The following is a 57,671-nucleotide window of genomic DNA, read 5'->3' on the forward strand; positions in this document are numbered from 1 at the left end:
GCGGGACGCATGTCAATGGACTACGTTCAGGTGTTACTGATGCGGTGCGTGAGTTCTGCGAACTACGTAATTTATTACCGCGAAATTTAAAACTGTCGGCAGAAGATGTTTGGGATGGCGTAAATTATATTTTGTCCTTAAAGTTTCAAGAACCACAATTTTCTGGTCAAACCAAAGAGCGACTTTCCAGTCGTGAAGCTTCAGGTGTGGTATTAAATATCGCTAAAGATGCCTTTGCCCTGTGGTTAAACCAAAATTCTGATACCGCGATGCAACTTGCCGAAATGATGATTGCAAAAGCGGGTCGTCGTTTAAAAGCTGCAAAAAAAGTTGAGCGCAAAAAGATTGTAGCAGGGCCAACTTTGCCAGGGAAATTATCTGATTGTGTTGGGCATTCGTTGGAAGAATCGGAACTCTTTATTGTCGAAGGAGATTCTGCGGGTGGATCTGCAAAGCAAGCGCGTGATAAAAATTTCCAAGCCATCATGCCCATTCGGGGCAAAATTTTAAATACTTGGGAAGTGGCATCTGATGAAGTTTTGGCTTCGCAGGAAGTGCATAATATTGCGATAGCCATTGGAGTAGATCCTGGCAGCGATGATCTATCGGAACTGCGTTACGGAAAAGTATGTATTTTGGCTGATGCAGACTCAGATGGATTGCATATTGCAACCTTACTCTGTGCTTTGTTTGTGAAGCATTTTCCAACTTTGGTTGAGGAAGGTCATTTGTATGTGGCGATGCCGCCTTTATTCAGAATTGACGATGGAAAAGACGTTCATTATGCGTTAGATGAAGATGAATTAGAGTCGGTTTTGAAAAAAGCCAAAACTAAAAATCCACAAATCACCCGCTTTAAAGGCTTGGGTGAGATGAATGCGAGCCAACTTCGGGAAACGACCTTAGATCCCAATACACGTCGCTTGGTTCAACTTGATTTAGATGATGTCCATTTTACTTCGGGTTTGTTAGATAAATTACTGGCAAAAAAACGCGCAGGTGATCGTAAACACTGGTTAGAACAAAAAGGCAATTTGGCCGATTTGGTGGTTTAAATATCCAAATAAAAAAGCCCTAAATGGGCTTTTTTATTTGGACTAAAACTGTTTAGCTTTTAATTCAGTATCAATTGCATCAACACCAAATCTCGCCACTGTCCAAATTTTTGTCCTACTTGTGGCATATAACCTGTTTGCACAAAGCCCAGCTTTTCATGTAGCACAATAGAGGCTTGATTGGCATGATCAATAGCAGCGACCATGACATGGATTTTCTGCTGCTGAGCATGATGGATCAACTCAAGCATTAATGCTTGACCTAAGCCTTGTCTGCTAAAGTTTGGATCAATAAATACGGAATGTTCAACTGTGTGCTTAAATCCAGTAATTTGACGAAAACCAGAATAATCGGCATAACCTGCGATCTTTTTGGAAGGAATATGTTGTGCGACCAGCACAGGAAATTGTTGATTACTGAGAGTGTTAAACCAATGGTGCAAATCATTTAAGGTTTTTTCTTGATCATTCCAAGTCGCTGTTCCAGTTGAAATTTCAGCATTATAAATCTTGAGAATTTGATCTAAATCTTGAATTTGAGCAGGACGTATTTGGAAGTCCATTAAATAAGCCGAATCAATAAAGTAAAAAACTATTTTAGAAATAAATTGATTTTGACGCAATAAAAAAGCAAGACTTGCGTCTTGCTTAATCCGTTTTTTAGACGACTTAAAAGTGATATTTCACTAAAGCACTGACATTATTTTCATTGGCATCTGGAACACCAAATTTATTGTTCCAAACTGAATGTTCAATACCTAGATATAAACGTGTATCAGGAGAAATATGTTTTCCAGCATTCCATTTCCACTGCGTTGTCCAGTTCAATTCGCTGGCATGATCTTTTTCTGCAGTTGACCAATCAAGAAAACCATCGACCAAAAAGTCTTCAGCACCCAGTTTAAATGGCACACCATAAGTGAGTGTCATTTGATAATCGTCTTGGGTCATTTCATTGTTAGCACGATAAAGATTGATGCTGGCATATTGGAAATAAGGAATATCTAAATCGAAACCGAAACCATAAAGGAAGTTATCAAAGTTGTTGAAATCATCGCTATTGGCTTCCCACGTTGTCGAGATTAAGACATCTTTAATCGGCCCAAACGCAAGCTTTTTCTGAGTGATTTCACCTAAGCTTAAACGCGGTGATAATTCAAAATAAGTCGATTTATTGTCATCGCCACCGCGCATACGGTCAGCAAAGAAGAATACATCTGCATATTTTACTTTCGCTGCATATTCAACCGTTAAAGTACTTTGCTGCTCATCAACGACTTCATAGTTATCGCCATAAAGCCCAGTCAAACTAAAGTCTTGCCAAATTGGCGCAGCTTGAGTAAAGGTCGCAGTTGAAGCCAAGGTACAAGCCGCAAAAAAATGTGTAAATTTCATGAAAAAGTCTCCCCCCGAGAAGCCCACAAAGCATACAGATTCTTAAGCAAAAATAAAGTCAAAATTGACCAATAACTCAAAAATAACAAATTTAAGCTTGATCAGGGGATCAAAAAAACTGAATACAATCTCGATACTCAAAAAAATATAGATGAATAAAGAAGCCTAAGTAATTTATACAAAAAGCCTAAAAGATTTAAAAAATAATATGAGCATTATCATGTATTTTAAGTGAAATTTAGGTAATGCATAATTTTTATAAACAGTTCTAAAAAATATCAAAATACTACTTGCATATTTCTCGCTTAGCCCCGTATATTCGAATTAGAAGGACATGATTCTGCAGACTCAAAAGTGTCCATTGTGCAAAGTGAAGGAGTGTATTCCAAACTTATTTGAAAGTGGTAACTGCTGTTTTACGGCAACGTTAAATGTGGCAAGATAAAGAAGTTTTGCACAAAAGATTCGCATAAAAGAGGATGATATTATATGAACATTGAAATCCGTACAGATAAAAATATTCAAAATAGTGAACGTTTAATTACATATGTTCGTGCAGAACTGAATGCAGGATTCGAGCGTCATAATGATCGTATTACCCATTTTTCAGTTCATTTGAGTGATGAAAATGGGGCCAAAGGTGGAGCCGACGATATTCACTGTATGATTGAAGCACGTCCAGCAGGATTAAAACCTGTAGTGGTTAATCATCGTGGACATAATATCGATACCGCTATCCATGGCGCGATTGATCGTTTAAAACGAAGTCTCGAGCACATTATTGAAAAAACAGAAAATCCACGTGCTGCGGCTTTGGCTTTTGCTGAAGCAACTGATATAGATGACGCGGAAGATGTGAAGTATTAAATCAAACGGCTAAAATAGACAGAAAAAAGCTCTTCGGAGCTTTTTTTAGGTCTCATTCTTCTTCAATCTGATCCAATAAAAAATATATTTGTTATACATTTGCGTAAAACAAATGCCCGTTTATTCGGCATAATAGTTTTAAATAGATTGAAGAGAACTTTCTCGATGTTAACAGCGCAACAGCAAGTCTTGGTACAAGCCCTAGAACAGCAAGATTTGGCTCAAGTTCAACGCCTTTTGGCAGATGGACTCGATCCAAATTTCATTGATGGAGAAAAAGGCCCCGCCATTTCAATTTGGTCAGATGGTCTATTTCAATGGTGGGAACAAATTTGTGAAGCCTATGAAGCGGGTGCGCCTTTATCTGAAGCACAAAAACAACAAAATTTGACCGTGCATCTTGAAATTCTAGAAGCACTGATTCAGGCCAAAGCTAATTTGCATTTGTGGGATGCTGAAGAACTTTATGGTCCATTGTGGGATGCTGCCAGTTCAGCTTGTGTACCCGCAGTAAAGCGTTTACTTGAAGAGCAGGTCGATCCCAATCGTAAAGATGAAGAAGGCTTAACGATTCTATCTTCAATTAGTGATTTATTCTTTGATTGTGATTTTGATGAAATTAACTGGTCAGAAGCACTAGAAGAAGAAAAACAAACGCTAGAATTACTTCGTCGTCACGGAGCTAAAATGACAAAAGAATTAGCATAAATAGGACTTTAAAAATGAAAATATTCAATCTATTGAGTTGTGTGTGTTTAGCAGGTTTTAGTCTGAATACGATGGCGGCCGACTTTTCTTTTGATCGGCCAGGGGCTGGGATGGGGACGGGAATTACTCCGGTTGGACAATTAGCATGGGAACAGGGCTTACCCAGTACTAGTTATAATGAAAGTACAGTCGATGGTGAAAAACAAAAAACCGTGACTTTGAACGGGGATATGTTATTTCGTACCGGTTTAGCCAAAGATCTTGAATTGCAATTGGGGTGGCAAGGTCCTGCATGGACGCAAGTCAAACGTGCAGGTCAGACGGTAGAAGAAGATGGTTTAGGGGATGTCAGCATTGGTCTAAAAAAAGCCATTGATTTAGATGATGACAAGCTGACGATGGCAATTTTGGCAGAAGCGATTATTGCCACTGGAAATGATGGTTTTAGCAATCACGATGATATTTATAGTTTAAGTTCCGCAGTGGCATATGAACTCAGCGATCTCATTTCTACATCAATCACTATGCGATATGAAGCACAAAATAGTGACTGGGCGGTAAGTGCTGTGCCAACCATTGAATATAAAATTGCAGATAAATGGTCTGGTTTTTCAGAATTGGTTTATCGTAAAGCGGAAAGCCAAGACTATGAATACGCACTGGGTTCTGGTGTGATTTATGCACTTAACGATCGCGTACAGATGGATGCGAGTATTGGGGTCGATTTAAATGGACCTGATAAAAGTTATCAATCTGGTTTAGGTGTATCGTTTCTTTTCTAAGAGCATAGTATAAATTCTAAGAGCATAGTATAAATTTATGAAAAAGCATTTTCCAAAGCTTGAATTGTGGTTGTCTTGCGCTATACATGCATTGATTTGTAGTGTCATTTTATTGTTTTCAATTAATGCACAGGCACAAGATCGTTTACTTTCCGCAGAAGATGCTTTTTCTTTCTCAGTAGAGTCCAGTCGTGAACATCAGGCACAATTGAATTGGACGATGCCTGAACGTTATTATTTATATCAGCATAAATTTGAAGTACAGCAAAGTAATCAGAACCTGAGCTTAAAGTTACCCAAAGCCATCGATTTGTATGATGAGAACTATGGGCATACTCAGGTTTATTTTAAACAGGTCTCTTTTGATATTCCAACAGAAGCTGCAAAAACTTATCGGGTGACTTGGCAGGGTTGTGCTCAAGACCGTATTTGTTATCCACCTCAAACTATAGAATTTCAAACGGATGTTGATGGACTAGTACTTTTGCAGGATCAGGCTAAATCGAGTAAACGCTTACTGGATTTGTCACAAACCTCGAATAGCACTACAAAAAGTCAGCCAAATTTTGCCACTGAAAATAATTCTTCAACCTCAGCTGCTCAATCTAAAGAGATTGATACGGCTCAAGACCAGATGTGGTCGGAAAAATTAGCCCAAAGCTCTTTGATCTATGGTTTATTGTTATTTTTTGGCTTGGGTATTTTATTGGCATTTACCCCATGTTCATTGCCAATGTTGCCTATTTTGACCTCATTGATTGTGCGGGACAGCAAAGGCTTAAAAGCATGGATGATTGCTTTGGTCTTTGTCTCTAGCATGGCACTGGTATATGCCATTTTAGGTTTAATTGCCTCATCAGCTGGGCTGAACTTTCAACGTTGGTTACAGCAACCATCTACACTGATTGCTTTTAGCGTGTTGTTCGTCTTGTTTGCTTTAAACCTCTTTGGGCTCTTTGAAATTAAGTTGCCGCAAGCCTTGGTAAACCGTTTAGACCGCGCTCAATCCTTACAGAAAGGAGGCAGTTTAATGGGTGCAGGGATTATGGGCGTGATCTCGGCATTATTGGTGGGGCCTTGTATGACTGCACCTTTGGCAGGTGCGTTGTTGTTTATTTCTCAGACCCAAAATCAATGGCAGGGCGCATTACTGCTATTTATCCTAGGTTTTGGCATGGGGACACCTTTACTTTTGGCCAGTATTCTTGGTGCTAAAGCTTTACCGAAAGCAGGCTTATGGATGAATCAAATCAAAGTATTGTTTGGTTTTATCATGTTGGCACTGGCTTTATATTTTGTTCGACCTTTATTGTCAGAAGCGTGGATGCAAGGTTTGAGTCTTGTACTTGGTTTGGGTTTTATTGTCTATCTAATCGTGGGTTTAACGGCTAAAAACTCGAAGTTTAAATGGGTTTATATTTTAGCTTTGGTACTGATGATTCCTTATTTGGGCTATACACAATATCAGCAGAGTCAGCGATTTTTTGTTGAACAAAGTACGACTCAAGCCAGTTGGCATATTGCAAAAACAGCAGATGAATTTAAACAATTATTGAATCGAGTCCCAGCCAATCAAGCCATTGTGATTGATGTCTACGCCGATTGGTGTGTTGCTTGTCAACCCATCGAACATCGTATTTTAAAGTCAGTTGATGTTCAGCGTGCTTTAGCACCTTATTTTTTGATTAAACTTGATTTGAGTCACTATGATGCCACGCATCAAACTTTATTGAAGCAATGGGATATTTTAGGGCCACCTACTTATTTATTTTTAGACCAGCAACAGCAAGAAATACGTGGTCTACGTTTGACGGGCGCATTTACGGAGCCAGAACTACTTAAACAATTAAGTGAGTTTGCACAGCAGACAGGACAATAACGATATGGATCAACTGTATATTGCTAACAAAAATTACTCCAGTTGGTCTATGCGTCCATGGCTGTTTGAAAGCATTTAATTTGAATTTTGAGGAAATCAGGATGTTGTCATTTGGGATTCTTTGGCCATCTGTGAATATTTAGCTGAACAATATCCTGAGTAGCGTTATGGCCAAAAAATTCTAAACAACAACGTACACGTGCGCTGTATGACCGCAGAAATGTATAGTGGCTTTTTGACGCAAGGTATGGGGCAATTATTTAGAACCTGATCAATCCCATATACTTTAATAAAGCTGAGCTTCTCCCAAATTTTCCGGATAGCATTTTACTTGATTACGACCACAGGCTTTTGCTTCATACAGAGCTTTATCGGCTTGGCTGAGTAATTTTTGTGGGTCAATTTCGGTGCTGGAAAAGGCTACTCCAAAGCTTGCAGTCACTTGAATGCTGTCACCAACACTGCTAAGTAAATGCAATGCTTGAATGGCTTGGCGACAACGTTCAGCAATAATTTTTGCTTGTGCTAAAGACGATTGATGAAGAATCAAAATAAATTCCTCTCCACCAAAGCGACCGACGACATCTTGATCACGAATGATTTTTGAGAGCGCTTCACTGACTTGAATCAGAGTTTCATCACCTGTGTTGTGACCATATTGATCATTAATTTGTTTAAAATGATCTAAATCAATGAGAACCAGCGCATAAGACTTTATTGGCCTGTGCTCTAATTTTTCTAAACAGGCTTTAATGCTGCGTCGATTCAATATATTGGTGAGTGGATCAATTTGACTTAAATGCTGAATCAATTGTTCTCTATGCCGCCATTGGCTGAGTAAAATTTCAAATAAAATTAAACAAATCATCAGAATAGGTGCAATAAAATACAACATTGAACTGACCCAAAACTTGTTTTGATATGGACTTGTGTTGAGATGGAACAGCGGGGCGTAACTGATGTGGCCTTCTAAACTTAAATAATTGGATAGGATCAAAAACAGAGTGACGGGAATCAGGCTAAAGTAAACAATTTTGCGATTAAACAGCACCAAACCCACTGTAACTAAACTGACATAAGAAACCATTGTGGCGGGGCTGAGTACACCAATCATGGCACCATTGCGACATAAGGAAAGCACCAAAATTCCTATTGATAAATAAGGCAACCATTGTTGTGCCCACTTTTTTTTAGACCAAAAGACACAGGGCAAAATCATGAGAATTAAAAGACAGAAGAATAAAATGTCGAGTTTGAGTTGGAGTTGGAGCAAAGCTAAATCGACGAAATTCCATAAATTTGGAGAAAGAAGAACAAAACTTTTCCAAAAAATCCAGAAAATATGCACCAAGCTGCCTAGAATCAGGATGAGAATAGATTTATTGAGGACACTCCAATTCATGATCACTTCATCTTCGAGCAAATATTTCGCAATTTTTGCTTTGAATGAGCTTCGAGTATTGGAGGCCAAATTTTTCTTCATTTAATCACGCTGACCTCTACATCTTTAAATGATCACTTAATTGAATTTATTCTTATAAATCACAACATAGCACGTTTTTTTATGAAGTGTAATGGCTATGATTTATACCGATAAAATTTAAAAATAAAGTTCACTTCAAGGAAGTTTGTTCTAAAAATAAAACAGTGTGTTGTATATAAGTATATTATTCTATTTTTATAGATCACTTAAACTGCTGTCATTGAATAAATACAGATGAAAGGTTTTAAGCATGAAAATTTTACATATTGATTCGAGTATTTTAGGCGATGTCTCAGTTTCACGTCAGTTAAGCCAAGCAATTGTTGCGCGGTTAAAAGTGAAACATCATGATGCGGCTGTAGAATATTTAGATTTGGCCAAACAGCCTATTCCACATTTAACCGCAGAAATTTTAATGGGGCAAGATGCTGACCAAGCAGCCTTAGGAGAGCAAATCATCCAGCAATATCTGGATGCCGATATTGTGGTGATTGGTGCTGCGATGTATAACTTTGGCTTGACCTCGACCTTAAAGGCTTGGATTGATCGAATTAGTGTGGCGGGTAAAACCTTTAAATATACTGAAAATGGTCCAATAGGTTTAGCCGGCGATAAAAAGGCCTACATTGCTAGCAGTCGCGGTGGGATTTATGGGGAAAATAGCCCTGCTGATTTTCAAGAGGGGTTCTTAAAAACAGTGTTTAATTTCACTGGGGTGAATGATATTGAGGTTATTCGTGCCGAAGGGGTGAATATGGGACCAGAGTTAAAAGATCAAGCCATCGCTGCTGCTTTAACTCAAGTTCACAGCCTATAATTTACGGTATATATTATATTTCCATCATTGGGTCAGCTTCGGCTGACCTTTTTGATTAGAGCTATTGAATCAAACGCTGAATGACAAATTTGGTTTAATCCTGATCCAGTTGATGGGCAAATTCAGCCAAATCAGCAATCGCTTGTTGGGCTTCGTCAAACCATGCAGAAAACATCTGAAAGTTGTGCCACATACCTGTATAAATTTTAAAATGAACTTCTACATTCGCCTGTTCTGCGCGCTCTTTAAAACGTTGCGCATCATCTAGTAAAATTTCTTTAGAGCCAACTTGAACTAAAATAGGGGGTAAACCTGTCAAATCTGCAAATAGGGGCGAAATGGTCGGATCTGATTTATCCATATTTTTAGGAACATAATAATCAATTCCCGTTTCTAATGTTTCAATAGACAATAAAGCATCATGCTGCGCGTTATAACGCAAAGATTCACTGGTTAAGGTTAAATCTAAAAAAGGCGAGAGCAAAATTAAACCACTCACTTGCGGCAATTTTTCCTGTTGAATTCTTAAGGCCAAAGCCAAGGCCAAGTTCGCGCCACAGGAATCGCCAGATAAAATAATATCTTTGGATTGCACTCCCTGATCAAGCAATGTGGTATAGATATCAAACAGCGCATCAATGGCTTCAGGATGTTGATGTTCTGGTGATAAAGGATAATCAACGTGCAGAACCTGCATTTGAGTACGGGCAGCAATTTGCGTTAAAAATGCACGGTGAGTTTTTAGTGATCCTAAAAAGAAAGCACCGCCGTGAATATGAAAAATGAGTTGCGTGGATTCAGTTTGAGGCTTAATTTCTTCTGCTCTGAGACCTGCTAAACGTAATGTCCTGATTTCGACTTCTTTATTTTGAGGGAAAGCACGGCAGAGTTGTTCTAAGGCTAACCGTAATGAGTTCGGCGGCAAATTAAATTGGCTCGGTTTACGGATAACGGTCTTTAAAATACGCTCTGTAATTAATTGTTTCCACAACGGACTAATCTTCATGTTTTTTCCATCTTGTTATTGATATGCAGACGTGTTGCTTTATTTACCAACACAAGTTACAAGGTTACACTAAATGGTCACATTCAAAAATTGCAAAAATGTTGTGACTTTTTGATAATAAATAGGTCTATACCAGACTAGGGAATTGAACAAAAATGAAAAAAATTGTATTTGCATTAGGATTGCTTGGATTATCAGCACTAGCCAATGCGGCTGATCCATTAGACGGGACCGTTTGGAAAACGATTGATGACAAAACGAAACAACCTAAAGCGATGGTTAAGTTTACTGAGCAAAAAAATGGGACGTTATCGGCAAGTATTCAAGGCATTTTAACGCCAGGCGAAGAAAAAGCCTGTACCAAATGTGAAGGCCCATACCATAACAAATCTTTAAAAGGATTAAAAATCGTTCATGGTCTTAAAAATGTTGGTGGCACACGCTATGAAGAAGGTTCAATCTTGGACCCGCAAACAGGTAAAACTTACAAATTAAAAGGCCAAATGACCAACGGCGGTAAAAACTTAGAGTTGCGCGGCTTTATTGGTATCGCGGCTTTAGGTCGTAACCAAGTTTGGGTTCGTGCAAACTAATTTAAACTGAACAGATTAAGTCATAAAAAATCCCAACTGATCATCAGTTGGGATTTTTTTACTGTACTATCAATCACAATTTATTTTAAAGCACGATAAGCGGCTTCATCAAAGCCAATAATATAGCCTTGCGCTGTTTGAAGTACAGGACGTTTGATTAAACTGCTGTGTTGGCTTAAAGTCTCAATTAAATTCTCTTCATTCAAAAGCGCAGTTTGTTGCTCTTCCGCGCTCAATTTGCGCCATGTGGTGCCTTTTTTATTCAGTACAAGATCTGCGCCAATCTGATCTAGCCAGATTTTTAGGGTTTCGGTATCAATACCTTGTTTTTTATAATCATGAAATTCATAGACCAGACCTAATTCATTTAATAAGTCGAAAGCTTTTTTCATTGAATTACAGTTTTTGATCCCGTAAATTTTAAGCATAAGTCAATTCATTGATGTTCTAGAGACAAATAGACTAGCGAAAATTGAGCCAAAGCTCTAGCCTTAACAAAAAATAATTTATAGCTTAGAAAAATAAAAAAGTGTCATGAAATTGACATGATGATTTGCCAGAATACAGGCATAGAGAGAATGATAGAAAGACTTAAGAATAAAAAAATGACGATATAAAAAAGAGAAAACCCGCATTTAATCATCCTGATCATGCGGGTCTCAATACAACGTCCATTGTCACATCCTTGCAAAATAATTGACCAAAGTCGCTTATTTTGTTTTCATCCTACGGCGTCCAATCCTTTTGCTGTCATCCTGACATGTCCCTGTGCCGTGACGCCATAATGCACCTAAACTTGATGGATAAAAATACACAAACGCGTCAAGTGTTGTAGGATTTTTGACATGATTCAGTATACAGTTGTACACTTAAAATTATAATTTATATTGGAAATTGATAATCAATAATCACCGGTGCATGGTCACTAAACCAACTGTCTTTATAAACCCAAGCATTGACTGTACGGGCTTTCCAGTCTGGTGAACACGCTTGGTAATCAATCCGCCAACCGACATTTTTAGCTCTTGCTTGACCGCGATTTGACCACCATGAATAGACTTCGGCTTCTTTTCGTACTTCTCGGAAAGTGTCTACATAACCCAATTCATCATAAATATGATCGAGCCATGCACGTTCATGCGGTAAACAACCTGAAGACTTTTGGTTACCCGACCAGTTTTTAATATCAATCCGTTTGTGTACGATATTGTAGTCACCACAAACAATGATCGATTTATCTTCGTCACGCCATTGTTTTAAGATGGCTTGATATTGTTCTAAAAAGTGATCTTTACGTGCCTGTGCTTCATCACCAGAAGAACCTGAAGGTAAGTACAGTGAACAAATATGGACAGTTTTGTCTAAACCGAGATCGAATTCAGCACGTATAAAACGGCCTTGAGAATCCGCAAGTTCAAATCCTAAGCCGTCGGTGACTGACACAAAGGGTAAACGGCTATAAATGGCTGTGCCTGCATAACCTGCACGTTCAGCTGGAAATAAATGGGTATACCAGCCTTCAGGTTTAAATTTATCTGTCCACTGTGCATGGGTAATTCGACTTTCCTGTATGCAAACCACATCGGCTTCGGACTGTTCTATCCATTCTAGTAAGCCTTTCGTCACAGAAGAACGTAAGCCATTCACATTAATGGAAACAACTCTTAAAATTTTTTGATCACTTGGATAGCTACTCTTTGGTATCATGCGCAAGTTTTACCTCTATTTATAAATTTTGGAGCACCTCATGACCTCGCAAGCGACTTTTAACCCTCAAGCTTTCATCGAACTTGCATTATCACGTGGTGTGCTTAAATTTGGTGAGTTTACTTTAAAATCGGGTCGGGTGAGTCCTTATTTTTTCAATGCAGGTTTACTTAATGATGGTGAAGCTTTAACTTTATTGGCTTCAGGCTATGCAAATAAATTAACCACTTGCAATCATGTCGATGTAATTTTTGGTCCTGCCTACAAAGGTATTCCATTTGTTGCAGCGACGGCTGTGGCATTGTCACAAAATCATGGGCTTAGCATTCCATGGGGTTTTAACCGTAAAGAGGCCAAAGATCATGGGGAAGGTGGGGTTTTGGTCGGAGCATCGGTACATGGTAAAAAAGTCTGGATTATTGATGATGTGATTACCGCAGGTACAGCCATTCGAGAAGTGGTGACCATTCTTAAAAATGCAGGTGCACAAATCGCGGGTGTATTGGTGGCACTGGACCGTCAGGAAAAAGGTCAGGGTGATTTATCGGCCATTCAAGAAGTACAAAAAGAACTAGAAATTCCAGTTCATGCGCTCATTACGATGAAAGATTTAATGGATTATTTGGATGCGAAAGGCGAAAAAGAAGCTTTGGCAAAAATGGAAGATTACCGTTTGAACTATGGTATTTGATCACTGAATTTTTTAAGACAAATGCGAAATTTTTTTGAAAATTTCGAGCAGAATTTAAAAGCCCAATTTGAGACAAATTGGGCTTTTAAAATAGAAATGATTTAAGATAAAAATGTTCAATTAAAAGAAGTAATTTAGTCTAAATAGATAGTTTCGTGGTGTGCCAGGCATTGAACTTGAACGCCAATATTCCTTGTCAGTCAAATTATTCACTGCAAAAGTTGCTCCCCACTTCTCATCTTTAAAGCCAATGGCCGCATCTAAACGCGTGAAATCTGGCATTTTTACTATATTTTTATCTGAAGTGTAATAAGAGCCCACATAAGTTGCCCCTAACTCTGTATACCAGTTTTCATTCGGTAAATAACGGACAAACAGATTGCCTGTATTTTCAGATATTCCAGCTAGTTTTTTGCCTTTTAAACGATCTGCTTCTACTACATTGGTACGACTATCACTTTTCCATTCTGCATTTGTATAGCCATATCCACCACGTAGATATAAATGATCAAAGACTTGACCAATAAAACTGAACTCTGCACCTTGGGATTGCTGTTTTTGACCGACTTCCCATTCATTTGGTCGATTAACAGAATCTGGCTGATAGCGAATATTATTTTTCGTAATATCATAGAGAGAAAGCTGAGTATTTAAGCGACCATCTAACCAATCACTTTTTACCCCAATTTCATATTGTTCGTTAAATTGAGGCTCCGCATCATATAAACTTGGATTTATGGTTGTACTTACTCCTAGCAAACCTCGACCACCATAAGGGGAGAAGCTCTTGCTGTAAGAGGTGTAAAAACTTTGACTTTCCACAGGCTGCCAAACAAAACCAATATTTGGACTCACACTCTCATCACTGTATGAGCGCTTATTACTGTTACGAATATCATGAGTTTTAAAATCATAGCTGTCGTAGCGTAGACCCAACATCATTTTATATTTTTCATTCAATGAGATTAAGTCTTGAAGAAAGAAGCTTAAAGAGTTCGCATCGGTTTCACTATGTGATGTTTCTGCTGGACGTGTACCATTAAGCATTGACCAACGGCTAGGTAGGAAGCTTTCCGATGTATTAAATGGATTAACATCACGGTAATAAAGTCCAGCATTGCTACCACTTGAATAGTTACCCAGAATGGGTTCCCTTTTCTCGTTTGACCAATCACTACCGAACATAATGTGATGATCTAAAATACCTGTTTTAAATTGACCAGTAATATCAAAGGTATTCATTAAGGTTTTATTGGTGGTTTGTTGCCAAGCATAACTTTGACGTATTTTACCTTGCCAATCGCAGGTTTTACCATCAGACAGCAAGCCTGCCGCTGAACACCACGTTCCACCAAAAAAGTTATCAAAATCTTGAAAAGATTCACGATGGCTTAAAGCCCAGTGAAATTTCCAGTCGGGTGCGAATTCATATTTCACATCTGTTCTAAATGACTTCGTTTCATCGACAATAGTGTCATTCTGTCCAGCAAAACCAGATTTAATTGAAACACCTGTAGGTAAGTTTTCATAGTTTGGCCCGCGATCTGGTGTTCTGTTTAAACTATCGTAAGTAAATTCCGTCGTCCAAAGTAGTTTTTCATCGTCACTTCGATAAGTCACACTGGGTGACAACATTTCCTGATTAAATCCAATACCTGAACGAAAACTGTTGCTATCTGATTTTTCACCGACTAGACGTACAGCCCAATTATCATTGAGTGCTTTATTCAAATCGATGGTGCCACCCACATTATGATAAGAACCGACGTATGCACCCACTGAGCTTTTTGAGTCAAAATTAGCAACTTTAGTTACCATATTGATCACACCACCGCCTGCACTGCGTCCATAGAGTACCGAGGCAGGGCCTTTTAGGATTTCAATTCGTTCAACATTTGCAGTACTACGTCGATATTGTCCACTTTCACGAACACCATCACGATAAATATCATTGGTATCTGCGTTGAATCCACGAATAGAGATACCATCATTTCGCGTATCATAACTGGTTGAAATACCTGGTGTTCCTTGTAACATTACACTCAGGTCATTTGAACCATAAATTTTATATTTTTGAACATCAAGGGTATCAATCGTTTGGGGAATATCTTTTTTCTTTAAGCCATTTCGAGTGACATTGGCTTCATCATAATCAACATAGCTTTTAATTGGATCGAGCTCACTCATCGCTTCAATTTTGAGCGTAGGCAATACTGCTGTTGTTTTAATTTGTTTTTCGATGTCTTGTTGCATACTGGCTGTCGATGGAGCTGCGTCAGATTCTTCTGCATAAAGAGCATGCGAATGCAAAATCATCAGGCTGAGTAAACTGTATTGAAAAATTTTTTGGCCAGATAAACCATGGGGAGCAAGAGGATGCATAACAAGACCCTAAAATCACAATCAACAATAATGAAGTTGATAATTATAATCATTTACATAATCTTAACAAGATTTAATATAACTGCTACAAGAGCCTTATCGTTTATTTGTAATGTTTGTCATTAATTTTTTACATTATTATGATGCTATTTTTTTATTTTATTGAATATTAACAATTATTTATTTTTATAAGATAAAAATTTAAAATTACTTTTTCTCGATTTTTATAGTAGTCAAAAAGTCTAAATATTGAAGAAATAACAACGGAAGATGAAAGCGGATAAGAAATTTTAGTAAAAATGCAGAAGCCTGCTCTGAAATAATGGTATGTCAATTTTTGATCTAAGAGGCGAGGAATTGAATATTTTTGATTAATTTTTATTGCAGATGCATCATGATGAACTACATTTGAAAAATCCTAAAAATTATTTAAAAACCCATCCTATAAAGAACGGGTTTTTATCCAAAATAAATCTATTTGACTATGCCCAGTCGCTAAAATATTTCTACTGGCGAATCACAACATCATCCAGTAGGTTTGAGCCACTCTTTAGGCCTAATCTCGAGCAAATAAATTTGACCTCAGTATTCTTCAAAATACCTTCGATTATTTTAATAAAATTGCAAGATCGATCAGATCTGCATTTGTTCCAATCGTTGATGCAATCATGTTCGGTGTTCCATCTACATTGATGGCAGGTTTTGCACGACTGTCATTTGGTGTGCTATTTAAATCAACACGATATAAAATAGAGTTACCAGAAGCACTAGACACTGTTGCGAGCGCATAGCCATTATCTCCACCTGCGATGTCAAATCCATTATTTTGACCTAGAGTTATTGCTAATCCACCCAGTGAAGTGAGCGTACCGGCATTTGGCGGATTTTGTTTTGCAAGCAGTTGATTGCTTTGATCAAGATCAAATAATTCTGTGCCCAAGCCTTCGACACTTGTTTTAAAACTATTAATATAAGCAGCTGCAGTAACGACTGCACCCTCAATGCCGTTAATACTGCCATCTCGAATAGTATCGCCTGTATCTACATTAATTCTGAGACTTTGCCCAGTATTGCTAATAACACGTAATCGATCCGCTGTGGGATTGAAATCTACAGCAAATGCAGTTCCTTCTAAACCCGTATATGTACTGTCGGTGGCAGGTTTAAGTGTACTGACCAACATGGCTAAACCTGTTTCGGTGTTAATGGTATATACATTGGCTCGATCAGTTAAACCATAGAGTTGACCTGATTTATCGGTGCTATTTCTTAATCTATAATCAATACCAACAAATTTTTCATTCACTAAAATACCAGTAATATTTTTCTCTGTAACAAGATTGGGGTTATTAAGGGCAAACTGGATCAGTTTATTATTTTTATTAAGACCTATTCCTTGTGCTGTAGTATCTTTAGCACGTTTTAATGCGATACCTCGTATCCCCGCAGTGGTGTAATAATTGGCTAAATTTGTGCTATTAAAAACGGTATTATTTTCTGTACCTACATGAGCTAAATTGAGGTGGTAAAACTTGTAGCTGCCCGCAACTTTTAAGGCAGCATATCCAATATTATTGATTGGATCTATATCAAAACCGCCAGCGCCTTGAGCGCTAATACCTTCTCCTAATAGCGCAGATGTACCCAAAGTTCCTGCATTGGCATTTTGTAAATAAATTCGATTGGATGTTTGATCTATACTATACAGTCGTGTACTTGCTGTGCCCGAAAATGCATTGGTATAAGCTGCTGCCACAATCACAGGCTGATTTGTAGTGGGATTAATTGCACCATCGGTAATGGTTGCACCTGTATCCACATTGATTCTTAAATTTTGCCCTGTATTTGTGATGACGCGTAATCGGTCTGCGGCAGGATTAAAATTTACAGTGATTAAATTGGCATCACCTAAAATTTTACTAAAAGGTGCATTACCATCGCTAGTATCCGTTGCATCCGCTGTGAGCTTTCGAAGGAATGTAGCAACGCCTGTATTGGGGTCTAAAGTATATAAATTACCTAATAGTCCAACGGCATAAAGTTTGTCATCTTTAGGTCTGTAGTCAATGCCAACAAGCTGATCTTCTGATTGCAGCATAACCACTTTAGTGTTTGAAACCACAGTGTCGGGTTTGTCTCGGTTAATCGAGCTAATCATTCCTTCACTGGTTAAAATAATGGTATCACCAGAAGAGGATGGACTCATATTATTGGTTCGGTCTGAGCTGGTATTACAACCGATCAGAGAAAAACAGCCAATCGAGGCGAGTGTTAAACTCAGTATACTTTTTTTCATATTTCTAATCCTTTTGCAATATTATTAAAATTGAAGCGTATTTTTAAAATAATATTAATAAGTTGTATTTATAAATCTACTTATATAGATTATTTTAGTTTTCATTAAAGTAATGCGTTAGATTTTATTGCTTATATAAAAATATAGTGTGCCATTTGTTAAGTAAAGAAATGATTTATTAAGTTTTTTTGAGAAGATGTGTTTAATTGGTAATTGTTCACATTAAATTCACAAGACATACATTCCTAATATGATTAAATCTTTTTTATTTAAAAATATCGTTTCATAAATGAGTTCTGATTTTTTTAGTTATATATTCTTCTCAATATTTAAGAGTATTAAAAAAAAGAATAGTCTAAGTTATAGTTATTAATCACTGTGAATCTTTTACAAATTTTGCAGTCAATAAAAATGGATAAATATTCTTTTAAGTTTTTTAAAATACCATCATCTTCAGTTGAAAGACTTGCTTATTGTATTTAATTGCTTAAACATTCTGATTTAGCAGTTTCCAAACTTTTTAAAAAGCGATGAGATAAGTTGTGTATTGCCACCAAATCATTTGGATCCATTCCCAAAGAGCAGGCGAGTTTAAAGGGAATTGAGATAATTTCATCTTTTTTAGAAAGTGCTTTGTCCAGCAGCACAACTTTTTTCATGCGTTCATCTTCTTTAACCACAATCCGTTTTAAAAAAGCTTTTTCTTCTAATTTCTTAATAATTGGTGTGAGTGTTCCAGAGTCAAATAACGTTTTTTGACCAATTTCAGAAATGGACACATTGTCCTTTTCGTACAAGGCCAATAACACTATAAATTGCGGATAGGTCAGATCATACGCTTGTAATAATGGGCGATACTGACGAATCATGGCATTGGTGGCAGAGTACATGGCAAAGCAGACTTGATTTTCTAGAAATGAAATTTCAGCCATCATTTATTTCCTAAAATTCGCAATCTTTAATGTCCAGTATAAATTGAATCATGTTGGAAGTATATTGTGCATAATTAACTTGTGTACAAGTAAATTGTATGCAATATTGTTTTGAGTAAAGATTGATGTTTGGAAATTGCTCAATGAAGCAATCGAATACACTTATTAAAGCGAGATGAAGAATGACCACAATTTATGATTTTCAGGCTGAAATGTTAGAAGGCGAGCAGAAAAAATTTTCTGAATATCAAGGTAAGGTTTTACTGATTGTTAATACCGCAAGCCAATGTGGTTTGACCCCACAATTTGAAGGATTGGAGCAGCTTTATCAGGACTATCAATCAAAAGGCTTAATTATTTTAGGCTTTCCCTGTAACCAGTTTGCCCATCAAGATCCATTAACGAATGAAGAAATCGGTGGCTTTTGCCAACGTAACTATGGAGTATCATTTCCAATGTTTGCCAAAGTAGATGTCAATGGTTCGACGGCGCATCCGCTTTATCAGTATCTGACTGCGGAAGCGAAGGGCATATTGGGTAGTCAAAAGATTAAATGGAATTTTACAAAATTTTTGATTAATCAAGAAGGCAAGGTGATTAAACGTTATGCACCTTTGATTAAGCCAGAAAAAATTGCCAAAGATATTCAAAAACTTTTATCTTAAAATCTAGAAGAATATTTAAACCTTCATCTTGTTCAAGAACCTGATTAATTTGAATGAATTTTGGTTTGTGATCGTGATTTTTTAAATTCTGGGCTTATTTTTATCTGAGAATCAGACCAACATTATTTTTAAAGCAAAGAATAAAAAATTGAATAAACTCAATTTTTTATTCTTTAATTTTTACATAACCGCGTGTAACAAGCCAATTGAAATTCGCTATACTTTTCTCAATTTAAAATTTTATGAGCAGACCAATATGCGCGTACTTGTTGTGATGGATCCCATTGAACATGTCAACCTAAAAAAAGACTCAACGATGGCGATGTTGTGGGCTGCATCACGTCGTGGACATGAGTTAGGTTATGCGTTGCAACAAGACCTCTATATCGAGCAAGGGAAAGCTTTTGGCTTAATCGCACCGCTTACCGTATTTGAGGATTATGATCATTACTATGAACTAGGGGCTAAACAAAAAGAATCTATTGCGGATTATGACGTGGTGTTAATGCGTAAAGATCCACCCTTTGATATGAATTTTGTGTATACCACTTATATTTTAGAACAAGCAGAACGTGAAGGGGCGTGGATTATCAACAAGCCGCAGTCTTTACGTGACTGCAATGAAAAATTGTTTGCGACCCAATTTCCAGAACTGCAAGTGCCTACTTTGGTGACCTCGCAACAAAGCTTAATTCGCGAGTTTTTACAACAACACGGGGATGTGATTGTAAAACCGTTAGATGGCATGGGTGGAACTGGCATTTTCAGGCTTTATCAAGATGGCGTAAATATTGGCGCAACTTTGGAAATGCTCACTGAATTAGGCACGTGTCCGATCATGGCGCAGCGTTATATTCCTGAAATTGTTGAAGGCGATAAACGTATCTTGATGATTAATGGAGAACCCGTACCTTATTGTTTAGCACGTATTCCACAAAATGGTGAAGTCCGTGGTAATTTGGCGGCAGGCGGTTTGGGTGAGGCACGTCCGTTGACTGAAAATGACAAAGCGATTGCTGCGAAAGTAGGCCCTTTTCTAAAGCAAAAAGGACTGGTTTTTGTTGGATTAGATGTGATTGGTAACTATGTGACTGAAATTAATGTCACCAGCCCAACTTGTATTCGTGAAATCGATCAGCAGTTTGGTACGTCAATTGCTGATGATTTATTTGATGTATTGGAAGCAGGTTTAACCACCTAAGCATTCATCTAGATTTGAGGAGAGAGCTCTGTATGAGCTCTTTTTTATTTTAAAAATTATTTTAGATATTAAACTTGAGTAAATTTAATGTTCATCATTTTAGGCAAAACATTGAAAAAAGGCAGGAATTTTTATATTTTTGATAGATTAATAATAAAACTAGTTTAAACTTTTAAAATTGAAGAAAAAAACAATGACACGCATGTTGAAAAAAAGTAAATAACCTTTCACGGCTATGCGTTTGTGATTACAATTGATCGCTTAAAATCAAATTTCGTTATCCCTATTTTAAAATTGAAGAATTAGACTGTGACAGAAGCAACTCATACAAAGCCCAAACATGTCATGATGATGGCCGCAGGTACTGGTGGACATGTTTTTCCTGCACTCGCTGTTGCTAAAGCATTGCAGCAACAGGGGATACACGTATCTTGGCTTGCGACCCCCACAGGAATGGAAAACCGACTATTAAAAAATCAAAATATTCCTATTTATCAAATTGATATTCAAGGATTACGGGGTAATGGCGTAACGCGAAAATTATTGGCGCCATTTAAAATTTTAAAAGCGACGTTCAGTGCAATGCGCTATATGAAGCAGCTTAAGATAGATGCTGTGGTTGGTTTTGGTGGATATGTGGCAGGCCCAGGTGGTTTGGCTGCACGCGCTTTAGGCATTCCCGTGATCATTCATGAACAGAATGCAATAGCAGGTTTTACCAACACACAATTGTCACGCATTGCTAAAACAGTGTGTCAGGCTTTTCCGAATACTTTTCCTGCAACTGGTAAAGTTGTCACCACTGGCAATCCAGTACGTAAAGAAATTACTGAAATTTTAAATCCGTCTTGGCGTTATCAAGAACGGGAAAAAACAGCAACGCCTTTACAGATTTTAATTGTTGGTGGCTCTTTAGGTGCTCAAGCTTTAAATGAACGTATACCTGAAGCCTTAAAGCAATTTGATGTGCCGATGCAGGTGTTTCATCAATGTGGTCAAAACCATACCGAAGCGACGCAGTTGCGCTATGCAGATAAACCCGCTTCTTTACATGTCGAAGTACAACCCTTTATTGAAGATATGGCACAAGCCTACGCCAAAGCCGATTTAATTATTTGTCGAGCGGGTGCGTTAACCGTCACTGAAATTGCGACTGCAGGGGTGGCGGCTGTTTTCGTACCCTTGCCAAGCGCAGTCGATGATCATCAAACAAAAAACGCTCAATTTTTGGTTAATATGCATGCTGCAAAAATTTGTCCTCAGAACAGTATGACCACTGAAAGTTTAAAAGAACTATTAACCCCACTGATGAATCGTCAATTACTCAGTGAAATGGCAATCAAAGCACGTCAACACGCACAGCCCGATGCAACCCAGCATGTGGTTCATTTAATTCAAGCATTGTAAATTAGAGAAATATATGTCTCCATCAACTCCTGCTGATCAAGCAAAAAAGTTAATTAAAGTGCCTGAAATGCGCCGTATCAAACACATTCATTTTGTGGGAATTGGTGGTGCTGGGATGTGTGGTATTGCAGAAGTATTAAAGAATCAAGGCTATAAAGTTTCAGGCTCAGATATTAAAGCCTCGAAAACCACTGCGCAGCTTGAAGAAAATGGAATTAAGGTATATATCGGCCATAGTCCAGATAATATTAAAGATGCCAATGTGATTGTGGTTTCCACTGCAATTGATCCAGAGAACCCAGAAATAAAAACGGCAATTGAACAACGTACCCCGATTGTACGTCGCGCAGAAATGCTGGGTGAGTTGATGCGTTATCGTCATGGCATTGCAGTTGCGGGTACGCATGGCAAAACCACTACCACCAGTTTGATTACGTGTATGTTGGCCGAAGAAAATATGGATCCGACTTACGTGATTGGTGGTTTATTAAACCGCACAGGTGTCAATGCGGCTTTGGGTGCGAGTCGTTATATTGTGGCTGAAGCAGATGAATCAGATGCAACATTTTTACATTTACAGCCTATGGCGGCTATTGTGACCAATATTGATGCTGATCATATGGATACTTATGGTGGTAGCTTCGATGTTCTCAAAGACACTTTTGTTCAATTCTTACAAAAACTTCCCTTCTATGGTTTAGCTGTGGTTTGTGGAGATGATGCCAATGTTCGTGAAATTATGCCGAGGATTGGTCGTCCATTACTGACTTATGGTTTCAATGAAGATAACGATATTCGTGCAGTAGATGTTGATCAAGACGGTATGCGTACTCACTTTTCGGTGTTACGAAAAAATCGTGAACCATTACGGGTCACTGTGAATCAACCTGGTTTACATAATGTACTGAATGCCTTGGCTGCGATTGGCATTGCGACCGATGAAGGTGTTTCGGATGGCGCAATTTGCCGTGCTTTGGAAGGTTTTAGTGGTGTTGGTCGTCGTTTTCAAGTACAAGGCGAGTTTGAACATGAAAATGGCAGCATTACGCTTGTTGATGATTATGGTCACCATCCTAAAGAAGTTGAAGCGACCATTAAAGCTGCACGTCAGAGTCATCCTGACCGTCGTTTGGTCATGATGTTCCAACCACACCGCTTTAGTCGTACTCGCGATTGTTTTGATGATTTTGTCGATGTATTGTCACAAGTCGATCAATTAATATTGTTAGAGGTTTATCCTGCAGGTGAAAAACCAATTGTTGGTGCAGATAGTCGGGCTTTGGCGCGGAGTATTCGTCTGCGAGGCGAGGTTGAGCCTATTTTGATTGATCCTGTTGATGGTAATTTAGCCAATATCATGCAAAAAGTATTACAAGCGAATGACTTGTTATTAACACAGGGCGCGGGTAATGTGGGGGCTATTTCCCTAGAACTTACCCAAAATAAATTATATTTAAAGTAGTCGCTTCTGCGATTTTTGAATTTGATCATTCAATTATAAAGTTTAAGGATAGAAACGTGGCAAATGCTTCAAAATTCGGCAAAGTTGCCGTGTTGCTTGGTGGTAAATCGGCTGAGCGCGAGGTTTCTCTAGATAGTGGTACGGCTGTACTTGAAGCATTGGTCCGTTCAAGGGTGAATGCCGAAGCATTTGATCCCAAAGAACGCAGTGTGACTGAGTTAGTTCATTATGATCGTGCTTTTATTGTCTTGCATGGTCGTGGTGGTGAAGACGGTCAAATTCAGGGTGCTTTAGAGTGGTTGGACATTCCATATACTGGAACAGGTGTACAAGGTTCAGCCATTGGTATGGATAAGGTCAAAACCAAGCAAGTGTGGCAAGGCTCTGAACTGCCTACCGCACCCTATCGAATTGTAACCAAAGATTCTGATTTGAATGCAGTTATTGAGAGTATTGGTTTGCCTTTCATTATTAAACCTGTACATGAAGGTTCAAGTATTGGAATGAGCAAAGTCGAAAAAATGGAAGACTTTGCAGAAGCTATGTCGAAAGCCACTGTTCATGATGCTGTTGTCATGGCAGAGAAATGGGTCACTGGCCGTGAATTTACCATTGTGATTTTAAATGGTCAGGCACTGCCAGTTATTCGTCTTGAACCGCCAAAAGACGTGGCTTTTTATGACTATGAAGCTAAATATAACCGTAATGATGTGCAATATGGCATTCCATGCGGATTAACGGAAGCTGAAGAAAAGCAATTGCAAACCTTAAGTTTACGTGCATTCCAGGCCGTTGGCGCCAGTGGTTGGGGGCGTATTGACGCGATGCAAGATGAACAGGGTAATTTCTGGTTGCTAGAAGTCAATACAGTTCCGGGTATGACCAGCCATTCATTGGTGCCTAAAGCAGCCAAAGCGGTGGGTTATAGTTTTGATGAGCTGTGTGTGGCGATCTTAGAACAGACTTTAATCGCTGCGGCGCACTAACTATGGCTCAACTTCCTGCTTCAATGCGCCGTAAACGAGCAGCAATCACATCAATACATGATAAGCCACCTACGCGTAAAGAAAAGCTTGCGAACTTAGGTGGCTGGTTACTCATGCTGATTGCTGTCGCGGTGCTGGCTGTAGGAATTTATGGCTTATATACTGTCATGACAGATGCGCGTGTGGCAGAGCTTAAAGTGGTGGGGACACGCTCAGATGTTGAAAACCGTCAAGTGATGACCCATGTTGCACCGACATTAACAGCAAATTATTTTACTGCTGATCTGGAGCTGATTCGTGATCAGGCCTTGGAATTATCTTGGGTCGATCGTGTCGTGGTTTCTCGTGCATGGCCCAATTCAATTCGTGTGCGCGTCATGCCGCGTCATGCCATCGCCCGTTGGGGAACAGGTCGATTATTAAGTGACAGTGGTGATATTTTTACGGAAGTGGTTGCGCAGAATAATCAAAAACTGCCGTTACTTCACGGACCAGCCACGCAGTCCAAAATGATGATGCGTCGTTATAATGAAATTAACCAATTATTTTTGCCCGTCAATATACGTTTAAAAGAATTATATTTAACAGAGCGGATGACGTGGTTTATGCAATTTGATTCAGGTCTGCGTGTTATCGTGGATCAAGATCAAACTATGAGCAAACTTCAACGCTTCAGTCATCTGGCACAAAGCGATTTAAAGCCAGTATGGACTAAAATTTCATCGGTTGACTTACGTTATCGAAATGGACTGGCGATACAATGGAAGAATTCGGCTCCACCAAAAATTGTAAATAGTCATTTTCTTGTAACGATTGATGACACAAGCATTGCAGATGTAAGAAAGGTAAAGCCATAATTGAGCGGCTTTATATAAAATTAGAGGCTTAAGGCCATAAATTAACGAAACACGTCATGGTAGTAGTAGATAATGAATGAAGCTGTTCCCTCGGTTGTTGCGATTGACATTGGGACACACAAAGTTTCAGTTTTGATTGGTAAGGTACATGCGCCGGACAACATCCAAGTGATTGGTATGGCAACCGCTCGTAACCGAGGCATGAATAAAGGAAAAATTGTAAGTCTAGACAAAGTCATTACTGCAATTAAAAATGCCGTACAAGAAGCAGAAGATATGGCTGAATGCCGAGTGCATTCCGCTTGGATTTCTATTCCAAGTGCAGAATTAAAAAGTTTTTATGCTTCGGGTCGTACGCCCGTTGAAAATAATGAACATATCATTACCACCAGTGAAGTAGTGCGTGCCCTAGAGTTGGCCAAAGCCAGTCATTTAACTTCTGATTATTATTTGGTCAGCGCAGTCCCTCTGGGTTTTGAATTGGATGACTCGGCAGAATGGGTGCAAAACCCGATCCGAATGTCTGCGCATAGTATGATGGGGCACTATCAATTAATGATGCTGCCAATTAGTACGATGCAAAATCTGGATCGTGCGCTTAAAGGGGCCAATATTGGGGTTGAAAAAATGGTGGTGTCTTGCTTGGCGACTGCCGAAGCAAGTTTGCTCAAAGATGAAAAAGAGTATGGCGTGTGCTTGGTTGATATTGGCGCAGGAACGACCAATATTGCGGTCTATTTAGATGGCCGTTTGGCATTGACCCATACTTTACAACGCGGCGGCGAACATGTGACTCGCGATATTGCAGCTGTGCTACAAACGACTACAGAAGAAGCAGAGCGAATTAAGTTATTGTATGGCTGCGTAGACTTAAAAGTCGTCAAACCAGATCATATGATTCAGTTTCAAGGCATTGATGGTCCACAAACCATGAGCCGTATTGAGTTATCAGAGATTATTATTGCGCGTTACGAAGAAATATTGACTCAAGTTCATCATGAGTTACAACGTAATGGTGCTATTCATGGTTTATATCACGGTGTAGTGCTGACAGGTGATGCCACTCAAATTGAAGGAATGGTCAGTTTGGTTCGTCGTATGTTAGGCGTTTCAGCCCACTTAGGTAATCCGCCAGTACAGGTTTATGCTGAAGAACACAATCAAGCAGCTTTGCGACGTTCACAGTATGCAACAGCGTCAGGATTATTGATATTTAGCCAAAGTGAAACGCAAGAGAGTATTGTAGAAGTGAATGATACTGCAAAACTGTCTGTGGTTAAGCGGGTTGGACGTGCATGGTCAGCATTGAATAATCAGTTAAAATCGATATTTTAAGTTGAATTTTTTGGGAATATTGTGAGGAAGTTGTACGTCTAACCGCTTGGACTTGACAAGTGTGTGGTTGAACAGCATCCTAAAACATAATTTTTGTTTATTAAGATCAAGGCAGTATACGGGCTTAAGTGACTGCCGATTACGAATTAGGAAATCCAAAGGTCATGGCCTCATTTGAATTTTTAGAAGATGATCAAAACGATAGCAACGGTCAGGCCCGTTTCACTGTATTTGGTGTGGGCGGTGCTGGGGGTAATGCTGTACAGCATATGCTTGAGTCTGATATTCAGGGTGTAAAATTTGTTTGTGCGAATACCGACAAACAAGCGCTCGATCGTATGAATGCACAATTTAAAATTCAGTTGGGTGAGCAAAGTACCCGTGGTTTGGGTGCAGGCGCCAATCCTCAAGTGGGTCAAACCGCTGCTGAAGAAAGCCGTGAAATCATTCGTCAACATCTTGAAGGGACAGACATGGTGTTTGTCACGGCAGGAATGGGCGGTGGTACGGGTACAGGCGCTGCGCCTGTAGTGGCTGAAATTGCGAAAGAAATGGGAATTTTGACTGTGGGTGTGGTGACAACGCCTTTTAATTTTGAAGGGAAACGTCGCCAACAATCTGCCGAGAAAGGCATTGAAGCATTAGAAGCGCATGTAGATTCTTTAATTATCATTCCAAATCAGCGTTTACTTAAAGTATTCCGCGATATTTCAATGAAAGATGCCTATAAAAAAGCAGATGACGTATTGTTGAATGCAGTACGTAGTATTTTTGATTTGGTGGTTCGACCGGGTCATATCAACCTTGACTTTGCCGATTTAAAAACTGCAATGAGTACACGTGGTTATGCCATGATGGGTGTGGGTTCTGGACGCGGTGAAAACCGTGCGCGTCAAGCTGCTGAGCAAGCAATTCGTAGTCCACTGCTTGATAATGTGACTATTATGAATGCCAAAGGTATTCTGATTAACGTCACAGGTGGTGATGATGTCACGTTTGGTGAAATTGAAGAAATTACGGATGTCGTCAATCAAATTGTCGATTTAGATGAAGGCCAAGTATTCTACGGAACGGTATTTGATCCAGATGCGCGTGATGAGATTAGCGTTACAGTGATCGCGACAGGTTTAACCCGTAATTCGGCAGATGCTGTGAATACAGTTAAACGTCCAACGACTCAGTCTGCAACTCGTCCTGGGAATACTGTTCAAAATGCTGTAGTTGAAGATGATGATGTACCTGCGATTCAACGTCAGCAGAATGAAGCGAATACCACTTCTGCGCCTGTAGCGGGAACAGCGCGTCCAACGCCAATGAGTATTCAAGATTACTTGAAAAATCAGCAACGTAAATAATGAGAAATCAGTAAACTCTGCATAAAATCAACAGAAAAGGTGGCCATCGTGCTACCTTTTTGTTTTTGATCAATGGCTAAATATGCTAACGTATAGCGGTTTGATGAGCAGATGATAGAAAACATGTTGAAACAACGTACCCTGCAACGTATCGTGAAAGCGAGCGGTATTGGTCTTCATAGTGGGCAAAAAGTCTTAATTAACTTTGTGCCGCACCATGTGGATGGGGGAATTGTGTTTCGACGTATTGATTTACATCCAGCAATCGACATTCCTGCCGATGCGATGCTGATTCAAGAAGCTTTCATGTGTTCCAATCTGGTTCAAGAAAATGCCAAAGTCGGCACCATTGAGCATGTAATGAGTGCAATTGCTGGATTAGGGATTGATAATTTAATTATTGAAGTATCCGCCTCTGAAGTACCAATTATGGATGGCAGTGCAGGTCCTTTTATTTATTTATTAATGCAAGGCGGTTTGGCCGAGCAAAATGCACCGAAAAAATTTATAAAAATTTTAAAGTCTATCGAAGCGCTCATCGATGATAAGCGCGCTATATTTCATCCCCATGACGGTTTCCAATTAAACTTTACCATTGATTTCGATCACCCTGCATTCAAAAAAGAATATCAGTCCGCCACAATCGATTTTTCGACAGAAACCTTTGTTTATGAAGTGAGTGGAGCACGAACTTTTGGTTTTATGAAAGATTTAGATTATTTGAAAGCAAATAATTTGGCATTAGGTGCAAGCCTAGAAAATGCGATAGGTGTTGATGATACTGGCGTAGTTAATGAAGAGGGTTTGCGTTTTTCAGATGAATTTGTGCGGCATAAAATTTTAGATGCAGTGGGAGATTTATACTTACTCGGGCATCAGGTGATCGCAAAATTTGATGGATACAAATCAGGACATGCTTTAAATAATCAATTGTTACGCAATGTTAAAAGTGATCCGAGTAGTTATGAAATTGTAACATTTGATGACAAAAAACAATGTCCGATCTCTTATGTGAGTGTGACATAAGTCATTGTCTTTTAATGCGTGTGTTATATTATAACAATTAAAACTGTTAACTGATTCACATTTTTAATTGAAATTCTTTCTTCAGTATTAGGCCAGTTACTTTTTATTGCTTGCCAAACGCAGCATTGCTTGGCTAAGCTTAGGGTCGCTCACAAAGTCAGCAGCACCACGGATTAAATCTTGGGTATCTGGGCTAAGGGATCTGGACAGGGTTTCAGATTTTAACGTTGGCAGTGTTGTAATTTTTAAACGAACGTGAAGTTTTTGTAAGTTTTTAAATTCGGCAAACTGTGACAATTGAGCGATATATTGCTTTTGAAGATAACCGACTTGGCTAATCATGGCTTGATTTTCACCGGTAATCGTTAAAACACCATTTTCATAACATACAACTTGCCATTGCTCTGGTTGGGGCAATATCGGTTGAATAAGTTTTGTAAGTTTCTGCCAAGCAGCAACTTGTTGAGAGAGAAACGTAAAGTTTCCTGTTTTTAAGTGTTTTCTTGTTTGTTGAAAGAGCTTCACTGGTTCAGACATACATTGTTCCTACATATTTGTGTCTTAATCTTATGCGCTCCGTTCAGTAGATATCAAGGAAGAGATCACGCAAGGACATTAACTAAAAACAGTTAAAAGAGGTTTTTTATGCATACGCGACGTATTTTATTAGCGTTTTCATTGGCAGCGTCTGCTGCATCTGTAGCATTTGCTGATTTGGTCGATCTTAATTCTAGCAATGTATCAACGGATCGTCTTGAACAATTAACGCATACTTTGGCTCAAGGGTCTTATGTAGAATCAGACAATATTGATCTTCCTGCTGAAACTAAAATGAGTGTTCAGTTGCGTGAAAAAACGATTGAATTGAACAATGAATCGCTTGCAAAAAAATACGGCTCAAGCACCTCAAAAAGCTATTCTAACAATCCTTATTCTTGGTTGGTATCCCATCCGCTTCCAGATATGAAACGAGTAAGTTCAAATTATGGTGGTCGAACCATGAGTGGACGTGCAGAAAACCATTCTGGTCTAGATATGTCAGCGCCAAGTGGTACGGCTATTTATGCTACTGGCCCAGGTGTTGTCACTAAATCGGGTTGGGGTACAGGTTATGGTCAATATGTTGAAATTAACCATGGAAACGGTTATTTGACGCGTTATGCACATGCCTCTCGTCTGATTGCACGTGTCGGTGATCAAGTGAAAGCAGGTGAGCATATTGCCAATGTAGGGTGTACAGGACGTTGTACAGGTCCACATTTACATTATGAAGTGGTCAAAGATGGACAGCGCAAAAATCCATCGACTTATCTTGCTATGTTGCCATAAGCTTAACCCACTGCCTTTGATTGAAACAATTTAGCTGTATTAAAGAATATAAATCTAAACCGATTAGGCTTCGAGATTTAACTCTATCATTTACAGGTTAATAAATTGTATAAAAAACCGCCATGATTGGCGGTTTTTTGTTGTGTTGCGTAAAGAAGAGTCAATGGGTATTTATTTTCTAAATATTAGTGCTATTCCGTATTCAGCTGTGGCAATAACTGAAACCGACTAAAGTATGGTACATATAGAGAATATAATTAGGTTCAAGGAACAGGTGGAATATGGCGTATTATGGCGATACCGACGCGCAAGAAACCCAAGAATGGCAAGATGCTTTTGACTCGGTTCTACAGCACATGGGCACGGAACGAGCGGCATTTTTATTAGAAAAGCTTTATCAGCGCGCGATTGCCACGCATGTTCCCATTCAGCGTCTAAATACTCCTTACCGCAATACGATTTCAGTTGAAGAAACTCCGGCGATGCCAGGGGATCAAGATATGGAACGACGTATTCGTGCCTTGATTCGTTGGAATGCTTTGGCCATGGTATTACGTGCCAATAAAACAGGGGACGATTTAGGTGGTCATTTGGCCAGCTTCGCATCTTCTGCAACTTTATATGATGTCGGTTTTAATCATTTCTTCCGTGCCAATAGTGATAGCTTTGGCGGTGACATGATCTATTATCAAGGTCATTGTGCACCGGGTATTTATGCGCGTTCCTTCCTTGAAGGCCGTTTAACCGAAGAGCATTTAGATAATTTCCGTCGTGAAGTTGGCGGTATTGGTCTACCAAGTTACCCACATCCTTATTTAATGCCAGACTATTGGCAATTTCCGACTGTATCGATGGGCTTAGGTCCAATCATGTCAATTTATCAAGCACATATTCAAAAGTACTTGATGAACCGTGGCCTAATTAAAGAAGAAGACCGTAAAGTTTGGGCTTATTTAGGCGATGGTGAAATGGATGAGCCAGAAAGCTTAGGCGCAATTTCATTGGCAGGTCGTGAAAAGTTAGATAACCTCATTTGGGTGGTGAACTGTAACTTACAGCGTCTAGATGGCCCTGTACGTGGTAATGGTAAGATTATTCAAGAACTTGAGTCGTTGTTCCGTGGCGCAGGTTGGCGTGTCATTAAAGTGGTCTGGGGTCGTCATTGGGATCCATTGTTGGACAAAGATAATACGGGCGCACTTCAAGCGATAATGGAAGAAGCAGTCGATGGTGATTTCCAACGTTATCAAGTAAAAGGTGGCGCCTATACACGTGAAAAATTCTTTGGTAAGTATCCTGAAGCTGCGGAACTGGTAAAGGATTTAAGCGATGAAGATATTGATAATCTAAATCGTGGTGGCCATGATCCATACAAAGTATTTGCGGCTTATGCAGAAGCATGTACCGCTAAAGGTCAACCGACGGTTATTCTTGCGAAAACAGTGAAAGGTTACGGTTTATCTGAAGAAATTGAAGCGGTGAATAAAACGCATCAAATTAAAAAGATGCAAATTGAATCTTTAAAATATGTACGTGACCGTTTTAATTTACCCATTAACGATGATCAATTAGAAGAAGTGCCTTTCTATCGTCCAAGCGAAAATTCGCCTGAATTAAAATACATGAAAGCACGTCGTGAAGCATTGGGTGGTTATTTACCTGCGCGCCGTAAAGAAAGTGCGCAGCTTGCAATTCCTGAGTTGTCTGTATTTGATGCAGTGCTGAAGGGGAGTGGCGGTAAAGAACAATCTACAACCATGGTGATGGTACGTTTGATTTCAGCATTACTGAAAGAAAAAGCCATTAAAGATCGCGTTGTACCGATTGTGCCAGATGAAGCACGTACATTTGGTTTGGAAGGTATGTTCCGTCAGTTGGGTATTTATGCTGCTCACGGTCAAAAATATACGCCTGAAGACCAAGAACAGTTAATGCATTATCGTGAAGCCAAAGATGGTCACATGCTTCAGGAAGGGATTAACGAAGCCGGCGCGATGAGTGCATGGGCGGCGTTGGCAACCAGTTATTCAACCAATAATCTGCCGATGATTCCAATGTACATGTACTACTCAATGTTTGGTTTCCAACGTATTGGAGATATTGCATGGGCAGCAGGCGATGCACAGGCACAAGGTTTCTTGTTAGGTGCAACTGCTGGTCGTACAACATTAAACGGTGAAGGCTTACAACACCAAGATGGTCACTCGCACATTCTTGCGAATACCATTCCAAACTGTATTTCTTATGACCCATGTTTTGGTTATGAACTTGCTGTGATCGTGCATGACGGTTTACAACGTATGTATGTCAACCAAGAGCGTGTGTTCTATTACTTAACGGTAATGAACGAAAATTATGAGCATCCTGAAATGCCACAAGGTGCTGAGGAAGGCATCAAACGTGGTATGTACTTACTGCAAGAAGATGAGAAAGCCACTGTACAGTTGATGGGTTCAGGCGTAATTCTTCGTGAAGTGATTAAAGCAGCACAAATTTTACGTGACGAATACCAAATTCATTCGAACGTGTATAGCGTAACGAGCTTTAACGAACTGGCACGTGACGGTATGGCATGTGAAGAATACAACCGTTTACATCCAATGGCTGAAACAGCAAAAGAATCTTGGATCTCGAAGCAACTTCGTAGCACCAAGGGTATCGTGGTGTCGGCTACAGACCACATGCGTGCTTATAGTGAACAAATTCGTGCCTATCTTCCAGACAGCCGTCCATTTGTAGCACTTGGTACAGATGGGTATGGTCGTTCAGATACACGCGCAAATTTACGTAGTTATTTCGGTGTTGATGCTGCGCATATTGTTGTAGCCACTTTGAAAAAATTGGCAGATGAAGGCGAAGTTGATGCGCGTTTAGTGAAAGATGCGATTTCTAGCTTTGAATTAGATACAGACCGTCCAATGGCTTGGTTGCCACAAACGCATCCAGAGCTTCATGCGGTTGCTGACTACAAAGAGGAGAACTAATCATGCAAATTATGACTCCAGATATTGGCGTAGATAAAGCAACGGTTGCAGAAATTTTGGTCAAAGTGGGTGACACCATTGCCATCGATGAAAGTATTGTTTTACTTGAGTCGGACAAAGCCTCTGTTGAAGTGCCTAGCACTTCGGCAGGTGTAGTTAAAAGCATTTTGGTGACTTTGGGTGATGAAGTCACCGAAGGTGCAGCTTTGGTTGAGCTTGAAGCAGAAGATGGCTCGGCAACTGAAACTCAAAAAGCTGATGCCTCAGAAAAAACTTTGGAAAATACTCCAACCACTTTGCCCGATGAGGACATTCAGTCAGAATTGACAACACAGTCGTCTTCAGCTTCTGCTCAGCCGTCTACTTCGACTTTGGTTGACGTTAAGTTGCCAGATATTGGTGTAGAAAAAGCTTTGGTGGGTGAAATTCTAGTGAAAGCTGGCGATACTATTGATCTTGATCAAAGTATTGTCGTGGTTGAATCTGACAAAGCAACTGTAGAAGTACCGAGTACGGTTTCAGGTATTGTAGAAAGTGTTGAAATTCAAGAAGGCGACACGGTAAAAGAGGGCGTGGTTTTACTGAAAGTGAAAACCACGACAGTCACTGCTGCTGAGGCTCCAGTTAAAACAGAGCAACCTGAAACGACACAGCAACCAGTCACTACAGAATCTGAAACAGAGCAAGAGTCTGCTGCTGTGCAAAGTGGTGTCATTGAAGTTACTGTGCCCGATTTAGGTGTAGATAAAGCGGCAGTCGCTGAGATTTTAGTGAAAGTCGGTGATAGTGTTGAAGCAGATCAAAGTATTATTGTGGTGGAATCTGATAAAGCCACAGTAGAAGTACCAAGTTCAACAGCGGGTGTGATTACGGCCATTCATGTTGAAATGGGACAAAACGTCAGCCAAGGTGCTGCGTTGGTCACGATTGAAGGACAAGTTAAAAAGGCAACTTCAGCAAAAAATACTGCTCAAGCAACCCCTGCAACTCCAGTGAAGGCTGCGAATGCATCAGTACAATCGACAGCTGCGCCTCAAGCACAAAATGTAAGTGCAAGCTCAAATGTAGACAAGTTAACCAAAGAACAAAGTGCAGCCAATGCTAAAGTTTATGCTGGCCCTGCGGTACGTAAGCTTGCACGTGAATTAGGTGTGGTGTTAGCAGATGTTAAGGCTTCTGGTCCACATGAACGCTTAATGAAGCAAGATTTGGTGACGTATGTAAAAACACGTTTGACGGCACCTCAAGCAGCCCCTGTAGCGCAAGCTACAGCAGCAGTTCCAGGTTTACCAAAACTACCTGATTTTAGTGCTTTTGGTGGTGTAGAAGAAAAAGCGATGACACGCTTGCAACAGGTTTCTGTACCGCAATTGTCATTGAACAATTTTATTCCGCAAGTGACCCAGTTTGATGCAGCTGACATTACCGAGCTAGAAGCTTGGCGTGGCGAATTGAAAGGTAACTTTAAGAAAGAAGGCATTAGTTTGACCATTTTGGCTTTCATCGCCAAAGCGCTGGCGCATCTTCTCAAAGAAGAGCCTTATTTTGCGGGTCATTTGGCAGATGATCAAAAGTCTGTCTTACTACGCAATGAAATTCATATGGGGATTGCGGTAGCTACCCCTGATGGTTTGACGGTTCCAGTACTGCGTAACCCTGACCAGAAATCAGTCAAGCAAATTGCGATTGAATTGGGTGAATTAAGCAAAAAAGCGCGTGATAAAAAATTATCACCGAAAGATTTGCAAGGTGCTAATTTTACCATTACAAGCTTGGGTTCAATCGGTGGTACTGCATTTACGCCACTTGTAAACTGGCCTCAAGTGGCAATTTTGGGTATTTCACCTGCGACCATGCAACCTGTATGGAATGGTCAAGGTTTTGACCCACGCCTAATGTTGCCATTGTCATTGTCTTATGACCATCGTGTAATTAATGGTGCTGACGCTGCCCGTTTTACCAACAAATTAACCAAAATTTTGGCTGATATTCGTACTTTATTGCTTTGATTTTAGTCTAAGATTTTTATGAAAACCCTGCTTCGGCAGGGTTTTTTATTGAAGAAAATGTATTGAGTGATATTAAGTAGACGAAAATAAAAATCTCATTTGAAAAAAATATGCTTTCAGATTAGAATCATTTCACTTCATTGGGGAGTAGCCGCTTTTTACGTAATGTAAAAAGGTGATGGTCAACATAATTGTTCAACAGAGCATGGTCATCATAGCAAAGAACCAATTCAGCTTTTCACAAAGCTTTTTTTGTTGGCAAGACCTTTGATTTATCACTCTGCAGATTTTGGCTAGCAAGAGCGGTAAGTCATGGGCAAATTTTGCTAGCCAGAGAAAGTTCATATGTATGAGTTCCTGATCTCGACTGCAATTGTAGCACTTGCTGAAATGGGTGATAAAACCCAATTGTTGGCGCTTTTACTTGCAGCCCGCTTCCGTAAACCGATTCCAATTTTACTGGCAATTTTACTTGCGACTTTATTAAATCATGGTGTTTCTGCTGCACTTGGGCAATGGATTACCACGGTACTCAGTCCAAATATTTTACTGTGGATTGTATCGCTGGGTTTTATTGCCATGGCGCTATGGATGTTGATACCCGATGAGTTAGGCGATGAAACAGATCATATTAATAAATGGCAAAAATATGGTGTGTTTGGTGCCACCTTTATTTTATTTTTTCTGGCGGAAATAGGCGATAAAACGCAGGTTGCCACCATAGCGCTTGCTGCACGTTTTGATAGTATTTTTTGGGTTATGCTTGGAACCACTGTGGGTATGATGATTGCGAATGCACCTGCAGTATTTATTGGCGATAAACTGGCGGATAAGTTACCTATTGCATTGATTCATAAAATTGGCGCGTTTATCTTTTTAATGATCGGGGTTTCAACGTTAGTCCAACATTATTTTTTCTAAAGTGAATGGATGATGAGGAATTCTGAATACGCGTCAGGATTCCTCACATTTGAAAATAAAATATAAAAATAACTTGAGTCTAAAAACAACATTTTTTAAAATCACATCCTAAAAAATAAATTAGATAACGAGAATTTAGAATAATGTTGTCTCAAGTTTCTGTACAAGATGCCTGTTTAAGTTGTGGTGCATGCTGTGCGCATTTTCGTGTGTCATTTTATTGGGCCGAAGGAATTGATATCCCTGAGCACTATGTAGAACCACTCACTCCAGTATATTCATGTATGCAAGGTACCAATCAAACCCAAGCGTATTGTTCTGCTTTAGAAGGTAAAGTTGGCGAACAGGTCAGTTGTTCAATTTATAGTATGCGTAGTTCAACGTGTAGAGAAGTGCAGATGGCTGATGAGCAATGTAATAAAGCCCGTCATGCTTACCAAATGATTCCATTGATGCAGATTGATACAGCACAACTTAGCCATGAAGATGGTTTTGATCAGGTCAGTTAAACTCTGTATCCCTTGAATCAGCATAAGCGGAAAGCAACAGGATTATATTTAAATTAAAAAAATTATAATATTCAATAATATATAATTATTTTTAAACACAGTTTGAAATTAACATGAGTAAAATAGGTTTTTTTGTTTATAATAGCGCACGGAAATTACCAGTGAGACTGTTATGTTGACCATCGTTCAAGAAGCCCTAACCTTCGATGATGTCTTATTACTCCCTGCCTACTCAACTGTTCTCCCAAAAGATGTCTCCTTAAAGACACGCCTTACTCGTGGCATTCATTTGAATATCCCCCTTGTTTCAGCTGCAATGGATACTGTGACAGAATCACGTATGGCAATTGCGATGGCACAAAATGGTGGTATCGGTATTCTACATAAAAACATGGATATTTCAGCGCAAGCCGCTGAAGTTCGTCGTGTGAAAAAATTTGAAGCAGGGATGGTTAAAGACCCAATCACTGTAACACCAGAAACAACTGTTCGTGAACTGATTGCGATTACTCAAGCCAATAACATTAGTGGTGTACCTGTTGTAAAAGATGGCAAAGTTGTGGGTATCGTGACAGGTCGTGATACGCGTTTTGTGACCAATTTGGAACAGCCTGTCAGTAATATCATGACAGGCCAAGACCGTTTAGTAACGGTTCGTGAAAATGAATCTAAAGAAAATATTCAAGCATTATTACAGCAGTACCGTATTGAAAAGGTATTGGTGGTTGGTGATCATAACGAACTGAAAGGTTTGATTACGGTAACCGACTTCCGTAAAGCTGAATCTTATCCAAACAGCTGTAAAGATGATTTAGGTCGTTTACGTGTTGGTGCTGCTGTCGGTACAGGGATTGAAACGCCTGCGCGTGTTGAAGCCTTGGTTGAAGCTGGTGTAGATGCCATCGTGGTAGATACTGCACATGGACATTCGGCAGGTGTGATTGAACGCGTTCGTTGGGTAAAAGCGAACTATCCGCAAGTTCAAGTGATTGGCGGAAATATTGCCACAGGTGATGCAGCTTTAGCTTTACTTGATGCGGGTGCAGATGCGGTAAAAGTCGGTATTGGCCCAGGTTCAATTTGTACCACACGAATTGTTGCCGGTATTGGTATGCCGCAAATGTCTGCAATTGATAGCGTTGCCAATGCCTTAAAAGAGCAGATTCCGTTGATTGCGGATGGTGGTATTCGCTTCTCTGGCGATATGGCGAAAGCCTTGGGAGCTGGGGCAAGCACCATTATGGTGGGTTCAATGCTTGCAGGTACTGAAGAAGCGCCAGGCGAAGTTGAGTTTTTCCAAGGTCGTTACTATAAAGCCTATCGTGGTATGGGTTCATTGGGTGCAATGGCAGGAGCTACAGGTTCTGCTGACCGTTATTTCCAAGACTCGAAAGCAGGTCAAGAAAAACTCGTTCCAGAAGGAATTGAAGGCCGTGTACCCTATAAAGGCCCAATGGGTAATATCGTGCATCAAATGATGGGCGGTTTACGTTCTTCTATGGGATATACCGGTTCTGCGACGATTGAAGACTTACGTCAAAATGCCAAATTTGTGAAAATTACTGCCGCGGGTATGCAAGAATCTCACGTACATGATGTAACGATTACCAAAGAAGCGCCAAATTATCGCGTTGGTTGATTTTTGGTAATTAAGCTTCTGAAAAGCCGTCATTTATCTGACGGCTTTTTGGGTTTTGGTGTAAAGTATTTACAGTAAAAAATGGTCGATTAAGAAATCGGCATATATGTATAAGAAGTGAGTAAGAATATGAGTTATTTTGGTACAGATGGCATTCGTGGAAAGTTTGGGGAACTTCCGATTACACCTGAATTTGCTTTAAAATTAGGTTTTGCTGCTGGTAAAGTTTTAAAAAATTATAGTAAAAAAAGTAAACCGATTGTGGTATTGGGTAAAGATACTCGCTTGTCTGGCTATATTTTAGAAGCAGCGCTTCAAGCAGGCTTAAATGCAGCAGGCGTTTATGTACATTTGCTTGGGCCTTTACCAACACCTGCGATTGCCCATTTAACACGTGCTTTGCATGCTAGTTTAGGCATCGTGATTTCAGCCTCACATAATCCTTATGATGATAATGGAATTAAATTTTTCTCAAGTGAAGGCAAAAAACTACCTGATGAAATTCAGGAAGCGATTAATCAGGAACTTGAAAAAGAACTAAAAATTGAAGATACCGCAAATTTGGGTAAAAGTATTCGTGTGAATGATGCCAATGGGCGTTATATCGAATTTTGTAAATCAACTTTTCCTTATCACTTTGATCTTAGCAATTTAAAGATTGTGGTGGATTGTGCTCATGGTGCTGCGTACAGCGTAGGGCCTTCGGTATTTAAAGAATTGGGCGCCAAAGTGGTGTCGCTATATAATGAACCCGATGGTCTCAATATTAATGAAAATTGTGGTTCAACGCATCCCGAGCATTTACAAAAAGCAGTGGTAGAGCATGAGGCTGATTTAGGAATTGCTTTTGATGGCGATGCTGACCGTGTAGTTTTAGTCGATAAATATGGTCAACTTATTGATGGCGATAATATTTTGTATATTCTTGCCACACAAGTCAGTCAAAAGCCTGCGGGTATCGTCGGCACTGTGATGAGTAATATGGCACTAGAGTTGGCTTTAGAGAAAGCTCAAGTACCTTTTGTCCGTGCCAGTGTTGGTGACCGTTATGTCTTACAAGCACTTGATGCGAATGGCTGGGTGATTGGGGGCGAACCATCAGGACATATTCTCACTTTAGATAAAAGTACTACGGGCGATGCCATTATTGCTGCTTTACAAGTCTTGACCGTGATGGTGGAACAGAAGAAAGCACTGCATGAATTGGTTGCTGACTTCCATTTATTACCGAATGTCTTGGTCAATGTTCGTTTGCAAGAGATGTTTGATCCTTATGCCGTTCCTGCCTTGGTGAGTGAGTTTGAAAAGGTTGAGGTAATATTGAAAGGTCGAGGCCGTTTACTGATTCGCAAATCTGGAACAGAACCTGTTATTCGTGTGATGGTTGAAGGAGATAATCTTGAAGAAGTGACTCAACTCGCCCATCAACTTGCAGATGCTGTACGCTCACATGCGGCTTAAGGTCATACTATGAATGATGTGATTCAAGATTTAAGCGAGCTTCGTTTAAGCTACCAAAAAGGTGAATTATACGAAACGAGTGTGGATGAAAATCCACATCAGCAATTCCTGAATTGGTTTAATGCTGCTTTAGACGCTCAATTGCATGAACCCTATGCTATGTCTTTGGCTACAGCGAATGCGCAGGGTCGTCCGCATGTACGTACTGTGTTGTTGCGTGGCGCAACTGAATTAGGCTATGACTTTTATAGCAATTATGATAGTCAAAAAGGTTTAGATTTAATTGCAAATCCTTATGCGGAATTGTTGTTTTATTGGCCTGAATTGGAACGTCAAATTCGTGTCAGTGGTAAAGTTGAAAAAATTTCTTTAGAAGAATCGACACAGTATTATCATAAACGTCCACGTGAAAGCCAAATTGCTGCGCATATCAGTACACCACAAAGTGGTGTGATTGCGAGTCGTGAAGAGTTACAAACGCGTTTTGAACACTTGCAGAAGAGTGTTGTAGAAAAACTGGAATTGGCTAAACCTGAGTTTTGGGGTGGCTACCGTGTGGTGCCAGACTATTATGAGTTCTGGCAAGGTCGTCCGAATCGTTTACATGACCGCTTGAGTTATGAAAAAATTGCGGATTCATGGACATTACAACGGCTTATGCCTTAAATGCTTAAACCTCTCATTCAGCAAAGACCGTTCCTGACACGTCCTGAAAATATTCAGGGCGTGTCACCTTTTATTGCACAACTTTTAGCACGCCGTGGAGTGCAATCTGAACTAGAGCTTGAGTTGAAATTAAAGCATCTTTTGGCGCCCAATATGAAGGGCTTACAAGATGCAATTCAAATTATTGACCAAGCCATTGATGAAAATAAAAAAATAGTCATTGTGGGCGATTATGATGCCGATGGGGCGACGAGTACGGCATTGATGGTGCTTGTCTTAGGTGAAATGGGTGCAGATGTCGATTATCTGGTTCCTGATCGTTTTAAATATGGTTATGGTTTAACCCCAAAAATTGCCGATTTGGCTTTTGTGAGCTATCAGCCTGATCTATTAATTACTGTTGATAATGGTATTTCAAGCCATGCAGGGGTTGAGCAAGCGCAAGCACATGGTATGCAGGTGATCATTACCGATCATCATCTCACCACTAAAGCAACCCCATCTGCGCAAGCAGTGGTCAATCCCAACCAATTAGGATGTGAATTTCCCAGTAAAGCCTTGGCGGGTGTGGGTGTTGCATTTTATTTGCTTGCGAATTTGTCGAGTCACCGTCGTCAATTAGGTAAAACGATTGCCAAAGTCGCGGACTATCTTGATCTGGTCGCTTTAGGTACTTACGCCGATGTGGCAAGTTTAGATTATAACAATCGAATTTTAGTGAATGCAGGTGTAAAACGAATTCAGCAGAATCAATGTCGTGCAGGTATTAGTGCGCTTTTGGAGATAGCAAATCGTGAGCCTGCGCAGCTTAAAGCACAAGATTTAGGCTTTGTAATTGGCCCTCGCATTAATGCGGCAGGGCGGATGGAAACCATGGATATTGGGATTGAATGCTTACTCGCACCCGATATCCAAAGTGCGTATCCATTGGCGCAGCAACTGGACCAATTAAATACCGAACGTCGTCAAGTTGAAATTCAGATGAAGCAAGAGGCTTTAGCTGAGCTAACGCGCCTCAAATTAGATCAGACTTCTATGGCAGCGGCTTTGGTTTTATTTGAACCCCATTGGCATCAAGGCGTGATTGGAATTGTGGCTGGGCGTTTAAAAGAACAGTTTCATCGTCCCAGTATTGTGTTTGCAGCCGATGATGATGGTATTCATATCAAAGGTTCTGCACGTTCTATAGATGGAATTCATATTCGGGATGCCATTGAACATATCGCTGAGCAATATCCGCATTTGGTGAGTCATTTTGGTGGGCATGCCGCAGCTGCAGGTTTAACCATTCAAAAACAGCATTTTAATTTGTTTAAACAGGTGTTTGAGCAATTTATTGCCAGTATGGATACTTCACTTTTTAATGAAATTTTATGGACAGATGGCGAATTGCCATTGTCTGCCTTTCAAATAGAAACCGTTGATGAGCTACAAAATCTCACACCGTGGGGACAAAAATTTCCATCTCCTATTTTTGAAGGGATATTTAAAATTGTAGATTATCGTTGGCTCAAAGAAATACATTTGAAACTGCGTTTAATTTTAGAAAATGGCCAAATCGTGGAAGCAATTGCCTTTAATGCGCATGAAAAATTTGAATTTAATAGCATGCAAGATCATGTTCGATTGATCTATGAACTGGGTAAAAATGAATTTAATGGCAAGGTCAGTGTGCAGTTAAGAGTTATTTATTTAGAACAATAAAAAACGCTCAGTTGAGCGTTTTTTTACTGTTTTTAATCTGAATGCTTAGCAACGGAATGTTACCCATCCCAAAAGAATCAGTTCCTGCTAGGAGCAAGAGCGGAGTAAATAACTCAGGTCAATCGCATCTAATTTTGATCTTCAGATTCTGCTTGGCCGAAAGCTTTACCTGTTATTTCCAAACGATTTAAAGCACTTGAGAGATAAAAAAGCCCATTCGAAAATGGGCTTTTTAAAATTTTATTTAGGTCGGTGGATTAGAAACGGTATTTAGCAGCTACACCAAATTTATTGTAGTCGTTATTACCGACTTCACCAAAACCAATACGACCTTCTAAACTTACTTGTTGAGTAAAGAATTTACGTGCATTGACACCAAATTCGCTGTTATCACTTAAATCATTGTTGTAATAATCAGCACCTACGCTGAATGATTTATCAATGAAGTAATCTGCAGCAAGATTGTACTCGTCTAGATCACCAAATGCTGCACCTGCTTCTAAGTTAATGTCATTACCATTACTCAGTTGAGTTACATATTTGGCTCGAATTGTAGGGTCGACGCCGTCATTGTTGTCGTTGTCATAACCTTTTAGACCTGCTGCAATTAATAAGCCAGGTGCTGGAAGATAACCAACTTCGGCACCATATAATGTGGTATCAGAGTCACCACCACCTGCATAATCAACATCTTGACGACCAACATTACCACTTAAGTAAAAATCTGAGTTTGGTACATAATATTCAGCACCAACACCATATTTGGTCACTTCATCATCGCCCACTTCATTATAGTTAATGTGTGCATTTACGTTACTGGCACGATCAAGAAATGCCGCTTCTGCCATTGGTGCATTACGTGTTTGTACAGGATTAAAATAGTAGGTACCGTCTACACCAAAAGAACCGCTAGAACTACCATTGTCAGGATCAATAAGTCCAGCAGATGCACCGACTTCGGCTTGATATGCATGTGCTGTGCCTGTTACTGCTATAGCAGAAAGAAGTGCTGAAGCTATTGCTAGTTTTTTCATGGATACTGCCCCTTAAAATGATGGTTAAAAATAATACATTTTTTGTTACAACTTTTAGTCTAAAGTAAAATGACCTCAGGTCAATCATCGCAAGGTTACAGAAATGTTGCAAACGTAATTTTGTGTAATTAAATTATAATAAAATATTGATAATTAATAGTTTATTCAAATGTTTTGTTTTATTAAAAATATGAATATTTCATGAATTTCATCCTCCTTTTTGGCGTAACCCAAGCATTTTGTAACATAATAAGTTTTTGAGTAACGCTGTTTGGATTCTAAAAACATGATTAATTATGAACTTTAACTGACTTGAGACGTTTGATTAGGATCAGTCAACATAAGTTTATTAATTTGAAAGCGAGGCTTTTAAATTGCATATTTGCTCTGTGTTATAATTGCGGGCTATTGAAAGCCCAGTATTCTGATTGAGAGTAATTTACGTGGAAATTAATCCTTATCTAAACCAATTAAAAGACTTAAACGACCGTGGTCAAACATTACGGGGGTATCTTTGACTACGATCTGAAAAAAGAGCGTTTAGAAGAAGTCCTTCGTGAATTAGAAGATCCCAACATTTGGAATGATCAAGCACGTGCGCAAGCGATGGCCAAAGAAAAAGGCGAGCTTGAAAATGTACTCAATGTTTTAGAAGGTTTATCGACTCAGCTAGATGATGCACAAGCTCTGCTTGATTTGGCCGTTGAAGCGGATGATGAAAGTCTACTTGAAGATGTACAAGCTGAATTGACAACTGCTGAAGACGAATTGGCAAAACTTGAATTCCGTCGTATGTTTAGCAATCCCATGGATCCAAATCCATGTTATGTTGAAATTCAGGCAGGTTCTGGCGGTACAGAAGCACAAGATTGGGCTTCAATGCTGCTGCGTATGTATTTACGTTGGATTGAACGTCATGGTTTTAAAGCTGAATTGATGGAAGAATCGGACGGTGATGTCGCTGGGATTAAGTCAGCTACGATTCGTGTTGAAGGCGAGTATGCCTACGGTTGGTTGCGTACCGAATCAGGTGTACACCGTTTGGTGCGTAAATCGCCTTTTGACTCAGGTAACCGTCGTCATACATCATTCTCTGCGGTGTTTGTTTCACCTGAAGTGGATGACAATATTGAAATTGATATCAATCCAGCCGATGTTCGTACCGATACTTATCGTGCATCTGGGGCGGGTGGTCAGCACATTAACAAAACCGATTCTGCAGTGCGTTTAACCCATGCGCCCACAGGGATTGTAGTGGCGTGTCAGAACCAACGTTCACAACATGCCAACCGTGACCATGCATGGAAACAGTTACGTGCAAAACTCTATGAACGTGAAATGCAAATCCGTAATGATGCTGCAAAAGTTTTAGAAGATTCTAAATCAGATATTGGTTGGGGCAGCCAGATTCGTTCATATGTTTTAGATGATTCACGAATTAAAGATTTGCGTACCAGTGTTGAAAGCTCAAATACAGGTGCGGTACTGGATGGTGATTTGGATAAATTTATTGAAGCCAGTTTAAAACAAGGTCTTTAAGTTTAGTGCTGAAAAAACAGAGGTAAGTCCTCTGTTTTTTTAACGCTAAAATATGCTGATTTAGGTGAATCCATTCCTCGATCAGACAGTGTTAGAATAGAATAAAGTTGTACAGAAATTTAGCAGTTTACAAAAAAGAAGCCTTGTATCGTAAATTTTCGATATTAATATCGAAAAAAATAGATATAATGATTTCTGGTAAGGTGCTGATCATGAACATGAGTGAAATGAGATGGACACAGAAGCGATTTATAAAGCCTTAGCTAACCCGATTAGACGTCAGATTCTGCAATGTTTAAAAGAACCTAAACGTTTTATTTCCCCAGAAGAATGTGGAAATGATTTTAGTCGCGGGGTGTGTGCAGGGAACATGGAAAAAATCGCGGATATCTCACAATCGACCATGTCCAATCATTTATCTGTCCTGCAACAAGCAGGATTGATTCATGTGACCAAATATGGGCAATGGTCGTATTTCTCACGAAATGAAGCACTGATCGAAGAATTTTTACAACATTTACAGCATGCACTTTAGGCTCAATGGGTCTGAGCAGGTTGTAAGAGGATTGCTTGATGACAGATTTTTCAACTCCCGTTCAGTTCGGTGAACTTCAACTTAAAAACCGTGTGATCATGGCACCATTGACACGTAGTCGTGCCACAGTTGATCGCGTACCAACGCCGATGATGGCCGAATATTATGCTCAGCGTGCAAGTGCAGGTCTAATTATTTCAGAAGCCACCGTTATTTCAGAAGAAGCGAATGGTTACGAGAAAACTCCTGGTCTATTTAGCGATGCTCAAGTAGAGGGTTGGAAAGGGGTGACGGATGCAGTTCATGCTAAAGAGGGTTTGATCATAGCGCAATTGTGGCATGTGGGGCGTGTGTCGCATCCAGATTTATTGCAAGGTGAAACGCCTGTTTCTGCAAGTAGCGTTCAACAAGCTGGTCATGTCAGTTTACTCCGTCCGAAACGTGAATATGTTGTGCCACGCGCATTAGAAATTTCAGAAATTCAAACGATTGTTGAGCAATTTAAACAAGCTGCAATCCGTGCCAAAGCTGCAGGTTTTGACGGTGTGGAATTGCACGGTGCCAATGGTTATTTGATTGATCAATTCTTGCAAACATCGACCAATCATCGTACAGATAGCTATGGTGGTTCTGTTGAAAATCGTGCTCGGTTTTTGCTTGAAGTGATGGATGCTTTAATTGAAGTATGGGGTGCAGGACGTGTTGGGATTCATTTGGCGCCACGTGGTGATGAGCATGACATGGGTGATGCGAATGCGAAAGAAACTTTTGGTTATGTGATTGAACAATTAGGTCAACGTCAAATTGCTTTTTTCTTTACTCGTGAATATTTAGCTGATGACAGTATTAGTCTAGAAATGAAAGCGCGTGCCAATGGCGTCCCTTATATTGCCAATATGCGTTTAGGTCGTGAGGATGCATTGGATTTATTGGCTTCTGGTCAAGCAGAAGCGGTGTCTTTTGGTAAAGACTATATTTCTAATCCAGACCTTTTTGAACGTTTAGTCGAAGATGAACCGCTGAATGAATTGAAGTTTGAAAATATGATTGGTACAGATGTAGCGCAAGGCTATATCGATTATCCATTTATGAATAAGCAGTTGGCTGAAAGCTAATTTTTAGAAATAAAACAGAATAAATGAACATTGCAGAGCAGAACGCATTAACATGTGTGGGCTGCTCTGTTATATTTTGCCGATTCTATATTCTTCGAGGCAACCTGTTTGGCTACTCCTTTTTGGTACAACGCAGCATTATCAATCCTTAAGCCATTGTATCAGTGGCGGATTAAAAAACGTGCGTTAGATACGGAGCAGTGGCAACAGGAGTGTTTAGAGCGTTTTGGTCCATTTCAAGAACCTAAAAACTTGAATGCTATGTGGTTTCATGTGGTTTCGGTAGGTGAAACTAATGCCGCACAGCCATTAATTGAACATTATTTAAAATTGGGTCATCCTGTTTTAGTCACCAATACCACCAAAACGGGTCAAGCCCGCGCCAAATCACTTTTTTTAAAAGCACCGTATGGATCTTTGTTTCAAGCGGTATATTTGCCTGCTGATCAGAAACAATTGGTACGTGCGTTCTATCAAAAATATCAACCCAAAGTATTGATTTTAGTCGAAACAGAAATCTGGCCCAATTTGATTGATCAAGCGCAGTATTTTAAAGTGCCTTGTTTACTGATTAATGCCCGTCTTTCGGAAAAATCTGCGCAAGGTTATGCCAAGGTTAAAGGTTTGACTCAAGGCATGTTAAATGGTTTAGATGCTTTATTGGCGCAAAATCAAGCCACTTTACAGCGCTACTTAAACCTAGGTATGCCTGCACGTAAAAGTCAGGTTTTGGGCAGTATTAAGTTTGATATCTCAGCTCCTGAAAGCGTTATACAGCAAGCCAAGCAATTAAAACACGCATGGAATTTAAGCTCCCGCAAAGTGATTACACTTGCGAGTACACATGCACCGGAAGAACAAAAACTTCTGATGGCTTTACAGCCTTATTTAAATCAACATCCAGACATTGTGGTGTTGGTCGTACCCCGTCATCCCGAACGTTTTGATGACGTGTTTCAGATGATTCAGGCATTAAATTTAAATGTTCAACGCCGCAGTTTAGATGACCCTATTCAGCCCACTACTCAAGTTTATTTGGCTGATAGTATGGGGGAAATGTGGTTGTGGTATGCTTTAAGTCAGGTTTGTTTCGTTGGTGGTTCATTAAATGAACCCGGCGGTGGGCATAATATTTTAGAACCTATTGCACTCAATGTACCCACAGTTTTAGGCAAAAATTATTTTAACTTTCAAACGATTGTCGATGAGTTTGTGGCAGTTGACGGCGTAACCGTGGTACAAAATGCTGAACAAGCGGCTCAGGTTTTAATGGAAATTTTGACTGATGAACATAAAGCCGAAAGATTAAATATTGCAGCACAGCAAATCATGGCGAAAAATACAGGTTCTTTAGTAAAGCACATTGCAGTGATTGATCAGTATCTTTAAAAGTTCTGTGTAGATACGCTGAAATTTATTTCGCTGAGGTGGCATAATAAAGAGTTTTCTTGCGAAGCCTTGCTTCTCATCTGTCAAAAGTAGGAACGCCTACATAACGTAAAATAAAGTCATGAAATAATAGGTGGCTGTGCAGGTGTATTTGCTTTTAAGAGTTGAATTTATAGCTTATGAATATTGTCCTGTTAGACCCACGCCAAACTGAATCTGAACTTTGGTCAATTACCTCAAAACGTCAGCTTGAGCATTTAAAACAATATATTGATATACAAGTGGGAAACACCTTAAAAGTCGGCATTCGAGAAGGGTTGCGTTACTCGACTGAGGTGGTCGAGGTGACAGAGCAGGTAGTCAAACTCAAACCTATTCAGATCGAACCTGTTCCAGCAAAATTACCTGTCACTTTAATTGTAGCCATGCCACGTCCGAAAGTGTTACGTCGTTTAATCATGGACAGTGTGACTTTAGGCGTTGAAAACATTATTTTGTTGCACAGTTATCGAGTCGATAAAAGTTATTGGCAAAGTCCTTTTTTACAACAATTGGATCAATATGTGACCTTAGGTTTAGAACAGGCAGGCGATACGGTTGCACCAAAAATTGAAATTTATAAACGTTTCAAACCTTTTGTTGAAGATATTTTACCCAGTTTAATTACAGCGGAAAAGCCTGCTTATGTGGCGCATCCTTACGCACAGAGCAAAATGCCATTTGCGATTGAACATGCCTGTACGCTTTTGATTGGCCCTGAGGGCGGTTTTATCCCTTATGAAATTGATCTGCTGGTCAAAAATGGTTGCCAAGCGGTAAGCTTGGGCAACCGAATTATTCGGACTGAAACTGTGATTGCTTACAGTTTAGGTCGTTTGTTTGGCGTGAGCTGAATCATCATCTTGAGTAGATGGGTCACCACGGTACATTTTGACTTCTTGTACGGGGTAGGGAATAGAAATGTGATGTTCGGCAAAAGCACGAATCACTTTTTCTTGCACCGCACTAATCGAGGAGGAAGTGACTACTTCAGTGGTATTAACCCACCATTGCACTTTTAGATTCACAGAAAAATCAGCTAGAGCCGTTACATTCACACTAAAGCCTGGCTGGCTTAAAATACGGCTGTCTTGATCTAGAATTTGCAGCACAATATCTTTGGCTTTTTGCACATCATCCTCATAACCAATGCCAACCATAAATTCGCAACGACGACGTTGATAAGCCGTATTGACCGTAACTGGACTGGTATAAACCGTAGCATTTGGAATGACGATTCGACGTCCATCAGGTGAACGTAAATAGGTCGCACGAATTTGAATATCTTCAACGGTGCCTTCCATTCCAGACACAATAATGTCATCCCCAATTTTAAACGGTTCACCCAATAAAATTAGAATGCCTGAAAGTAAGTTCTGGAAAATATCTTTAAATGCAAAACCGATCGCCACCGAACCAATTCCGAGTGCACTCATCAATTGGCCAGGCGTAAATCCTGGAATAGCAATGACCATGGCGATGAGAAAGCCGATAAACATAATGGCCGAACTTCCGACTCGATTCAGCACCAAGACTAAATTTTGCTTGGTATAAGAGCGGTCAGAGAGTGTTTTACGAACAAAAAATTTAAATAACTTTGCCAATAAGTAAAAAATGATGAAAACGATAATAGCAATACATAAGTAAGGTACACGTTCCCAAAAAGCATCGACAAATTTGTCGATGGTGGAATAGGCATCATTGTACTTTGCTGCGTGTGCAATGACGGTTTGCGTGGTTTTTTCAGAGGCTTCATGTAAAAGTTGTGATGTTCCTTGAGTAACGTCATTCAAAGTATTATTTTTTTCCACCACGGGATGTCCAAATTGTGCTTAATACAGGCCATTTTGCCTGAAATACAATAAAAATTTAACCCACAATACGCTGTATCGCCAATCATTTTGTCAATGTGTGTTGCGTGGGTTTAAAAATATTCAGTGCCTTTTTGAATCACTTCTTGCGGGGTTTTGAGTTCAGTTGTATCCATCATATAAGAGACGAAGCTACCCGAAGCCAAGAGACTTAATACAGTCATAATAATGATTAACCAAGCCAGTATTTTTTCCCAAATGGCTGTATCACGCGGTAAACCGTAACGATTGATGCCGGCTGTGCCCGAACCGAACATGAGATAAAGCCCTAAAAAAACATTCAACAATGGAATGATGAACAAGATAATCAACCAACCACCTCGGTTCATGTCGTGTAAACGACGGACACTGACCACCATCAGAAAATAAAAATACACGACCATAATCACAATAAAACCCAGCCCAGCTAGGTTATTGAACAGTTGTATAAAATCATAATTCAAAGAACGAGTATTTAGATTAAAAAGACCGATCGCTAGATTAAAAGCGAATAGAGCAAAAAAAGTGACCAAATGTATGAAACCATACCAGCCAATCGCACTTAAACGCCTAAAACGACCTGCTGCTGATAAAGGATTATCCGCGCTTTGCATTTGAGAAGATGAAAAAAATGGAGATGAATCTTGTGGGTTCATACCTGTTCCAATTGAGATTGAGCTAAGAAAAATTGGCTGTTTTGCTTACTGTAACCATATTTTAAGCGTCAATAATAAGATTTAAATTTATCCATAAAATATGAATAATATTATTTTTATTTGTATACATTTTATGTGAATACAACAGAACTTAAAGTGTTTATGTATTAAATTATATTAATACACTACGACCAAAGCCGAATTGAAGCGCTTGAAAAATAATCGTCATACTGTGAATATGCAGTCAATAAAATAAATAACGTGGCATAACATTTCGTGATGAGATGAATAAAATCAAGGAAGTATACTATGAAAGAAATTTATCCTGTACCAGAACAATTTAAAACCACGGCTCGCACAGTAGAGTCTGAATATTTTAAGCGTTATCAGCAATCGATTGAGCAACCTAATGAATTTTGGGCAGAGCAGGCTCAAAAATTGGATTGGATCAAGCCTTTTAGCCAAGTTAAAAATACCAGTTTTGACCCCAATCATTTCAAGATTGAATGGTTCGCAGATGGTGAACTGAATGTCAGTGCCAACTGTTTAGACCGCCATCTCAAAGAACATCCGCACAAACCTGCCATTATTTGGGAAGGTGATCATCCATCACGGCATAAAATTATTTCTTTTAAAGAATTGCATGATGAAGTTTGCCGTTTTGCCAATGTGTTAAAAAAGCACGGCATTAGCAAAGGTGATCGTGTGGTGTTGTATATGCCGATGATTGCGGAGGCCGCTATTTCAATGTTGGCTTGTGCACGGATTGGAGCTGTACATTGTGTGGTATTTGGTGGATTTTCTCCTGATTCATTGGCAAATCGTATTGAAGACAGTCAAGCTAAAATTGTGATTACAGCCGATTCGGGCATGCGTGGCGGTAAACCGATTCCGCTCAAGGAAAATGTAGATGCAGCATTAAATATTCAGGGGACTGCATCAGTACAAAACGTAATCGTGGTACATCGCACAGGCAATCCGATTGAATTTAAAGACGGCCGTGATCTGTGGTATCACAGTGAAATTATGTCAGTCAATGAAATTTGCCCACCTGAGCCCATGAAGGCTGAAGACCCACTCTTTATTCTATATACCTCAGGATCAACAGGTAAGCCCAAAGGTGTGTTACATACCACAGGTGGTTATTTGACCTATGTGAATTGTACTTTTCGTGAAGTATTTGACTTGAAACAGGACGATGTCTTTTGGTGTACCGCTGATGTTGGATGGATTACAGGACATTCCTATGTATTGTATGGTCCATTATCGAATGGAACTACCACGGTCATGTTTGAAGGTGTTCCGCAATATCCAACATGGGCGCGTACAGGTCATATTGTTGACAAGCACAATGTCACGATTCTTTATACTGCACCTACCGCCATTCGTGCCATGATGCGTGAGGGTGATGCTTTTGTTCGTGAAAGTGATCGCAGTAGTCTGCGCTTGATTGGGTCGGTTGGTGAGCCAATTAATCCAGAAGCATGGAATTGGTACTACACTGTAGTTGGGGAAAGCCGCTGTCCTGTCGTTGATACATGGTGGCAAACAGAAACAGGCGGAATTTTAATTTCACCTTTACCGGGAGCCACCGATTTAAAACCAGGTTCGGCTACACGTCCATTTTTTGGTATACAACCGGCTTTGGTCGATGCGGAAGGGCAAGAGTTAGCGGGTGAAGCGGAAGGTAATCTGATTATCAAAGACTCTTGGCCGGGACAAATGCGGACGATTTGGGGTGATCCAGAACGGTTTATTGAAGCTTATTTTTCAGCTTATCCCGGTGTATATTTTACTGGTGATGGTGCACGTCGTGATCAAGATGGTTATTACTGGATTACAGGAAGGGTTGATGATGTTTTGAATGTTTCAGGTCATCGTTTAGGTACAGCAGAAGTCGAAAGTGCCTTGGTTGCCCATGAAGCCGTAGCAGAAGCTGCTGTAGTCGGTATGCCACATGATATTAAAGGACAAGGCATCTGTGCTTTTGTGACCTTACAATCAGGAACAGCTGAATCTGAAGAGCTACATAAAGAATTGGTCGCTTGGGTACGTAAAACACTAGGGCCTGTGGCCACCCCAGATGCTTTATATTGGGCACCGTCTTTACCTAAAACACGTTCAGGTAAAATCATGCGCCGTATTTTAAGAAAAATTGCAGCGAATGAACTGGATAGTTTAGGCGATACCTCTACATTGGCTGAACCGCAAGTGGTAGATGCTTTAATTAAAACAGTCTATCCCCATGTATAAATTGTTGTTAAATACCGCTTGAGGATTCAGGCGGTTTTTTATTTTGCATATAAAGACTTCAGGCATTCAGATAAAGATTAAAAACATCATCTGCTAAGCTAAAAATATAGAAATAGATCGATATGATTATGAATGCCCAATCCCCATTTTTAAATGCTAGTCCAATCCAAATAGCGCAACACTTGGCACAACAGTTTGCACAGACAGCAGCTGAACGTGACAAAATAGGCGGGAACCCAAAACATGAGCGTGATTTAATTCGTCAAAGTGGTTTATTGGGACTGTCTATTCCAGCGCAATATGGCGGAGGCGATGCCGATTGGAAAACCATTTTTCAAACCATTCAAACGCTTGCACAAGTGGACAGTTCATTGGCACATGTCTACGGATTTCACCATTTGTTGATTGCCACAGTGCAGTTGTTTGCTCAACCGGCTCAGTATGCAAAATGGTTTAAGCAAACCGCGCAAGAGAATCTGTTTTGGGGAAATACTTTAAATCCCTTGGATAAACGAACCACAGCAACAAAAATATCAGACACAGATTATATTTTTCATGGAGATAAAAGCTTTTGTTCAGGTTCAATTGATTCAGATATGTTGTTATGTTCTGGCTATAACGAGGCAGGGAAATTGTTGATTGGCGTGATTCCCACTCAACGTGAAGGGGTCAGTTTTTTAGGTGACTGGAACAATATGGGACAACGCCAAACAGACAGTGGCACCAGCCATTTTGAGCAGGTTAAAATCCACCAAAATGAATTATTAGTCGATCCAGGGCCTTTAAGTACGCCTTATTCCAGTTTACGTCCATTGCTTGCGCAGCTGATTTTTGTACATCTCTTTTTAGGCGTAGCAGAAGGTGCATTTGAAATGGCAAAACAAACGATACAAAGCCAAAAAGCATGGTCAAAATCTTTAACTGAACATGCAGTACACGACCCATTTACCCAAAAGCATTTTGCTGAATTTTATGTACAACTGGAAAGTGTCCGTTTATTGGCCAATAAAGCAGTCGATATTTTACAAGCCGCTTGGGAGATAGGTGAAAACCTGACGACAGAGCAACGCGGTGAAGTCAGTATTGCAATTGCCACAGCAAAAATCGCGGCTACCCAGACTTCGTTGTTTGTGACCCAAAATGTTTTTCAGGTGATGGGTGCACGCGCTACGACGGCTCAACTAAATTTAGATCGTTTTTGGCGTAATGTACGAACCCAAACGCTACATGATCCGATTGACTATAAATATCAGGAAGTCGGGGAGTGGGTGCTGACTGGAAAAGTACCTGATCCCAGTTTTTATTCCTGATTTTAATGTAGAGCATACATACAATAATAAAAAACCGATCCCTCAGGATCGGTTTACTTTTAAACATTTTTAAATAAGCTTATTTAATCAAGGTGCGATGACGTGAAATGTGAGTTACACCAAATTTACCAGCGAACACCGTCACCATTAAACCGATAAATAAACCAATAAATGACCAAAGTGCAGCTTTCGCGGCTGCATTGGAAGCAGCGGCAGCTTTCGCTTTTGCTTCTTCTTTCATTTGAATATATTGAATTTTTGCTTTTTGAACATTGGTCTCTAAACTATTAAAAAATTCTTGTTGCTGAATAAAGTAATTATTGACCGCCTGATCTGCTTCTTGAGGCGTTAAAGATGTATTTTTGGCTAAAGCTTGGCTGACTTCATTTTTATCAATTGAATCAGTCACTTTTTGAGCACGATTTTTCAAAGTATCCGAAAGTTTTTGAATAATTTGATCACTATTATTGGGATTTAAAACCAAATCTTTTGCCGCACTTTTAATTTGATCTTTAGCCCATTCGCCTTGCGCTTTTAAATAATCGGGTTGTAATTCGTTAATTCCTGTTTTTTGTAATGCTTCACTGAGTTTTACATCACCATTTTTTAATTCAGGTAAAGGAACTAACTCTTCAAAGGCTTGAGTACTTAAACTCGCTAAATTTACACCACCTTTGCCAATACCAGTTGCAACACTACCTGCTGCTGAAGTCACTGAACTCAATGCACTTCCCGTTAACCGGGCAGCATTATTGATGGTCATTGCTCCAAACCAAATACCGACCAGTAATGCTAAGGCCCAGACTAAGAAGCCATGTATATATCCATCAGTGCCAGCCAATCGACCTGCAATAAATCCACCAATACCTAAACTTACCAATAAGGAAAGAAGAGTCCAAATGGTGACTGCCGTGCCTGAACCATTGCTAATATCAGTTGCAGATTCAGGATCTAAAAGAGCGAAGCCTAAAGCGACACCCAGTAAAGAGAGCAACATTGAAATGGCTAATACCGCAATAACACCAGCGAAAATGCTGCGCCATGAAATTTGATTTCGAATAACAATTTTTTCTTCATACATATTTTTTCTACCTTATTAGAGTTATTTATGAAATTTAAAATAATAGTTGTTTCTAAATAGTATGGATAAATAACAACCATTTATGTATTCAATTTGTTTTTTTATTTTATTTTTGAATAAGAAATTAAAGGATAAATAAAATAATAAAGCGGTGAGAGCTCATAACCTAATAGTGGGACTTTCTAGATAAATATTTGATTGAAAATTTTATATATACCTAGAAGCTGCTCGTTTTTTATTTCAGCATGTTTAGATAGCTGTTACCGCTTGTGCTTTGATTATTTTAAATGATAGAACACCTACTTAAACTCTAAATAAAAATTCCCCCCAAGCCGAGCCTTAGGGGGGTAGAGTTGGAGTTACTTTTATTATTATTTTTATTGGTTGTTGATCATTACGCTGACTTAGCGGCAATAAGAACTTGCTGTTGTGCTTCTAGTTGACGCACCAAAGGTAAAACTTTCTGCCCAAAATATTCCACCTCTTCAATGAAATGTAAAAAACCAGAAAGAATTAAATCAACACCGATACTCTTTAATTCCACAATCCGTTCAGCTATTTGTTGTGGTGTTCCAATCAAATTGGTTTTAAAGCCATCGTTATATTGAACCAAGTCTTCAAAAGTTGATTTTGCCCAGTTTCCTTCGCCTTCAATGGAAGATGCACCTGCTTCACGGGTAGCATCGCCAAACGCGTGTACCGCTTGAATGTTCGCTTTATCAATAATTTCTTGTAAAACAGCCTGTGCCTCCTGTTCTGTATCGCGAGCAATAATGAATGCATTCACGCCAATTTTGACACTGTGATTGTTGGCTTTGGCTTTTTCGCGAATATCATCAATTTGTTTTTTGATTTCTTCAGGTGTATTGCCATTGGTAAAGTACCAATCGGACACACGTGATGCCATATCACGCGCGGCGCGTGAACTGCCGCCTTGGAAAATTTCAATATGTGGTTTTTGCAAAGGTTTGGGCTTTAAAGTGTAATCTTTAAATTGATAGTATTTACCGTCAAAACTAAACTGATCTTGTGTCCAGACACCTTTTAAAGTGCGAATAAATTCCTCGGAACGAACGTAACGCTGGTCATGCTCTGGCCACTCTTCACCAATTGCATCGAACTCACCGCGGAACCAACCACTCACCACATTAACGGCAATACGACCGCCGCTCAGATGATCAATCGTTGCAAGTTGTTTTGCAGCTAAGGCGGGTTTCCAAGGCCCAGGCAAAATCGCAGCAATCACTTTTAAACGCTCAGTCTTGGCCAGTAATCCATGACTAAAACTCACCGATTCATGTTGATTGTCAGCACCATAGCCTGCGGTAAAACGAATTTGGGTCAGTGCATAGTCAAAGCCATTTTTTTCAGCAGTTTGTGCTAAACGCACGTTGTATTCATAGCTCCAATCAGTGCGTTGTTCGATATTACTGACCACCAAACCGCCACTCACATTGGGCACCCAATAGGCAAAAGTGATATTTTTTTCTTGTTCAGACATGATTGAATCTCCCATTTAAATTGCGTTATGCCACATGGGTTTTTGCGATTTTTTTATGATGTAAACGTGATTCTGCGGCATCTAAATTGGGAACTGCCGCAGAAGGCAGGACAGCGGCCTGTTCAATTTGTTTGTTAATACCCAAGTGCTGATTGGCTTGTTGGGTTTTTTCTTTGACCACTTCAGCTCGTTTGCCTTTAGCAGGTGCCCATTCCAAAATAGGGAGTGCACGTGCTACAGCCAAGGTGATACGGTCACGTAATGATTCGCTGTGAATCGTATATTCAGGGGTGAAATCTTGATCGGTGGCATATACGCCAATTGGTAAAGTTTGTGCTTGGAAAAAACTAAATAAAGGACGTAATTGGTGTTCGAGTACCAAGGCATGACGTTCACTGCCACCAGATGCCGCCAATAATACCGGCACATCGACCAAAGCGGTTTGCTCGACAAAATCAAAAAAATGCTTAAAAAGACCCGTAAAAGATGCACGATAAACGGGTGTTCCGACAATGATCGCATCAGCAGCTTCCACCGCAGCCAAATCATCTTGTACGCGTTGCGGAAGTTGATGGCGATAAATAGCACCACCGAGTAAATGTCCAATTTCACTAAATTTAATAAAGTGAACTTGAATTGGAATGGCTTCGCCCAATTCGTACACAATTTCTTGCACCAAGGCTTCAGTCTTAGATGGATGATTTAAACCGCCTGATACAGCAACAATATTCAGTGGTTTTTGTAAGTTAAAACTAGTCATACAGATCGAACCTAAATTGAATCTCGGAATAGTGTTCATTTACCAACAGAGCAGTAGGAACTGTAAAATAAAGAAAAAAAAAGACGTTATCTGTTTTTAAGATATAGCGCTTTTGGGGAGAACGTTGTTGAGAATTAGAATTTAACATTATGAAAATTAAAGTTATCTTGAATTTAGATAAGTATTGATGTGATCTGAATAAAATTTATATCTAAATATGATTAGATTTTAAGTTTTTTTGCAAACCATAAAAAAAGAATTTTTATTTAAAATAATGCGATATCCAGCAAAAAAAATGATGCCTTGCATATCCTTACTGTGCTTGTGTGGTTAGAATAGCGATTACTGTGCACAAGATCTTTCATATCGCTTATGAATATTTTAATCGTTGATGACCATCCGTTGTTTCGTCATGCTTTGATTCAGGCTGTTCGTTACAGTTTGCCTCAAGCTCAAATAAATGAAACAGCAGCAGTAAATGAGTTTTATGAACGTTTAGA

50 protein-coding genes, 1 pseudogene and 1 riboswitch (2 of these 52 cut by a window edge) are annotated in these 57,671 nt (G+C 39.6%); of the genes and pseudogenes, 35 read left to right on the forward strand and 16 right to left on the reverse strand.

The window, feature by feature from the left end; all coding sequences use genetic code 11:
* Positions 1-1,055 carry the 3' portion of a DNA topoisomerase IV subunit B gene (parE, locus tag GA0116959_RS07880; RefSeq protein WP_053579237.1) on the forward strand. It extends 826 nt beyond the left edge of the window, so only the last 1,055 of its 1,881 coding nucleotides appear in the window; its start codon lies beyond the left edge, outside the window; it ends in the stop codon at positions 1,053-1,055.
* A 59-nt stretch (positions 1,056-1,114) separates the two neighbouring features.
* On the opposite strand, the gene GA0116959_RS07885 is transcribed toward parE, so the two are convergent.
* Entirely contained in the window at positions 1,115-1,618 is a 504-nt protein-coding gene (locus tag GA0116959_RS07885) for a GNAT family N-acetyltransferase (protein ID WP_092720045.1), read from the reverse strand.
* A 106-nt stretch (positions 1,619-1,724) separates the two neighbouring features.
* Positions 1,725-2,450, reverse strand: a complete 726-nt coding sequence (locus tag GA0116959_RS07890) for an outer membrane protein OmpK (protein ID WP_092720046.1) — start codon at positions 2,448-2,450, stop codon at positions 1,725-1,727.
* A 489-nt stretch (positions 2,451-2,939) separates the two neighbouring features.
* Between GA0116959_RS07890 and GA0116959_RS07895 the strand changes: the two genes are divergently transcribed.
* The 5 genes and pseudogenes from GA0116959_RS07895 to GA0116959_RS07915 form a co-directional block, all read left to right on the forward strand.
* Positions 2,940-3,317 (forward strand): HPF/RaiA family ribosome-associated protein, encoded by a 378-nt coding sequence (locus tag GA0116959_RS07895; RefSeq protein ID WP_092720049.1) that lies wholly within the window; start codon positions 2,940-2,942, stop codon positions 3,315-3,317.
* 165 nt (positions 3,318-3,482) lie between these two features.
* Positions 3,483-4,025 carry an ankyrin repeat domain-containing protein gene (locus GA0116959_RS07900; RefSeq protein WP_053579240.1) on the forward strand — a complete coding sequence of 181 codons (543 nt, stop codon included), beginning with the start codon at positions 3,483-3,485 and terminating at the stop codon, positions 4,023-4,025.
* 14 nt (positions 4,026-4,039) lie between these two features.
* On the forward strand, positions 4,040-4,807 hold the full coding sequence (locus tag GA0116959_RS07905; protein WP_092720051.1) for a transporter: 768 nt from the start codon (positions 4,040-4,042) through the stop codon (positions 4,805-4,807).
* 37 nt (positions 4,808-4,844) lie between these two features.
* The gene (gene dsbD, locus GA0116959_RS07910) at positions 4,845-6,686 is read left to right on the forward strand and encodes a protein-disulfide reductase DsbD (RefSeq protein ID WP_092720052.1); all 1,842 of its coding nucleotides are present in this window, start codon (positions 4,845-4,847) and stop codon (positions 6,684-6,686) included.
* Positions 6,687-6,690: 4 nt separating this feature from the next.
* Positions 6,691-6,921 (forward strand): annotated as a pseudogene (locus tag GA0116959_RS07915) (thioredoxin domain-containing protein); the annotation flags it as partial.
* A 51-nt stretch (positions 6,922-6,972) separates the two neighbouring features.
* On the opposite strand, the gene GA0116959_RS07920 reads toward GA0116959_RS07915, so the two are convergent.
* A complete protein-coding gene (locus GA0116959_RS07920; protein WP_171256889.1) occupies positions 6,973-8,169 on the reverse strand; it encodes a GGDEF domain-containing protein in 1,197 nt (398 codons plus the stop codon).
* Between the two features lie 250 nt (positions 8,170-8,419).
* Here GA0116959_RS07920 and GA0116959_RS07925 point away from each other — a divergent pair, with 250 nt between their 5' ends.
* A complete protein-coding gene (locus tag GA0116959_RS07925; protein WP_092720054.1) occupies positions 8,420-8,986 on the forward strand; it encodes an FMN-dependent NADH-azoreductase in 567 nt (188 codons plus the stop codon).
* A gap of 94 nt (positions 8,987-9,080) precedes the next feature.
* Here GA0116959_RS07925 and GA0116959_RS07930 read toward each other — a convergent pair whose 3' ends face one another.
* Positions 9,081-9,992 (reverse strand): alpha/beta hydrolase, encoded by a 912-nt coding sequence (locus GA0116959_RS07930; RefSeq protein ID WP_092720055.1) that lies wholly within the window; start codon positions 9,990-9,992, stop codon positions 9,081-9,083.
* A gap of 155 nt (positions 9,993-10,147) precedes the next feature.
* Between GA0116959_RS07930 and GA0116959_RS07935 the strand changes: the two genes are divergently transcribed.
* Positions 10,148-10,585, forward strand: a complete 438-nt coding sequence (locus GA0116959_RS07935; protein WP_053579246.1) for a DUF2147 domain-containing protein — start codon at positions 10,148-10,150, stop codon at positions 10,583-10,585.
* 80 nt (positions 10,586-10,665) lie between these two features.
* Here GA0116959_RS07935 and GA0116959_RS07940 read toward each other — a convergent pair whose 3' ends face one another.
* Both GA0116959_RS07940 and GA0116959_RS07945 read right to left on the reverse strand, forming a co-directional pair.
* Positions 10,666-11,013 carry a Spx/MgsR family RNA polymerase-binding regulatory protein gene (locus GA0116959_RS07940; protein ID WP_092720057.1) on the reverse strand — a complete coding sequence of 116 codons (348 nt, stop codon included), beginning with the start codon at positions 11,011-11,013 and terminating at the stop codon, positions 10,666-10,668.
* A 454-nt stretch (positions 11,014-11,467) separates the two neighbouring features.
* Positions 11,468-12,292 carry an exodeoxyribonuclease III gene (locus GA0116959_RS07945; RefSeq protein WP_092720059.1) on the reverse strand — a complete coding sequence of 275 codons (825 nt, stop codon included), beginning with the start codon at positions 12,290-12,292 and terminating at the stop codon, positions 11,468-11,470.
* Positions 12,293-12,332: 40 nt separating this feature from the next.
* Between GA0116959_RS07945 and pyrE the strand changes: the two genes are divergently transcribed.
* Positions 12,333-12,983, forward strand: coding sequence for an orotate phosphoribosyltransferase (gene pyrE, locus GA0116959_RS07950; protein ID WP_053579249.1), 651 nt, complete (start codon positions 12,333-12,335; stop codon positions 12,981-12,983).
* 120 nt (positions 12,984-13,103) lie between these two features.
* On the opposite strand, the gene GA0116959_RS07955 is transcribed toward pyrE, so the two are convergent.
* The 3 genes from GA0116959_RS07955 to GA0116959_RS07965 all read right to left on the reverse strand — a co-directional run bounded on the left by GA0116959_RS07955 (position 13,104) and on the right by GA0116959_RS07965 (position 18,593).
* Positions 13,104-15,365 carry a TonB-dependent receptor gene (locus GA0116959_RS07955; RefSeq protein WP_171256890.1) on the reverse strand — a complete coding sequence of 754 codons (2,262 nt, stop codon included), beginning with the start codon at positions 15,363-15,365 and terminating at the stop codon, positions 13,104-13,106.
* Positions 15,366-15,972: 607 nt separating this feature from the next.
* Complete coding sequence (locus GA0116959_RS07960) at positions 15,973-17,661, reverse strand: DUF4394 domain-containing protein (RefSeq protein WP_092720061.1); 1,689 nt, start codon at positions 17,659-17,661, stop codon at positions 15,973-15,975.
* 479 nt (positions 17,662-18,140) lie between these two features.
* Complete coding sequence (locus GA0116959_RS07965) at positions 18,141-18,593, reverse strand: MarR family winged helix-turn-helix transcriptional regulator (protein WP_092720063.1); 453 nt, start codon at positions 18,591-18,593, stop codon at positions 18,141-18,143.
* Between the two features lie 182 nt (positions 18,594-18,775).
* On the opposite strand from GA0116959_RS07965, the gene GA0116959_RS07970 reads away from it, so the two are divergent.
* From GA0116959_RS07970 to lpxC, 9 genes are all read left to right on the forward strand, one after another.
* On the forward strand, positions 18,776-19,258 hold the full coding sequence (locus tag GA0116959_RS07970; protein ID WP_092720065.1) for a glutathione peroxidase: 483 nt from the start codon (positions 18,776-18,778) through the stop codon (positions 19,256-19,258).
* Positions 19,259-19,514: 256 nt separating this feature from the next.
* Positions 19,515-20,459, forward strand: a complete 945-nt coding sequence (gshB, locus tag GA0116959_RS07975) for a glutathione synthase (protein WP_092720067.1) — start codon at positions 19,515-19,517, stop codon at positions 20,457-20,459.
* A 309-nt stretch (positions 20,460-20,768) separates the two neighbouring features.
* Positions 20,769-21,866 carry an undecaprenyldiphospho-muramoylpentapeptide beta-N-acetylglucosaminyltransferase gene (gene murG / locus GA0116959_RS07980; RefSeq protein WP_092720068.1) on the forward strand — a complete coding sequence of 366 codons (1,098 nt, stop codon included), beginning with the start codon at positions 20,769-20,771 and terminating at the stop codon, positions 21,864-21,866.
* A gap of 13 nt (positions 21,867-21,879) precedes the next feature.
* Entirely contained in the window at positions 21,880-23,328 is a 1,449-nt protein-coding gene (gene murC, locus GA0116959_RS07985; protein WP_092720070.1) for a UDP-N-acetylmuramate--L-alanine ligase, read from the forward strand.
* A gap of 56 nt (positions 23,329-23,384) precedes the next feature.
* The gene (locus GA0116959_RS07990) at positions 23,385-24,314 is read left to right on the forward strand and encodes a D-alanine--D-alanine ligase (protein WP_092720072.1); all 930 of its coding nucleotides are present in this window, start codon (positions 23,385-23,387) and stop codon (positions 24,312-24,314) included.
* A gap of 2 nt (positions 24,315-24,316) precedes the next feature.
* On the forward strand, positions 24,317-25,171 hold the full coding sequence (locus GA0116959_RS07995) for a cell division protein FtsQ/DivIB (protein ID WP_092720074.1): 855 nt from the start codon (positions 24,317-24,319) through the stop codon (positions 25,169-25,171).
* A 72-nt stretch (positions 25,172-25,243) separates the two neighbouring features.
* Entirely contained in the window at positions 25,244-26,506 is a 1,263-nt protein-coding gene (ftsA, locus tag GA0116959_RS08000; protein ID WP_092720076.1) for a cell division protein FtsA, read from the forward strand.
* Positions 26,507-26,670: 164 nt separating this feature from the next.
* Positions 26,671-27,861 carry a cell division protein FtsZ gene (gene ftsZ, locus GA0116959_RS08005; protein ID WP_053579260.1) on the forward strand — a complete coding sequence of 397 codons (1,191 nt, stop codon included), beginning with the start codon at positions 26,671-26,673 and terminating at the stop codon, positions 27,859-27,861.
* A 123-nt stretch (positions 27,862-27,984) separates the two neighbouring features.
* The gene (gene lpxC / locus GA0116959_RS08010; protein WP_092720078.1) at positions 27,985-28,887 is read left to right on the forward strand and encodes a UDP-3-O-acyl-N-acetylglucosamine deacetylase; all 903 of its coding nucleotides are present in this window, start codon (positions 27,985-27,987) and stop codon (positions 28,885-28,887) included.
* A 96-nt stretch (positions 28,888-28,983) separates the two neighbouring features.
* Here the strand turns inward: lpxC and GA0116959_RS08015 are convergent, their stop codons facing one another.
* On the reverse strand, positions 28,984-29,424 hold the full coding sequence (locus tag GA0116959_RS08015; RefSeq protein ID WP_053579262.1) for a DciA family protein: 441 nt from the start codon (positions 29,422-29,424) through the stop codon (positions 28,984-28,986).
* A 108-nt stretch (positions 29,425-29,532) separates the two neighbouring features.
* Between GA0116959_RS08015 and GA0116959_RS08020 the strand changes: the two genes are divergently transcribed.
* The 9 genes from GA0116959_RS08020 (at position 29,533) to recJ (ending at position 42,109) form a co-directional block, all read left to right on the forward strand.
* Complete coding sequence (locus tag GA0116959_RS08020) at positions 29,533-30,216, forward strand: M23 family metallopeptidase (protein ID WP_053579263.1); 684 nt, start codon at positions 29,533-29,535, stop codon at positions 30,214-30,216.
* Positions 30,217-30,497: 281 nt separating this feature from the next.
* Complete coding sequence (gene aceE / locus GA0116959_RS08025) at positions 30,498-33,200, forward strand: pyruvate dehydrogenase (acetyl-transferring), homodimeric type (protein WP_092720080.1); 2,703 nt, start codon at positions 30,498-30,500, stop codon at positions 33,198-33,200.
* A gap of 2 nt (positions 33,201-33,202) precedes the next feature.
* A complete protein-coding gene (locus GA0116959_RS08030) occupies positions 33,203-35,209 on the forward strand; it encodes a 2-oxo acid dehydrogenase subunit E2 (RefSeq protein ID WP_092720082.1) in 2,007 nt (668 codons plus the stop codon).
* A gap of 130 nt (positions 35,210-35,339) precedes the next feature.
* Positions 35,340-35,482: riboswitch (yybP-ykoY riboswitch) on the forward strand.
* A gap of 72 nt (positions 35,483-35,554) precedes the next feature.
* Positions 35,555-36,130, forward strand: coding sequence for a TMEM165/GDT1 family protein (locus tag GA0116959_RS08035; RefSeq protein ID WP_053579266.1), 576 nt, complete (start codon positions 35,555-35,557; stop codon positions 36,128-36,130).
* A gap of 143 nt (positions 36,131-36,273) precedes the next feature.
* Entirely contained in the window at positions 36,274-36,639 is a 366-nt protein-coding gene (locus tag GA0116959_RS08040; protein WP_092720084.1) for a YkgJ family cysteine cluster protein, read from the forward strand.
* A 172-nt stretch (positions 36,640-36,811) separates the two neighbouring features.
* Positions 36,812-38,278, forward strand: coding sequence for an IMP dehydrogenase (gene guaB, locus GA0116959_RS08045; protein WP_053579268.1), 1,467 nt, complete (start codon positions 36,812-36,814; stop codon positions 38,276-38,278).
* 129 nt (positions 38,279-38,407) lie between these two features.
* On the forward strand, positions 38,408-39,739 hold the full coding sequence (gene glmM / locus GA0116959_RS08050; protein WP_053579269.1) for a phosphoglucosamine mutase: 1,332 nt from the start codon (positions 38,408-38,410) through the stop codon (positions 39,737-39,739).
* Between the two features lie 9 nt (positions 39,740-39,748).
* Positions 39,749-40,405 (forward strand): pyridoxamine 5'-phosphate oxidase, encoded by a 657-nt coding sequence (gene pdxH, locus GA0116959_RS08055; RefSeq protein WP_053579270.1) that lies wholly within the window; start codon positions 39,749-39,751, stop codon positions 40,403-40,405.
* On the forward strand, positions 40,406-42,109 hold the full coding sequence (gene recJ, locus GA0116959_RS08060) for a single-stranded-DNA-specific exonuclease RecJ (RefSeq protein WP_092720086.1): 1,704 nt from the start codon (positions 40,406-40,408) through the stop codon (positions 42,107-42,109). It abuts the gene before it with no gap.
* Between the two features lie 257 nt (positions 42,110-42,366).
* Here recJ and GA0116959_RS08065 read toward each other — a convergent pair whose 3' ends face one another.
* Positions 42,367-43,143 (reverse strand): putative porin, encoded by a 777-nt coding sequence (locus GA0116959_RS08065; RefSeq protein ID WP_053579272.1) that lies wholly within the window; start codon positions 43,141-43,143, stop codon positions 42,367-42,369.
* 443 nt (positions 43,144-43,586) lie between these two features.
* Between GA0116959_RS08065 and prfB the strand changes: the two genes are divergently transcribed.
* The 5 genes from prfB (at position 43,587) to GA0116959_RS08090 (ending at position 48,614) form a co-directional block, all read left to right on the forward strand.
* A protein-coding gene (gene prfB / locus GA0116959_RS08070; RefSeq protein ID WP_141684227.1) for a peptide chain release factor 2 occupies positions 43,587-44,682 on the forward strand; the annotation gives its coding sequence in 2 pieces (ribosomal slippage) (positions 43,587-43,658 and positions 43,660-44,682; 1,095 coding nt in all).
* 232 nt (positions 44,683-44,914) lie between these two features.
* On the forward strand, positions 44,915-45,217 hold the full coding sequence (locus tag GA0116959_RS08075; protein ID WP_092720088.1) for an ArsR/SmtB family transcription factor: 303 nt from the start codon (positions 44,915-44,917) through the stop codon (positions 45,215-45,217).
* Positions 45,218-45,255: 38 nt separating this feature from the next.
* On the forward strand, positions 45,256-46,332 hold the full coding sequence (locus GA0116959_RS08080) for an alkene reductase (RefSeq protein WP_092720089.1): 1,077 nt from the start codon (positions 45,256-45,258) through the stop codon (positions 46,330-46,332).
* Between the two features lie 108 nt (positions 46,333-46,440).
* Complete coding sequence (locus GA0116959_RS08085; protein ID WP_092720091.1) at positions 46,441-47,721, forward strand: 3-deoxy-D-manno-octulosonic acid transferase; 1,281 nt, start codon at positions 46,441-46,443, stop codon at positions 47,719-47,721.
* Between the two features lie 179 nt (positions 47,722-47,900).
* Positions 47,901-48,614, forward strand: a complete 714-nt coding sequence (locus tag GA0116959_RS08090) for a 16S rRNA (uracil(1498)-N(3))-methyltransferase (protein WP_092720093.1) — start codon at positions 47,901-47,903, stop codon at positions 48,612-48,614.
* Here GA0116959_RS08090 and GA0116959_RS08095 read toward each other — a convergent pair.
* Positions 48,588-49,574: a mechanosensitive ion channel family protein gene (locus GA0116959_RS08095; protein ID WP_092720095.1), complete on the reverse strand. Its 987-nt coding sequence runs from the start codon at positions 49,572-49,574 to the stop codon at positions 48,588-48,590. The two genes, GA0116959_RS08090 and GA0116959_RS08095, sit on opposite strands and share 27 nt — an antisense overlap.
* 110 nt (positions 49,575-49,684) lie before the next feature.
* Positions 49,685-50,266 (reverse strand): DUF805 domain-containing protein, encoded by a 582-nt coding sequence (locus GA0116959_RS08100; protein WP_092720096.1) that lies wholly within the window; start codon positions 50,264-50,266, stop codon positions 49,685-49,687.
* Between the two features lie 309 nt (positions 50,267-50,575).
* Between GA0116959_RS08100 and acs the strand changes: the two genes are divergently transcribed.
* Both acs and GA0116959_RS08110 read left to right on the forward strand, forming a co-directional pair.
* On the forward strand, positions 50,576-52,519 hold the full coding sequence (gene acs, locus GA0116959_RS08105) for an acetate--CoA ligase (protein WP_053579280.1): 1,944 nt from the start codon (positions 50,576-50,578) through the stop codon (positions 52,517-52,519).
* Between the two features lie 128 nt (positions 52,520-52,647).
* Positions 52,648-53,829 (forward strand): acyl-CoA dehydrogenase family protein, encoded by a 1,182-nt coding sequence (locus GA0116959_RS08110; protein WP_092720187.1) that lies wholly within the window; start codon positions 52,648-52,650, stop codon positions 53,827-53,829.
* Between the two features lie 79 nt (positions 53,830-53,908).
* Here the strand turns inward: GA0116959_RS08110 and GA0116959_RS08115 are convergent, their stop codons facing one another.
* From GA0116959_RS08115 to msuE, 3 genes are all read right to left on the reverse strand, one after another.
* A complete protein-coding gene (locus GA0116959_RS08115) occupies positions 53,909-54,910 on the reverse strand; it encodes a TIGR04086 family membrane protein (protein WP_092720098.1) in 1,002 nt (333 codons plus the stop codon).
* Between the two features lie 394 nt (positions 54,911-55,304).
* Positions 55,305-56,411: a dimethylsulfone monooxygenase SfnG gene (gene sfnG / locus GA0116959_RS08120; protein WP_092720100.1), complete on the reverse strand. Its 1,107-nt coding sequence runs from the start codon at positions 56,409-56,411 to the stop codon at positions 55,305-55,307.
* Positions 56,412-56,436: 25 nt separating this feature from the next.
* On the reverse strand, positions 56,437-57,171 hold the full coding sequence (gene msuE, locus GA0116959_RS08125) for an FMN reductase (RefSeq protein ID WP_053579282.1): 735 nt from the start codon (positions 57,169-57,171) through the stop codon (positions 56,437-56,439).
* Positions 57,172-57,543: 372 nt separating this feature from the next.
* On the opposite strand from msuE, the gene GA0116959_RS08130 reads away from it, so the two are divergent.
* A protein-coding gene (locus GA0116959_RS08130; RefSeq protein ID WP_053579283.1) for a response regulator crosses the window boundary here: on the forward strand, positions 57,544-57,671 show its start. It continues 523 nt past the right edge of the window; only the first 128 of its 651 coding nucleotides appear in the window; the start codon lies at positions 57,544-57,546; its stop codon lies off the right edge, out of view.

This window comes from Acinetobacter albensis (assembly GCF_900095025.1).
Taxonomy (GTDB): Bacteria; Pseudomonadota; Gammaproteobacteria; order Pseudomonadales; family Moraxellaceae; genus Acinetobacter; species Acinetobacter albensis.

Coding starts and splice junctions, on each gene's coding strand:
- GA0116959_RS07885 (WP_092720045.1), bottom strand. CDS start 1,618: ATGGACTTCCAAATACGTCCTGCTCAAATTCAAGATTTAGATCAAATT.
- GA0116959_RS07890 (WP_092720046.1), bottom strand. CDS start 2,450: ATGAAATTTACACATTTTTTTGCGGCTTGTACCTTGGCTTCAACTGCG.
- GA0116959_RS07895 (WP_092720049.1), top strand. CDS start 2,940: ATGAACATTGAAATCCGTACAGATAAAAATATTCAAAATAGTGAACGT.
- GA0116959_RS07900 (WP_053579240.1), top strand. CDS start 3,483: ATGTTAACAGCGCAACAGCAAGTCTTGGTACAAGCCCTAGAACAGCAA.
- GA0116959_RS07905 (WP_092720051.1), top strand. CDS start 4,040: ATGAAAATATTCAATCTATTGAGTTGTGTGTGTTTAGCAGGTTTTAGT.
- dsbD (WP_092720052.1), top strand. CDS start 4,845: ATGAAAAAGCATTTTCCAAAGCTTGAATTGTGGTTGTCTTGCGCTATA.
- GA0116959_RS07920 (WP_171256889.1), bottom strand. CDS start 8,169: ATGAAGAAAAATTTGGCCTCCAATACTCGAAGCTCATTCAAAGCAAAA.
- GA0116959_RS07925 (WP_092720054.1), top strand. CDS start 8,420: ATGAAAATTTTACATATTGATTCGAGTATTTTAGGCGATGTCTCAGTT.
- GA0116959_RS07930 (WP_092720055.1), bottom strand. CDS start 9,992: ATGAAGATTAGTCCGTTGTGGAAACAATTAATTACAGAGCGTATTTTA.
- GA0116959_RS07935 (WP_053579246.1), top strand. CDS start 10,148: ATGAAAAAAATTGTATTTGCATTAGGATTGCTTGGATTATCAGCACTA.
- GA0116959_RS07940 (WP_092720057.1), bottom strand. CDS start 11,013: ATGCTTAAAATTTACGGGATCAAAAACTGTAATTCAATGAAAAAAGCT.
- GA0116959_RS07945 (WP_092720059.1), bottom strand. CDS start 12,292: ATGATACCAAAGAGTAGCTATCCAAGTGATCAAAAAATTTTAAGAGTT.
- pyrE (WP_053579249.1), top strand. CDS start 12,333: ATGACCTCGCAAGCGACTTTTAACCCTCAAGCTTTCATCGAACTTGCA.
- GA0116959_RS07955 (WP_171256890.1), bottom strand. CDS start 15,365: ATGCATCCTCTTGCTCCCCATGGTTTATCTGGCCAAAAAATTTTTCAA.
- GA0116959_RS07960 (WP_092720061.1), bottom strand. CDS start 17,661: ATGAAAAAAAGTATACTGAGTTTAACACTCGCCTCGATTGGCTGTTTT.
- GA0116959_RS07965 (WP_092720063.1), bottom strand. CDS start 18,593: ATGGCTGAAATTTCATTTCTAGAAAATCAAGTCTGCTTTGCCATGTAC.
- GA0116959_RS07970 (WP_092720065.1), top strand. CDS start 18,776: ATGACCACAATTTATGATTTTCAGGCTGAAATGTTAGAAGGCGAGCAG.
- gshB (WP_092720067.1), top strand. CDS start 19,515: ATGCGCGTACTTGTTGTGATGGATCCCATTGAACATGTCAACCTAAAA.
- murC (WP_092720070.1), top strand. CDS start 21,880: ATGTCTCCATCAACTCCTGCTGATCAAGCAAAAAAGTTAATTAAAGTG.
- GA0116959_RS07995 (WP_092720074.1), top strand. CDS start 24,317: ATGGCTCAACTTCCTGCTTCAATGCGCCGTAAACGAGCAGCAATCACA.
- ftsA (WP_092720076.1), top strand. CDS start 25,244: ATGAATGAAGCTGTTCCCTCGGTTGTTGCGATTGACATTGGGACACAC.
- ftsZ (WP_053579260.1), top strand. CDS start 26,671: ATGGCCTCATTTGAATTTTTAGAAGATGATCAAAACGATAGCAACGGT.
- lpxC (WP_092720078.1), top strand. CDS start 27,985: ATGTTGAAACAACGTACCCTGCAACGTATCGTGAAAGCGAGCGGTATT.
- GA0116959_RS08015 (WP_053579262.1), bottom strand. CDS start 29,424: ATGTCTGAACCAGTGAAGCTCTTTCAACAAACAAGAAAACACTTAAAA.
- GA0116959_RS08020 (WP_053579263.1), top strand. CDS start 29,533: ATGCATACGCGACGTATTTTATTAGCGTTTTCATTGGCAGCGTCTGCT.
- aceE (WP_092720080.1), top strand. CDS start 30,498: ATGGCGTATTATGGCGATACCGACGCGCAAGAAACCCAAGAATGGCAA.
- GA0116959_RS08030 (WP_092720082.1), top strand. CDS start 33,203: ATGCAAATTATGACTCCAGATATTGGCGTAGATAAAGCAACGGTTGCA.
- GA0116959_RS08035 (WP_053579266.1), top strand. CDS start 35,555: ATGTATGAGTTCCTGATCTCGACTGCAATTGTAGCACTTGCTGAAATG.
- GA0116959_RS08040 (WP_092720084.1), top strand. CDS start 36,274: ATGTTGTCTCAAGTTTCTGTACAAGATGCCTGTTTAAGTTGTGGTGCA.
- guaB (WP_053579268.1), top strand. CDS start 36,812: ATGTTGACCATCGTTCAAGAAGCCCTAACCTTCGATGATGTCTTATTA.
- glmM (WP_053579269.1), top strand. CDS start 38,408: ATGAGTTATTTTGGTACAGATGGCATTCGTGGAAAGTTTGGGGAACTT.
- pdxH (WP_053579270.1), top strand. CDS start 39,749: ATGAATGATGTGATTCAAGATTTAAGCGAGCTTCGTTTAAGCTACCAA.
- recJ (WP_092720086.1), top strand. CDS start 40,406: ATGCTTAAACCTCTCATTCAGCAAAGACCGTTCCTGACACGTCCTGAA.
- GA0116959_RS08065 (WP_053579272.1), bottom strand. CDS start 43,143: ATGAAAAAACTAGCAATAGCTTCAGCACTTCTTTCTGCTATAGCAGTA.
- GA0116959_RS08075 (WP_092720088.1), top strand. CDS start 44,915: ATGGACACAGAAGCGATTTATAAAGCCTTAGCTAACCCGATTAGACGT.
- GA0116959_RS08080 (WP_092720089.1), top strand. CDS start 45,256: ATGACAGATTTTTCAACTCCCGTTCAGTTCGGTGAACTTCAACTTAAA.
- GA0116959_RS08090 (WP_092720093.1), top strand. CDS start 47,901: ATGAATATTGTCCTGTTAGACCCACGCCAAACTGAATCTGAACTTTGG.
- GA0116959_RS08100 (WP_092720096.1), bottom strand. CDS start 50,266: ATGAACCCACAAGATTCATCTCCATTTTTTTCATCTTCTCAAATGCAA.
- acs (WP_053579280.1), top strand. CDS start 50,576: ATGAAAGAAATTTATCCTGTACCAGAACAATTTAAAACCACGGCTCGC.
- GA0116959_RS08110 (WP_092720187.1), top strand. CDS start 52,648: ATGAATGCCCAATCCCCATTTTTAAATGCTAGTCCAATCCAAATAGCG.
- GA0116959_RS08115 (WP_092720098.1), bottom strand. CDS start 54,910: ATGTATGAAGAAAAAATTGTTATTCGAAATCAAATTTCATGGCGCAGC.
- sfnG (WP_092720100.1), bottom strand. CDS start 56,411: ATGTCTGAACAAGAAAAAAATATCACTTTTGCCTATTGGGTGCCCAAT.
- msuE (WP_053579282.1), bottom strand. CDS start 57,171: ATGACTAGTTTTAACTTACAAAAACCACTGAATATTGTTGCTGTATCA.